The 57,671-nt window shown below is 58.0% G+C and carries 53 protein-coding genes, 1 tRNA gene and 1 pseudogene (2 of these 55 cut by a window edge); 32 read left to right on the top strand and 23 right to left on the bottom strand.

Annotated features, from left to right (window positions below):
• Positions 1 to 402: the 5' portion of a hypothetical protein gene (locus ACZ500_RS24935; protein WP_464230137.1), read on the bottom strand. Its footprint begins 132 nt before the window's first position; 402 of the gene's 534 nt are visible here — the first part of the coding sequence; its start codon is at positions 400 to 402; its stop codon lies off the left edge, out of view.
• Positions 403 to 435: 33 nt separating this feature from the next.
• Positions 436 to 1,131, bottom strand: coding sequence for a hypothetical protein (locus tag ACZ500_RS24930; RefSeq protein WP_464230136.1), 696 nt, complete (start codon positions 1,129 to 1,131; stop codon positions 436 to 438).
• Between ACZ500_RS24930 and ACZ500_RS24925 the strand changes: the two genes are divergently transcribed.
• Complete coding sequence (locus tag ACZ500_RS24925; RefSeq protein ID WP_464230135.1) at positions 1,124 to 1,636, top strand: hypothetical protein; 513 nt, start codon at positions 1,124 to 1,126, stop codon at positions 1,634 to 1,636. The genes ACZ500_RS24930 and ACZ500_RS24925 overlap by 8 nt on opposite strands.
• A 269-nt stretch (positions 1,637 to 1,905) precedes the next feature.
• Here ACZ500_RS24925 and ACZ500_RS24920 read toward each other — a convergent pair whose 3' ends face one another.
• On the bottom strand, positions 1,906 to 2,055 hold the full coding sequence (locus tag ACZ500_RS24920; RefSeq protein WP_464230134.1) for a hypothetical protein: 150 nt from the start codon (positions 2,053 to 2,055) through the stop codon (positions 1,906 to 1,908).
• Between the two features lie 80 nt (positions 2,056 to 2,135).
• Between ACZ500_RS24920 and ACZ500_RS24915 the strand changes: the two genes are divergently transcribed.
• From ACZ500_RS24915 to ACZ500_RS24905, 3 genes are all read left to right on the top strand, one after another.
• Positions 2,136 to 2,366, top strand: coding sequence for a hypothetical protein (locus ACZ500_RS24915; RefSeq protein WP_464230133.1), 231 nt, complete (start codon positions 2,136 to 2,138; stop codon positions 2,364 to 2,366).
• A gap of 435 nt (positions 2,367 to 2,801) precedes the next feature.
• Positions 2,802 to 5,228: an SNF2-related protein gene (locus tag ACZ500_RS24910; protein WP_464230132.1), complete on the top strand. Its 2,427-nt coding sequence runs from the start codon at positions 2,802 to 2,804 to the stop codon at positions 5,226 to 5,228.
• Complete coding sequence (locus tag ACZ500_RS24905) at positions 5,218 to 6,297, top strand: hypothetical protein (protein WP_464230131.1); 1,080 nt, start codon at positions 5,218 to 5,220, stop codon at positions 6,295 to 6,297. Before ACZ500_RS24910 ends, ACZ500_RS24905 begins: the two co-directional genes overlap by 11 nt.
• Before the next feature lie 134 nt (positions 6,298 to 6,431).
• Here ACZ500_RS24905 and ACZ500_RS24900 read toward each other — a convergent pair whose 3' ends face one another.
• The gene (locus tag ACZ500_RS24900; RefSeq protein ID WP_464230130.1) at positions 6,432 to 7,385 is read right to left on the bottom strand and encodes an ADP-ribosylglycohydrolase family protein; all 954 of its coding nucleotides are present in this window, start codon (positions 7,383 to 7,385) and stop codon (positions 6,432 to 6,434) included.
• A 215-nt stretch (positions 7,386 to 7,600) separates the two neighbouring features.
• On the opposite strand from ACZ500_RS24900, the pseudogene ACZ500_RS24895 reads away from it, so the two are divergent.
• From ACZ500_RS24895 to tnpC, 4 genes and pseudogenes are all read left to right on the top strand, one after another.
• A pseudogene (locus tag ACZ500_RS24895) lies at positions 7,601 to 7,783 on the top strand (IS1634 family transposase); the annotation flags it as partial.
• Between the two features lie 304 nt (positions 7,784 to 8,087).
• On the top strand, positions 8,088 to 8,963 hold the full coding sequence (locus tag ACZ500_RS24890) for a Druantia anti-phage system protein DruA (protein WP_464230129.1): 876 nt from the start codon (positions 8,088 to 8,090) through the stop codon (positions 8,961 to 8,963).
• Complete coding sequence (locus ACZ500_RS24885) at positions 8,956 to 9,615, top strand: DUF6444 domain-containing protein (RefSeq protein WP_464230128.1); 660 nt, start codon at positions 8,956 to 8,958, stop codon at positions 9,613 to 9,615. Before ACZ500_RS24890 ends, ACZ500_RS24885 begins: the two co-directional genes overlap by 8 nt.
• Positions 9,536 to 10,357, top strand: coding sequence for an IS66 family transposase (tnpC, locus tag ACZ500_RS24880; RefSeq protein ID WP_464230127.1), 822 nt, complete (start codon positions 9,536 to 9,538; stop codon positions 10,355 to 10,357). Before ACZ500_RS24885 ends, tnpC begins: the two co-directional genes overlap by 80 nt.
• A 296-nt stretch (positions 10,358 to 10,653) precedes the next feature.
• Here tnpC and ACZ500_RS24875 read toward each other — a convergent pair whose 3' ends face one another.
• The 10 genes from ACZ500_RS24875 to ACZ500_RS24830 all read right to left on the bottom strand — a co-directional run bounded on the left by ACZ500_RS24875 (position 10,654) and on the right by ACZ500_RS24830 (position 23,740).
• On the bottom strand, positions 10,654 to 10,887 hold the full coding sequence (locus ACZ500_RS24875; protein WP_464230126.1) for a hypothetical protein: 234 nt from the start codon (positions 10,885 to 10,887) through the stop codon (positions 10,654 to 10,656).
• A 399-nt stretch (positions 10,888 to 11,286) separates the two neighbouring features.
• On the bottom strand, positions 11,287 to 13,623 hold the full coding sequence (locus ACZ500_RS24870; protein WP_464230125.1) for a TonB-dependent receptor: 2,337 nt from the start codon (positions 13,621 to 13,623) through the stop codon (positions 11,287 to 11,289).
• 230 nt (positions 13,624 to 13,853) lie between these two features.
• The gene (locus tag ACZ500_RS24865; protein ID WP_464230124.1) at positions 13,854 to 14,711 is read right to left on the bottom strand and encodes a DUF4198 domain-containing protein; all 858 of its coding nucleotides are present in this window, start codon (positions 14,709 to 14,711) and stop codon (positions 13,854 to 13,856) included.
• Positions 14,712 to 16,478: 1,767 nt separating this feature from the next.
• Positions 16,479 to 16,555 (bottom strand) — tRNA-Arg (locus ACZ500_RS24860).
• A gap of 70 nt (positions 16,556 to 16,625) precedes the next feature.
• Complete coding sequence (gene rfaE2, locus ACZ500_RS24855) at positions 16,626 to 17,147, bottom strand: D-glycero-beta-D-manno-heptose 1-phosphate adenylyltransferase (protein ID WP_464230123.1); 522 nt, start codon at positions 17,145 to 17,147, stop codon at positions 16,626 to 16,628.
• 18 nt (positions 17,148 to 17,165) lie between these two features.
• Positions 17,166 to 17,903 carry a phosphoribosyltransferase family protein gene (locus ACZ500_RS24850; RefSeq protein ID WP_464230122.1) on the bottom strand — a complete coding sequence of 246 codons (738 nt, stop codon included), beginning with the start codon at positions 17,901 to 17,903 and terminating at the stop codon, positions 17,166 to 17,168.
• 9 nt (positions 17,904 to 17,912) lie between these two features.
• Positions 17,913 to 18,335, bottom strand: a complete 423-nt coding sequence (locus tag ACZ500_RS24845; protein ID WP_464230121.1) for a YkgJ family cysteine cluster protein — start codon at positions 18,333 to 18,335, stop codon at positions 17,913 to 17,915.
• 7 nt (positions 18,336 to 18,342) lie between these two features.
• A complete protein-coding gene (locus ACZ500_RS24840; RefSeq protein WP_464230120.1) occupies positions 18,343 to 21,267 on the bottom strand; it encodes a DEAD/DEAH box helicase in 2,925 nt (974 codons plus the stop codon).
• Positions 21,268 to 21,368: 101 nt separating this feature from the next.
• Positions 21,369 to 21,713, bottom strand: a complete 345-nt coding sequence (locus tag ACZ500_RS24835) for a hypothetical protein (protein ID WP_464230119.1) — start codon at positions 21,711 to 21,713, stop codon at positions 21,369 to 21,371.
• On the bottom strand, positions 21,710 to 23,740 hold the full coding sequence (locus ACZ500_RS24830) for an ABC-F family ATP-binding cassette domain-containing protein (RefSeq protein ID WP_464230118.1): 2,031 nt from the start codon (positions 23,738 to 23,740) through the stop codon (positions 21,710 to 21,712). Before ACZ500_RS24830 ends, ACZ500_RS24835 begins: the two co-directional genes overlap by 4 nt.
• A gap of 395 nt (positions 23,741 to 24,135) precedes the next feature.
• On the opposite strand from ACZ500_RS24830, the gene ACZ500_RS24825 reads away from it, so the two are divergent.
• The 12 genes from ACZ500_RS24825 (at position 24,136) to ACZ500_RS24770 (ending at position 34,372) form a co-directional block, all read left to right on the top strand.
• Positions 24,136 to 24,495 (top strand): hypothetical protein, encoded by a 360-nt coding sequence (locus ACZ500_RS24825; RefSeq protein WP_464230117.1) that lies wholly within the window; start codon positions 24,136 to 24,138, stop codon positions 24,493 to 24,495.
• Positions 24,496 to 24,951: 456 nt separating this feature from the next.
• Positions 24,952 to 25,119, top strand: coding sequence for a hypothetical protein (locus ACZ500_RS24820; RefSeq protein WP_464230116.1), 168 nt, complete (start codon positions 24,952 to 24,954; stop codon positions 25,117 to 25,119).
• A 263-nt stretch (positions 25,120 to 25,382) separates the two neighbouring features.
• Positions 25,383 to 26,033: a hypothetical protein gene (locus ACZ500_RS24815; protein WP_464230115.1), complete on the top strand. Its 651-nt coding sequence runs from the start codon at positions 25,383 to 25,385 to the stop codon at positions 26,031 to 26,033.
• On the top strand, positions 26,030 to 26,788 hold the full coding sequence (locus ACZ500_RS24810) for a DUF2764 family protein (RefSeq protein ID WP_464230114.1): 759 nt from the start codon (positions 26,030 to 26,032) through the stop codon (positions 26,786 to 26,788). Before ACZ500_RS24815 ends, ACZ500_RS24810 begins: the two co-directional genes overlap by 4 nt.
• Position 26,789: 1 nt before the next feature.
• Entirely contained in the window at positions 26,790 to 28,538 is a 1,749-nt protein-coding gene (locus ACZ500_RS24805) for a V-type ATP synthase subunit A (protein ID WP_464230113.1), read from the top strand.
• 3 nt (positions 28,539 to 28,541) lie between these two features.
• The gene (locus ACZ500_RS24800) at positions 28,542 to 29,861 is read left to right on the top strand and encodes a V-type ATP synthase subunit B (protein ID WP_464230112.1); all 1,320 of its coding nucleotides are present in this window, start codon (positions 28,542 to 28,544) and stop codon (positions 29,859 to 29,861) included.
• 19 nt (positions 29,862 to 29,880) lie between these two features.
• Complete coding sequence (locus ACZ500_RS24795) at positions 29,881 to 30,489, top strand: V-type ATP synthase subunit D (RefSeq protein WP_464230111.1); 609 nt, start codon at positions 29,881 to 29,883, stop codon at positions 30,487 to 30,489.
• Between the two features lie 14 nt (positions 30,490 to 30,503).
• Positions 30,504 to 32,270, top strand: coding sequence for a V-type ATP synthase subunit I (locus tag ACZ500_RS24790; RefSeq protein ID WP_464230110.1), 1,767 nt, complete (start codon positions 30,504 to 30,506; stop codon positions 32,268 to 32,270).
• A 19-nt stretch (positions 32,271 to 32,289) separates the two neighbouring features.
• A complete protein-coding gene (locus ACZ500_RS24785; protein ID WP_464230109.1) occupies positions 32,290 to 32,730 on the top strand; it encodes an ATP synthase subunit C in 441 nt (146 codons plus the stop codon).
• Positions 32,731 to 32,803: 73 nt separating this feature from the next.
• Positions 32,804 to 33,289 carry a universal stress protein gene (locus ACZ500_RS24780; protein ID WP_464230108.1) on the top strand — a complete coding sequence of 162 codons (486 nt, stop codon included), beginning with the start codon at positions 32,804 to 32,806 and terminating at the stop codon, positions 33,287 to 33,289.
• 113 nt (positions 33,290 to 33,402) lie between these two features.
• A complete protein-coding gene (locus ACZ500_RS24775; RefSeq protein ID WP_464230107.1) occupies positions 33,403 to 33,969 on the top strand; it encodes a GAF domain-containing protein in 567 nt (188 codons plus the stop codon).
• Positions 33,970 to 34,096: 127 nt separating this feature from the next.
• Positions 34,097 to 34,372, top strand: coding sequence for a hypothetical protein (locus tag ACZ500_RS24770; RefSeq protein ID WP_464230106.1), 276 nt, complete (start codon positions 34,097 to 34,099; stop codon positions 34,370 to 34,372).
• Here the strand turns inward: ACZ500_RS24770 and ACZ500_RS24765 are convergent.
• Both ACZ500_RS24765 and ACZ500_RS24760 read right to left on the bottom strand, forming a co-directional pair.
• Positions 34,339 to 35,142 carry a methyltransferase domain-containing protein gene (locus ACZ500_RS24765; protein WP_464230105.1) on the bottom strand — a complete coding sequence of 268 codons (804 nt, stop codon included), beginning with the start codon at positions 35,140 to 35,142 and terminating at the stop codon, positions 34,339 to 34,341. The two genes, ACZ500_RS24770 and ACZ500_RS24765, sit on opposite strands and share 34 nt — an antisense overlap.
• A gap of 357 nt (positions 35,143 to 35,499) precedes the next feature.
• On the bottom strand, positions 35,500 to 36,915 hold the full coding sequence (locus ACZ500_RS24760; protein ID WP_464230104.1) for a ferredoxin reductase family protein: 1,416 nt from the start codon (positions 36,913 to 36,915) through the stop codon (positions 35,500 to 35,502).
• A gap of 259 nt (positions 36,916 to 37,174) precedes the next feature.
• Between ACZ500_RS24760 and ACZ500_RS24755 the strand changes: the two genes are divergently transcribed.
• Positions 37,175 to 38,125 carry a DnaJ C-terminal domain-containing protein gene (locus tag ACZ500_RS24755; RefSeq protein WP_464230103.1) on the top strand — a complete coding sequence of 317 codons (951 nt, stop codon included), beginning with the start codon at positions 37,175 to 37,177 and terminating at the stop codon, positions 38,123 to 38,125.
• A gap of 29 nt (positions 38,126 to 38,154) precedes the next feature.
• Entirely contained in the window at positions 38,155 to 39,132 is a 978-nt protein-coding gene (locus ACZ500_RS24750; RefSeq protein ID WP_464230102.1) for a tRNA 4-thiouridine(8) synthase ThiI, read from the top strand.
• Positions 39,133 to 39,401: 269 nt separating this feature from the next.
• Here ACZ500_RS24750 and ACZ500_RS24745 read toward each other — a convergent pair whose 3' ends face one another.
• From ACZ500_RS24745 to ACZ500_RS24725, 5 genes are all read right to left on the bottom strand, one after another.
• A complete protein-coding gene (locus ACZ500_RS24745; protein ID WP_464230101.1) occupies positions 39,402 to 40,883 on the bottom strand; it encodes a gluzincin family metallopeptidase in 1,482 nt (493 codons plus the stop codon).
• A gap of 87 nt (positions 40,884 to 40,970) precedes the next feature.
• Positions 40,971 to 42,758, bottom strand: coding sequence for an NADH-quinone oxidoreductase subunit NuoF (nuoF, locus tag ACZ500_RS24740; protein WP_464230100.1), 1,788 nt, complete (start codon positions 42,756 to 42,758; stop codon positions 40,971 to 40,973).
• Between the two features lie 155 nt (positions 42,759 to 42,913).
• Positions 42,914 to 43,414, bottom strand: coding sequence for an NADH-quinone oxidoreductase subunit NuoE family protein (locus ACZ500_RS24735; protein WP_464230099.1), 501 nt, complete (start codon positions 43,412 to 43,414; stop codon positions 42,914 to 42,916).
• 91 nt (positions 43,415 to 43,505) lie between these two features.
• Positions 43,506 to 46,274 carry a formate dehydrogenase subunit alpha gene (fdhF, locus tag ACZ500_RS24730; RefSeq protein ID WP_464230098.1) on the bottom strand — a complete coding sequence of 923 codons (2,769 nt, stop codon included), beginning with the start codon at positions 46,272 to 46,274 and terminating at the stop codon, positions 43,506 to 43,508.
• Positions 46,275 to 46,448: 174 nt separating this feature from the next.
• Positions 46,449 to 46,685, bottom strand: coding sequence for a hypothetical protein (locus tag ACZ500_RS24725; RefSeq protein ID WP_464230097.1), 237 nt, complete (start codon positions 46,683 to 46,685; stop codon positions 46,449 to 46,451).
• Between the two features lie 166 nt (positions 46,686 to 46,851).
• Here ACZ500_RS24725 and ACZ500_RS24720 point away from each other — a divergent pair, with 166 nt between their 5' ends.
• From ACZ500_RS24720 to ACZ500_RS24685, 8 genes are all read left to right on the top strand, one after another.
• A complete protein-coding gene (locus tag ACZ500_RS24720; protein ID WP_464230096.1) occupies positions 46,852 to 47,091 on the top strand; it encodes a 4Fe-4S binding protein in 240 nt (79 codons plus the stop codon).
• Positions 47,084 to 48,163: a 3-methyl-2-oxobutanoate dehydrogenase subunit VorB gene (gene vorB / locus ACZ500_RS24715; protein WP_464230095.1), complete on the top strand. Its 1,080-nt coding sequence runs from the start codon at positions 47,084 to 47,086 to the stop codon at positions 48,161 to 48,163. Before ACZ500_RS24720 ends, vorB begins: the two co-directional genes overlap by 8 nt.
• A 3-nt stretch (positions 48,164 to 48,166) precedes the next feature.
• On the top strand, positions 48,167 to 48,919 hold the full coding sequence (locus ACZ500_RS24710; protein WP_464230094.1) for a thiamine pyrophosphate-dependent enzyme: 753 nt from the start codon (positions 48,167 to 48,169) through the stop codon (positions 48,917 to 48,919).
• Between the two features lie 63 nt (positions 48,920 to 48,982).
• Positions 48,983 to 49,534 (top strand): 2-oxoacid:acceptor oxidoreductase family protein, encoded by a 552-nt coding sequence (locus ACZ500_RS24705; RefSeq protein ID WP_464230093.1) that lies wholly within the window; start codon positions 48,983 to 48,985, stop codon positions 49,532 to 49,534.
• Positions 49,531 to 49,959 (top strand): hypothetical protein, encoded by a 429-nt coding sequence (locus ACZ500_RS24700; RefSeq protein ID WP_464230092.1) that lies wholly within the window; start codon positions 49,531 to 49,533, stop codon positions 49,957 to 49,959. The genes ACZ500_RS24705 and ACZ500_RS24700 overlap by 4 nt, the downstream gene beginning before the upstream one ends.
• Before the next feature lie 243 nt (positions 49,960 to 50,202).
• Entirely contained in the window at positions 50,203 to 50,937 is a 735-nt protein-coding gene (locus tag ACZ500_RS24695) for a TVP38/TMEM64 family protein (RefSeq protein ID WP_464230091.1), read from the top strand.
• Between the two features lie 30 nt (positions 50,938 to 50,967).
• Complete coding sequence (gene tkt, locus ACZ500_RS24690; RefSeq protein ID WP_464230090.1) at positions 50,968 to 52,974, top strand: transketolase; 2,007 nt, start codon at positions 50,968 to 50,970, stop codon at positions 52,972 to 52,974.
• A 241-nt stretch (positions 52,975 to 53,215) separates the two neighbouring features.
• Positions 53,216 to 53,521, top strand: coding sequence for a DciA family protein (locus tag ACZ500_RS24685; RefSeq protein WP_464230089.1), 306 nt, complete (start codon positions 53,216 to 53,218; stop codon positions 53,519 to 53,521).
• On the opposite strand, the gene ACZ500_RS24680 is transcribed toward ACZ500_RS24685, so the two are convergent.
• Positions 53,505 to 54,230, bottom strand: coding sequence for a tRNA1(Val) (adenine(37)-N6)-methyltransferase (locus ACZ500_RS24680; protein WP_464230088.1), 726 nt, complete (start codon positions 54,228 to 54,230; stop codon positions 53,505 to 53,507). The genes ACZ500_RS24685 and ACZ500_RS24680 overlap by 17 nt on opposite strands.
• Positions 54,211 to 55,566 (bottom strand): DUF1015 domain-containing protein, encoded by a 1,356-nt coding sequence (locus ACZ500_RS24675; protein WP_464230087.1) that lies wholly within the window; start codon positions 55,564 to 55,566, stop codon positions 54,211 to 54,213. The genes ACZ500_RS24680 and ACZ500_RS24675 overlap by 20 nt, the downstream gene beginning before the upstream one ends.
• A gap of 185 nt (positions 55,567 to 55,751) precedes the next feature.
• Here ACZ500_RS24675 and ACZ500_RS24670 point away from each other — a divergent pair, with 185 nt between their 5' ends.
• A complete protein-coding gene (locus ACZ500_RS24670) occupies positions 55,752 to 57,137 on the top strand; it encodes an amidohydrolase (protein ID WP_464230086.1) in 1,386 nt (461 codons plus the stop codon).
• A 138-nt stretch (positions 57,138 to 57,275) separates the two neighbouring features.
• Positions 57,276 to 57,671, top strand: partial view of a M23 family metallopeptidase gene (locus ACZ500_RS24665; RefSeq protein ID WP_464230085.1) — the 5' portion only. 969 nt of this gene lie beyond the right edge of the window; 396 of the gene's 1,365 nt are visible here — the first part of the coding sequence; it begins with the start codon at positions 57,276 to 57,278; its stop codon lies beyond the right edge, outside the window.

Here is a 57,671-nt window from a genome sequence, read left to right as displayed (position 1 = left end):
GGTGGCATGCCTCAAGTAGGGCCGGGACGGATCCGCATCCATGATCCTCGCCGTCCCGCTCCCTTCCTCTGCATTGGGGTCGACCTTTATGACCAGCATCCCGGAATCGGGCAGCACTTTGTCATAATGGATGGGCTGCCGGTTTTCCACCAGATAATAACGACCTCCCTCGAGTGGTATCTTGACGGCCAGGATGTCTCCTTTCTCGGCAAGAGGCCCCAATGTGACTTTCTGCGTCTCTCCCGGGGCTACGCGAACGACCTGTTCGGACGATATCCAACCCAGTCTAATTTTTGTGAAGGAAGAGAGCCCCGGCGGGGGACCCTTCCGGTCTACGAAGTGCGCCGACATCACGTCCCATGCCCCCATGTAGATGGTGCATTCCTCCCAGCGATGGTGCATCGAAGCGTCAGCCTGACGCTTGAAATCATACAGTCACGGCACCAACCGCCTGCCGTGATGCACACCTCCCAGCGCGTGAAAGAAATCATGGGCAAACATCCCCAAATGGGCGTTTTCCGTACCGACGAACACCCCGCCCGAAAAGGTCTGTCCGCCCTGGGCCCGAAGCGTCACGAATCCTGAATGACCCCTCACACCGGTCAACATCCCGGGGTTGGCGCAGTAGCACATCATGCCGTAGCCCTTGCCGGGCAGGGTGAAGGCCCCGGGAATGATGAGCACGTGATCGTATTGTGAGAAATCGATCCGTGTTTCAACCGCCGTCATCGCATCTTCGATCAGTTTTCTGACCCTGCGTCGATCCACCTGAAAGTTATCCGGACTCACCCGGTATTCGGAAAGGTTGTCGGGCAGGGGGACCCAACCTTCGAAACGGGGCTTGATCCAAGCCCGACCGTAGGATTGGGTCTTTACGTAGTCGTTCAGTCGGGTGATGGCTCTTTCTTCGATCTGATCCAGGTTGAATTCGGGCGCCACGTCCTTGAACCGGACCGCCAGCATGAGCACCCGCTGTTCCCCTTTTGCGCTGGAGGATTGAGGCCCGAGTTCGGCCCCTTCAACCGTTGCCGGAGGAGATCCAGCCGAGGGACCCGTGACCGGGGCCCCCCTGCAACCAGCGGCAAGCGTAAGGAAAAACAGTGCAACGAAGGTGCGCCGACCTATGCCCATCCACGTCACAACAACCACCCCCTCTCTCCAGGCAGCTGGATCAAAAAGACGATATCCGCTTGTTTCATTACACTTTTCCGGTGTTTTCCCTTTTCAAAGGATCGTCGCGGGTGAAATGCCGGTTCCCGCCTCGACCGACAAAAGGCTCCTCCTTCCCCGGGAAGAACTTCAGGAGTTCCTGCTGCAAGTGCAGTCGGAGGTGGCAGGCGCAGTGAAAAACCTCGACGGGGACTTAGTGCAAAGCGCACAGTCGCTTGCCGGCAAAAACCTGAATGAGGATTTTGCCCGAGACGTGCTCAAAAAGCTCTACGCAGGCAAACCGAAATTGGTTGCGCTCGGTGGAAAAATCGCTTCCACCCCTGAAGGTGAGGGTGTTTACAGCTTCTATCTGAAAGATGGAAAAATCCCAGTAAAAAAGACGGTTTTTTGGCGGACCGTCGACTTGCACGGCACCGCCTGGCGTCTTGCCATCGCCTGTGCACAAGATCATATGGAGAACCCGTAATGGCCAAGGCGCCCGAGGAAGATTCGTTCGGCGTCAATCTGCCCGTTTGCCTACGAGGCGACCATCAGGTCGCCTCGTAGGCAAACGGTTCATTTCCTTGAAATTGGAAAAAACTCCTCATTTCAGGATTGGGAACCGAGCTGTGCCGGGTAACCATTTCCGGATGGGCACGAATTAGAACTGACTCACCGTAAAAGTGCGGACGCAAAGATATCCGATCGGACACTCCTAGTAGGCTTAGCTTTAACGTTTTTTGAATTCGATGAAATCTAATTGCCGCGAGTTTGAGTTGTCTGTCCTCCTCCGTTAGAACCGGTCGATCCCTGTCCCTTGCTACCGTGATTTTTATCACCTCCAGCATAAACCAGGGATGAGAAGCCCATCATGAGGGCCAACACGAACGCAAAAATCTTTTTCATTATCTTCCTCCTTTTTCAAATGTTACCCATATCCCACCGCAGACTCGACAACACGTTTTCAAAGTAGTTTCCATCCGGAAATGGTCTTTTTGGCCAATCTCGGCGTCAATCTGCACGTTTGCTTGTGCGGCGACCCACAGGTCGCCTCCGCGCAAACGCTTGATTTCCTTGATATTGGCCAAAAATCCTCATTTCCGGATTGGAAACTGGGTTCTATAGGAAAATCATTTCCGGATGGACACAAAGTAAAACGCAACCGGAGTTTACCATCCAAGCAGGCCCGCCTCTCTCCGCACGGCTTGAGGCCCTGAGGACAAAGGCAGTCATGGCACCGGCCTCAGCGACTCCTGCCTTAGACGCTCCGATCCCCGAATGGAGGAAACCGGCAGGGAAATTTCAGGCTCCTGCCCTTCCGGGCAGATCCGGAACGGCATCTTCACCTACCCGACGGATTTTCTCCTTTTATTAAGATTTTAGCAAGCCTTAAAGTCACCCTTCGGGACCCTCCACAAGTCCATCCCATCCGTTCCACTCGACCGAGCAACGTTCCATCGATCCCCGCATCTTCAGCCCGCCGCTCGACCTGACCAAGAGCGCTGCGGCGCAGGAAAATACCCAACGAGTCGATGTCATCCTGGAAACATGGCGAAAATCCCCCTTCAGCATTTGACAAAGCCCGGTTCGTCGGCTATGCTAAATAAATTAATCGATTGCAAAATCAACATGTTATTAACAAGGTGGACAGGGTGACGACACCTTCTGACAAGAACCGCTCAAAACGCCGGCAGCAGCGGCAAAAAGAGCGGCGTCAGCAATCTTCGCGCAAGGCGCGCAGGGAAAAGGCCGAATCGTTTCTCGAAGCCGCCTGGTATTACATGGAGTTGAAGCAGTACGAAAAGGCCGAGACCTTTCTGAGAAAAGTCCTCAAGCAGGATCCGGAAAACCGGCAGGCTCTCACCGAACTTGCGCGGCTGGGCAAACTGACGAACAACGAGGCATTGATCAAAGATTCATTCCTCCAGCTCCACAGAATGGGGTTGCTCCAAAATGCGCCCCTCGAGAATGAAGCCATCCTCAACTTGTGCAAGCATCTCCTGCAAGACAACGAACCTGGGCAGGCGGCGGAAATCGCCGCGGACCTCAAGGCCCGTCAGGCCGATTTAAAGGTTCGGAAACGCAAATCCTTCGAAAAGGACCTGGACCAGATCATCGCGCTCGCCGAGATCATGCAGCGCTCCGAAGGATTCCTTCGCAACACCCAACCCGGGCGGCGCACCGGCAAAGTGAAGGCCGAACCCTACCTTTCGGCCCGTAAAACGAACGGCGCTACCTTCTCTGATGAGCAAAGGGCGGCCGACCGGCAATCATCCCCTTCAGACCGTCCGCCGAACCCGGATCAATCCACTTCGAAGCTCATCGATCCTTCGATCGGTTGTTCCGCTCCGGACATTCCCCTGATCCTGGAGATGGAGGGAAGCGGCATCGCGGCGGCCTTCAGCGATGCATTTCCGGCATCCAGAGAGCAGTACGACCTGGTCATGGACGCGGTGCGGCTGCGCTTCAAGGAGACCTTCGACCACCTCCTGTGCCTCAGTAACCTTCAGGGCATTACTTCCCTGGCCTATCAGGAGGAGACGGCCCGCAAGATCCTGAAGACATTCCGGGGCCGAGCCCTCCTGGCCGACGAAGTAGGCATGGGGAAGACCATCGAGGCCTGCATGGTCCTGAAGGAATACTGGATGCGCAGGATGATCCGCAATATCCTGATACTCACGCCTACGCCGCTTGTCAGCCAATGGCAGGAAGAGCTGCGGTCCAAGTTCGGCATGGACTTCGTTTCGACGGACGACCGTGACTTTCGAACCCTGGGCGATGCCTTCTGGCAGCAGCCTCATATCGTGGCCTCCGTGAACATCGCAAAGTCCAAGAAGAATTTCACCGTCGTGGCCGACCGGGACTGGGACCTGGTCATCGCCGACGAGGCCCATCATTTCAAGAACCATACGACCCAGAACTGGAAGCTCCTCAACATCCTCAAGAAGCGTTTTCTGCTGATGCTGACGGCCACCCCCGTGGAAAACAACCTCATGGAGCTTTACAACCTGATCACCCTCCTCAAGCCCGGCCAGCTCAAAACCTCCTCTGCCTTCAAGGAAGAATTCATGACGCGGGGCGACCCCACGGACCCCAAAAACCGCACCCGTTTGAAGGGCCTTCTCGACCAGGTGATGATCCGCAACACGCGAGCCGTCGCCAATATCCAGATCCCGCCACGATTTGCCGAAACCATCCGCACGGAGCCCGTTTCGTCGGAAATCGAGCTTTACGAACGGGTATCCGACCTCGTCCGCGGCCTCAACGCGTCTGAGGGCCCCCGTAACCGAATGGTCCTGAAGCACCTGCTCGCCGAGGCCGGATCCTCGCCTGCGGCGGTGGAGAAAACCCTCTCCGAATTCGCGCGGAAGCAGGAACTCCCGGCCCGGCTCGTGGAGGAGATTCGGGCGATTCGGAACCTGACCCGTTCCATGGGGGATACAGGCAAGAACAAGATGGCGATCAAACTGATCCAGTCCGCCCATGACAAGATCATCGTCTTCGTCACCTATCGCGCCACCCTCGATCACCTGTCCGATGTGTTGACTTGGAGCGGGATCGGCCACAGCGTGTTTCACGGACAAATGTCCAACCCGGAAAAGGAGCGGGCCATCGAACAGTTCAGGACCGAACACGATGTACTCCTCACGACCGAAATCGGCGGCGAGGGGAGGAACCTGCAGTTCTGCTGCCGGATGATCAACTATGATCTGCCGTGGAACCCCATGCGCATCGAACAGCGTATCGGCCGCATCCACCGCATCGGGCAGACCCGCGAGGTCATGATCTACAATCTGTGTGCCGCAGAAACGGTGGAAGACTACATCCTGGATATCCTCGACCGGAAAATCAATATGTTCGAAATGGTGATCGGTGAAATCGACATGATCATCGGTCGCATGCGGGATGAGCAGGATTTTTCGGACATGGTCTACGATATCTGGATCAACACGGCCTCGGACAACGACCGTAAAGCGGCCTTCGACAAACTCGCCGCCCGCCTGAAGCGCTGCAAAACGGGATACGAACGAACAAAATCCCTGGATGACAAACTATTTGGGGAAAACTATGAGATTTGAGGCAGAGACTGAAACCCTCGCATTTGCCGAGCGGTTTCTGGAGCTGCACGGCGCGGCCGTGGAGAAACGCGACGCGACCCTCGAAGCGATTCTCCCGGAAGCACTGAGCGCTCTCCTGGATGCCCCCGAGCACATCTTCATCTCCGCAGAGAACGAATCAGGGCCGGACAGCGACCGGCATCACGTCGTCGCATACGGCACCCCCCTTCTGGACCGTATGATCGGCGGAGCATTGAACAAGATCCCATTCGCAGGTTGTCGTCTGGAATTCGATTATGTGAAGAGCGGCGGCTTTCGCCGGCTGCTCGACGATCAGCTGGCCTTTTACGGTGCCGTGGCCTCCATCGAAACCGTTGCCGAGGTGTTCGCGAGCTACCTCCTGCTGATTGTCCGGTATACAGCCCAGAGCGACGAACAGAAAGAGGGCCTGTTGCCCATGGTATTCAATGCGGATACGGGCAGCTTCGTCCCCGAGATGGCCCAGGCGCTTGATACCGCCCAATGCCGAACGGTCTATGCGCCCCCGGAAAAAGATGCCCTCGTGAGCATCGCCCGGCTCGGTGAAACGGTTGAACAAACTGCCCGCCGGCTTGCCGGGGAGGAGCTCGAATCGTTTCGGCTGAGCATGGCCCGCCGGTTCAAACGCGATATGGCCAATCTTGTCGAATACTACACCGGCCTGGAGCAGGAAATGCTCAAGGCCTTGGAGAAACCCGGGCTTTCGGACAACGCACGCAGAGACCGGCAGGGCAAAATCGACGGACTACCCTCCGAATTGGCCGGCAAGCGAGACGATCTGCTCAAGAAATACAGTGTCAAGGTGCGCCTGCAACCGGCTGCAGCCATGCAGATACGAACCCCGGCAAGGCGGATCATCTGCCGCCTTTCCATAGGCAGACAAACCCGCCAATTTTTCTTGACCTACAACCCCGTGACCCGCAGAATCGATCCGCCGCTCTGCAGCCGCTGCCACAGTTCGATCTCCCACATCCACTTCGAGGGCGCCCTCGAACCCCTTTGCTTCGATTGCAGAGGGGGAACCTCCGCCCAAGGCCGGAAACGAACCTAGAAACGGCCCGGGTTGCCACCCAGCCTCGCTCGATACCCTGTTCAATCGATCGATCCACCTCCGAATCACCAAGGGTATGGAGGCCGATTTCACACCAGGTCCGGACTCGCCTCCGGTGATAGCGATCTTCTCCCTTACCGCTTCCCCGGCATCCGGTGCCGCCCGGCCGTCAGCAATCGCTCCGCCAGTTCCAGGGCATCCACCGGCCAGAAGCATTCCGGCCGCGGATGGTGAACACGGGGATCACCGGCCGCCGGCCGGCAGCCGACCAGGGCCTCGATCCAGCGGTCCGGGACCGCTCCCCTTCCGTAAACAGCCCCCAGAAGCGCACCGCAGATAGCCGCATTGGTATCCGTATCGCCGCCTCGCATCACCGTGTCCACCACGGCCTCCTCGAGGCTCTTCGCATGCACGAGCTGCCACAGGGCATTGCGGAACGCCGTCAGGACCCAGCCTGCTTGATGGACATAATCTGCAGGAGGTGCCTTGGCCGCCGCCCGAACAGCTTCGAGCAAGATTCCATCGACCGCCATGCCTTCAGCCCAGTGCACGATCTGGCGGTACAGCTCCACCGCGGAGCATCCCGTGGAAATGGCATGAGCGATCGCCCGGGCGAAAAGCACGTTGGCCTCCAGGCAAACCCGATGAGGATGGGTGAGCGCCGCGTCCTGCCGCGCCCATGCCCCCACATCCTCCCCTGCGCGCCCCGCGCCGAAGATCCCCAGGGGACTCACCCGCATCATCGCCCCATTGGCTTGGCTTTCTCCATTCGGCCGCCCGCGCAGACCAGCGGAGACCGTCATGCCGCAATCAAACGGGCCGGAATCAAGCCAGAACACATAGGCCTTCCTGGCCTCCCCCGGATCGTATCCGCCCTTGTCCACCAGCAGGCGGGCCAGCATCAGGGCCATCTCCGAGTCGTCCGTCGGCTGCCCCGCGATGGTGTTCCAGGTGCCTCCATCGATCATTTCCCGGACGCCCTGCGGGTATTCCCGGCGGATGTCGGCAGGGCCCCTGAACTCCACCAGGCTCCCCAGAGCATCCCCTGCGAGCTGCCCCAGCAGGCAGCCCTGGGCTCGCGACAACATGCTTGTACCTCCGATAAAACTATTCGCTTCCCTCCCCCGGATCCCGGGGGTGAATCGGATCACACGAAACAGGCCGATTTTGGTCGGGATATATGTAAGTGTGCAATAAAAATTCAAACAGAATCAGAAGGGGGGGTAACACTTTCCGCTTGGGGTTTTAGCTTAAAGAACGGTCCAATCACATGCCAAACCTGGTCTTTCTGCGCTAAAGTCAGATCGCTTCTTTCCGAGATGGCTCCGTGGTCGAGTGTCTTCAGCTCGCCTATAACATTCGCCACCCTGAGCCCCGCAAACCGACCGCCCAGATCATCCAAAATTTCGGGCGCGCAGATTTCATCGATCGTGATGCCATGATCCGACTCTGCCTCTCGATTGCGCGCGCCTGCGGCATCGAATTGGAAGTGGGCCGAATGCAACAAAAACTCCACGATATGTGAATCCGAGGAAAAGTATCTCGCAGCATGTTGGCCGGCGCAAACGAAACGCGCGATTGGCGGATCTACAGCGACTTTGCCCGAGTCATAATTGACGAGGCTCGGCGGTTATATGTCGATGATGACTTCGCCCTCGAACTGAAGGAAACCGTCTATGCGCTGGAATCATCGACATTCGATCTATGGTATTTGATCACAGGGGGTGCATTTTTCCCTGCCGTCCGAGGCTAAATTTTGCTAGGGTGCCTTCCCAGGAGGGAACAGCACCTTGGCAGAGACCCTGTATCAAATTCGCGGCCGTCAGATCAGAGAGGAAGACCTCTCGTTTATCCGCGATACCATCTCCCGGCATTGGGAACGCGGTCGAACCGCCATTTCCCGAGTGCTGTGTGAGCACTGGGACTGGCGGCAGCCGAACGGGCAACTCAAAGGGATGGCCTGCCGTGCGCTGCTGCTCAAGCTCGAAGAAAAAAAGCTCGTCAACCTCCCCCCGCCTTTGTCCACAACGAATCATCGGAAGCCCCGCAAGGCTGTTCGACGCAGCTATAGCTACGACACCTCGGAGATTCACGGAACGGTCTCCGAGTTTGGCTCTTTGAAAATCGACATGGTCCGGCGCACCCCGGATGAAGGCCTGTGGGATCACCTGGTCGATAATTACCATTACCTGGGGCGCCCCCGAATCGTCGGTGCATACTTGAAGTACCTGGCCTACCTGGATGGACACCTGGTGGCTTGCCTCGGTTGGGGCTCAGCGGCCTGGAAGGTGAAGTGCCGCGACCGGTTCATCGGTTGGGAGCCCCGTACCAGGGAAGCGAACCTCTACAAGGTCGTCAATAACGTCCGGTTCCTGATTCCGGGCTGGGTTTCGGTGGAACACTTGGCCTCGAAGCTTCTGAGCGCCAACATCCGGATGCTTCCCGGGGACTGGCAGGCGTTTTACCGCCATCCCGTTGCCTTGCTCGAAACCTTCGTGGACACCACCCGGTTCCAGGGCACCTGCTACCGGGCGGCCAACTGGGTCTATGCAGGACTGACCAAGGGGCGTGGACGCTACGACCGCTATAACCGCTGCATGGAACCGGTCAAGGCGGTCTACCTCTACCCGCTTGGCAAGCGTTTCCGCGAGGCGCTCCATGGCTGAAACGACGCTCTTTCCCGAAGGCATCGCCTTGACCGAAGAGGGGCTGCAGGATGTCCCGCGCTCCGTGCTCATCCAGATCATCCTCGCCCTTGCGGAGGAAAAGAGCGAGTTCCGAAAACGGATCGAACACCTCGAAGCGCGTCTGAACAAGGATTCCTCCAACTCGGATCGGCCGCCGTCCTCGGATCCGCCTTTCAAAAAGAAAAAATCCGGGAAGAAAAAGAAAGACACCGATCGACGGAAACTGAGCCATCCGGGGCACCGGCAGGAGATGCTCCCGCCGAAGGAAACCCGAGTCATCCTTCCGGAAATCTGCACCTGCGGCAACCGCGAGTTCCCCGAAACCGAACCGTATTATACGCACCAAGTCATCGAACTGCCGCCGATCGAACTCGAGGTCATCCACTTCGAGCTACACCGAGGCAGATGCCCGGTCTGCGGCAAGATGCAAAAGGCCACCGTCCCCAAAGAACACCGGACAGGCTACGGTCCCAGGCTTTCAGCCATGATCGCCGAGATGGCAGGCACCGGAGGCAGACAGTCGCTCAACGATTCAAACCTTCTGCGCTTCGGTGCTTGGGTTCCATATCAGCCTGAGCGCCATCCAGAAGATCATCGATCGGGCCTCGGCCGCGATCCAACTCCACTATGAAACGATCGGCCAGGCAGCCAGGCAGGCGCCGGTCAACCACATCGACGAGACCAGCCACCGCCTCAACGGCTTCCTGCAATGGCTGTGGGTCATGGCGGGGCCAGCAGTGGCTTTCTTCATGATCCATTCCAACCGTTCGAAGGAAGCCTTCGAAGCCCTGATCAAGGACTGGACCGGCATCCTGGTCTCGGACGGATACGGCGTGTACCGCAAATGGGTCGGACTGCGGCAGACCTGCCTTGCTCATCTGATCCGCAAGGCCAAGGAACTCTCCGAAAGGAAAGACCCGGACATAAAACGGTTCGGTCTGTGGGCAACCCATGAACTCCAACGACTATGCCATATGGCCAACGCTCCCCCCTCCGTCGGAGAGTGGCAGGCCTTTTATGCTCGTTTGATCCGCTTGATCACCCTTCATGAGAAGCGCAAGGATGATGCCGGCAGATTTGCACGCCGTCTTCGCAGGGAGATCGAAAACCTTTGGACGTTCCTCTCGGAGCAGGGGGTGGATCCCACGAACAATCATGCCGAGCGGATGCTTCGATTCGCCGTGCTGTGGCGCAAGTCCAGCCAGGGTACGTCCAGTGAAAAAGGCAACCGCTGGGTGGAGTGTATCCTCTCGCTCAGGCAGACCTGCCGGCTTCGGAAAAAGACAACCTTCCCCGTCCTTGTCGATGCCCTGCGCGCATACTTCCGGGGTCAGGAACCCGACCTCGCCTGGATAGCTCAGCCCACCGCCTGATCCAGATCCTGTGATCGCTTACAACATCCCAGCCTTCGTATCGATCACCGACCGGAAGGTTCATAGCGTCAACGTTTTTGATCATCCCATTCCAGAGCTTAGGGCAATCTACGTTATGGATCGATCCTATTTGGATTTCCGGCGACTCTATCAACTACAACAAAGCTCCGCTGTATTTGTAACGCGTTAAAAACAAACGCAGGATTGGTCCAGATATATTCACACAAAGTCGATAAAGTCATTGCTGTCATAGTCGACCAAACAGTTGTCTTGACAGGATATTACAATAAGAGAGATTACCGGTGAATTCTACGACCCATAAAACATTTTGACGTCCAGAAGGGTAAATCGTTCACCTTTCTTACCTGGTGTCTATCCGGAAATGATTTCCCGGTACAACCCAGTTTCCAATCCGGAAATGAGTATTTTTTGCCAATATCAAGGAAATCCAGCGTTTGCGCGGAGGCTACCTGGTGGTCGCCGCACAAGCAAATGTGCAGATTGACGCCGACATTGGCAAAAAAGACCATTTCCGGATGGAAACTACCTGGCAATTTACCCTGCCGGCCATCACGATTACTGAGTTATATCAATGCAGGCGACGGGTGCAAATCTTGTTTAAATGGATCAAAAAGCACCAGCCCATCAAGACTTTCTATGGCACATCGTAGAATCCTGCCAAAACACAAATCAGAATTTCTGTATCAAGTTACGTTTTGGTCGCCATAATGAAGAAATGCCTGAAAATCGACCTGACTCTCTACACTATTTTACAGATTTTGAGCATCACGCTATTTGAGAAAATGACTATTTTACAGGCCCTAACGGAGAACGGTTATAGGAAACAAATTGCTACCGCGCATATCCAGTTGAAATTATATGAATGTTAACCGGACGTTACTGTTTCTATCTAAAACAAAAAACGCATATCAATAGGTATACTTTAAGCCCATATAGAAGGTTCTTCTCGGATATGGATGGTAAATATGATATAGTTCATCGGTGATGTTATCGACTCCGACATGTGCGACAAGATTTTCCATGAACCTGTACGATATCTTTGTGTCGAAGACCAAATAGTCATCAATTCCCCCGTAACCCCCCTCGGTATCGGAGTTATCAAGTGTATTGAACGACTTACTTTCATACCTCCCTGCAAGGGTCATAAAAAATCTGTCAAATGGAGAATAGTCCGCAACCGCCTTTATTCTCCAGCGCGGGACCCGGGGAAATGTCTTTCCCACTGAATCGGGAACATTATCGTTCCTAAGGATGTCGGATTGCGTCCATGCCAGATTGAAAAACATCCCCAGCCCGTTAATCAAGAACCTTCGCTTGTTAAGCGCAAATTCAATACCTCTTGTGCGGACTTCCTGAACGTTTTGATAATTCTGAACGTTGGTGTAGTAATTCAATTGTTGAAATATGGCGTTCTTGATTTCATCCTCAAAAAAAGTCAGGCGGGCTTCACCGTCAGGATTGATCATTTTAGTGACCGTAAAGTCCTTAGCAAAGACCTCCTCGGGCTCCAAATCGGGATTCGATTTGGTGATTATCCCCGTGGAACTGATACCACAATAGTAGAGTTCATTAATGGTCGGGTATCGGTCGGCCCATCCCACGGAAAGGCGCAGCCGCCAATCCTCCAAGGGCCTGTATGTTGTGGACAGTTTCGGGGAAAAATTGCTGCGGTCTTTATCCTGCAAATGAGTTGAGATAAAACCACTATCATTTTCAGTGGATTTCACTCCGTCAAAACCTTTCCACCATTCATACCTGCCGCCAGCATAAACGGACAATTTTTCGAAAATATGATAGGAATCTTCAATATACAGTCCCTGCAATTGGGTTTTGCCTTTGCTGCCTTCACTGAGCGTGGTCCTCACATCCCGTTTCCAGTCGGATGCATTCCATACATCTGACTCCGTGGAATATCGATTGAATGAAAATCCTCCCGCAAGTTCATGTAAACCTGCGAACTGAACGTCATACCCCCCCTTCAGATTTAAACTGTACCAGGGGCTGTCTGTATCCGTCACTTTACCGGCTCCCCCGTTGGCCGATTCGGGCGCGGCGGTGCTCGACTGCATTGTCAGATCTTTCGCGATATCATAATAACTCCCCGATGCCCATACCTTAAAGCCATCTTCGGGCTCCAGGGAATAGTTGAAGGCGTACATATAATTCTGCTGCTGTGAATTGCTGTAACTAAATGTGGACGGACTGAGATTATATTTCTTGCCATCAATAATCACATCGCCGGAATATACTTTGTTGCCTTCGCTGTCCCGCAAGTAGGTCTCAGGGGCATTACGATCAGCTTCGGAGTCCCAAAAGGTCCACCAGAACCTGACCTGAGAATCCGGTGTAATGTCATAGGAGGACTTTATTTTGAAGGTGTTGTTTTCAATGTCCTGGGTCCCCTGCGAACCGAGGATATACCGTTTATTGCCTGTAGGATCCTCGTCCGTGACCCATCCCGATGTTTCTACGCCTGTCCCTTCCTTGCCGTCAGAGGAAAGTTTGGCCTGATAGCTTGTGGGCTGAGCCTCCACATCCAGCCTGTCGTACCAGGCCAACACAGAAAAATCACCCCATTTATTGCCAAAGGATGCGTGGGCCTTATAGCTGTTCAGGTCGTCATCGGTCTTATATTCCTTAAAATTCTGGTAAAAATATTCAGCATCGACCTGGGCCTGCATCTCCTCCGGATATTTGGTTTTGATCAATGCCGTTCCGGAAAAAGAGTTTCCGCTGAAGGCGGCAGAATAAGGTCCGTAGATTAAATCAGCGCGTTCTATCTCCTCCGGCGCCACCATGAACCACCTGGGCGCGTATCCATGGCCCGATCCCAAGAAATTGCTGATGGGCACACCATCCGCCAATACAAGCGTCCTCGCGGTCTGCATGCTGTTGTTTCCCCGAATAACGAGAGGGCTGTTGCTAGCCCCTGGGTATAGCTTCCGAAGGTAGGACCCAGGCATATATTTAAATATGTCGGAACTTTCAACTGTATTTATCCTTTCGATGCCCTCAGGCGTCAAAGTTTCTACGACTGCAGGAATCTTTTCGGCGGTCTCGTCGATTACCTTCCCTGTAACGGTGATCTCATCTAGCTCTATAACTTTTTCCTTCTTATGTGTCAAAGTGTTCTTCGCGTCTTGTTTTGCCTCTTCCTCCCCATCTGAATAGGAAGGATAGGCAACGATCGCAGATAAAATAAGAAACACGACACAACAAACAAGAAGTCTATTAGGTATCGCCATTGTTCATTCTCCACTTACTGCGTGTTTATGCCCGGATCTGAATCAAGCATTCTCAGACAATTACAGGCCTCGAATACACCTTTCGCCTCGATCTTGGGTTTGAAAATTTAAAGAACATTGGTGCAAACCCCGAGATATCCGCCCCCTTCAAAAAGAATTCGGTCGGCGTGAAAGCATGCTGGCTGAAGACTTCTTGAAGGGTAAGCAACCTGTTCTACGCCGTTTTCCCTCTAGGGAACTTCAAAAGTCAGAGTCGCTGACATGCTGCGCTTATCACAGACCTCAGGCTCGGGGTAAGGTTCCGTAATCTTAGTTACCAAAAGCCAGACTCCGGGTTTTAAGATCCTGATCCTGGCAATACCTTGTCGGTCGGTATTAGTGGTGTAAGCAAAAGCATTCTTTTCCGTGGAAAATCCCATATAGGTGCCGTACACCATCTGTGACGGCATGGGTTTCCCTTCGAGCAAGACTTTCACGCTCAAATAGTCTCCCTCCCTCAAAACTCCTGGATTTTCCAGCGGGATTATCTCGATTTGCTGGCCGACAATTTTTGAAAAAATATTGCCGCCGCCCTTTCCTACATTCACCACGGCTTTAGAGAATTTTTCCGAATAGGAGCATGACAAGACGTTTTTAAGGTCTTTTTTGGTTTTTCCCCTTTTGGAACCTTCAGTGGTTTTGCTAAAAAATCCTCCCTTTCTTTGGGCGACGATCAAACAGGTTGTGTCTTTGCTGAAAGGTTTCTGTGCCTTAAACTCTACTTCCAAATAATGATCAAATCCTGTTTTTGTCCCCTCTTCATCCAATAGGAATATCTCTTCCAAAGAATCCTTTGCCATAAATTCGCGGGGGGGCAGATAATGCCCATAGCCCAAAGTTAAAGTAATATCCTCACTAACCTGGGGCGTGTAATCGTTTACTTGAATCCAAAAATCATGCGCCATGGCAGGGGAAATATTACCGCCCAGGACCAAGGACAGACACAATAAGCCAAACAGTTTTAACGAAGTTTTCATTTTTTCTCCTTTCAAGAAGATATTCGTAGACACATAAATTTTGCCGCAAATACTTTTTTGATTTTCGGACATTCACCAAACCTGATAAGGCAACATTTTCATACTCAACGACCCAGAAAAATCAAACCACCGTTTCTCGAATAGCCTCCGGATTTACTGATGTCGTGTTTAAGGCTATTGGCAAGACCTCACCAGCCCAAGTTGATTAGACTTAAGAAATCAGCCCAACTCGATCGCTCGTTGTGAATGACGCGCATGAGAACTTGATGATCAGGATCGAATTAAACTACATCCGGCTCTTTTAAATATCCCTTTACAGTAAATTATTTCGAGAATAGCATCGTCCTTCTTGGATGTTGAGAAATGAGTTCGGACGGATGAATGAATTGCGCGGAAAATCAATTGGTTTTCCGGAAGAGCCATTCAGGCGGATGCTGAAAAATATCCGCACCTAGAAATTAGGCGAAAAATGCAATTCAAGCGCCGAAAAGACAAGACCTTGACTTTATACTGTCTCGATCATGTGTTAAACAATTCCTTTTCATCCCATATTCTTTTCACCTCCTTTCAAAAAAAAAGCCATGAAGTGCACTTCATCCCCAATAGGATGGAAGGCAACCTTCATGGCATGCCGATTCGGTAAAAAGCAATACGCCTTAATCTAAGACAACCACAGCTCCAAGCTGCATTTACCATCTAGCTCAAAGAGATGAGCAAGCAACTATTGAAAACAGCACTTTTTGTCAAGAGGAATTTGTGCCCTATCCAGAATTTTTTGTCGCCATGAATAGTATGAATGAGTGAAGTCTATTGACATTACCCGCAATCCAGGCGCCCACGGTCACGGTAATCAAAGGATACGATATGCCGGATCTCGGTGCGGCCATCCTTGTAAGCGAAAGCAGATTATTCTTTTCACCTCCTTTCAAAAAAAAAGCCATGAAGTGCACTTCACCCCCAACAGGGTGGAAGGCAACCTTCATGGCATGCCGATTCGGTAAAAAGCAATACGCCTTAATCTAAGACAACCACAGCTCCAAGCTGCATTTACCATCTAGCTCAAAGAGATGAGCAAGTAACTATTGAAAACAGCACTTTTTGTCAAGAGGAATTTGTGCCCTATCCAGAATTTTTTGTCGCCATGAATAGTATGAATGAGTGAAGTCTATTGATATTACCCACAATCCAGGCGCCCTGGCCGGGGAGAGAAGAAGATCAGGGCAGAACAGGAAGCGGGGATCTTGAAGACATGGGGAGCCAATCGAGGCTTTGGTCCGGGGCAGGTCCGGAACCTGTTGCGGCGACAAGGGGTGACGATCTCCATCCGAACGGTACGCAAAGTGATGCGGGCAAACGGTTTTGCAGCGCGAGGCAGAAGTGTAAGAGGTAAGTCCTGGAATCGGTTTGAGGCGGAAGGGTTTCCCCCCTTCGAGCTCTTGCTCTATCTTTTCCTGGCCCTGGCAGAAGACCGCAACAAAGAAAGAACCCCTTGTTTGTTCTGCTTATGGACATTTTTTCTTCCCGTATACCCATCTCTTCAAATAGGCAACCCTGAAATGTCCGCTAATTCCGCTGAGGATTGAGGTGGACCCGGCGCACACCCGCAAGGACATATGGGGCCGGTGGGGGGGCGCCCAGGCGTTTACGCCCAATAGTAAAATCATCGATCCTGGGCCATTCTGATCCCCTACAGAGCAGAACTGAGGGCAAAATAAGATGACATCCCGGCCGCCCTTCGAGGGGACAGGGGTTTTTATGTGATTTGAAAGAAAGCTGGGGATATACTTGGGGACAACGAAAAAGGGTTTCCGGTTTGTGGCTGGAAACCCTTATCTTTCCTGGCGCGCCCAGCAGGATTCGAACCTGCGACCTACGGATTCGTAGTCCGTCACTCTATCCATCTGAGCTATGGGCGCTCGAAATATTTTTTATATCATCTTGAATTGGGGATGGCAAGAGGTCGTTTCGAGGAAAATCGAGGGACGGCTATTTTTCTTGTGGGGCGTGGCGGCGGATGACCTCTTCGATCAGGGAGGTGGTGGAAAAACCGGTCTGAAAGGGGATGCGCACCACGCGGCCGCCGGCGGCCTTGACGATGTCGGCGCCGACGATGGCATCCTCGGCCCAGTCGCCGCCCTTGACAAGGATGTCGGGGAGCAGGGCCTGGATCAGCTGGAAGGGGGTCGGATCGTCGAAGATCACCACCTGGTCGACGGATGCGAGGGCAGCCAGGAGTTCGGCGCGGACTTCCTGGGGGAGGATAGGCCGGGTCGGGCCCTTGAGGGCGCGGACGGAGTCATCGCTGTTGACGGCCACGAGGAGGTGGTCGCCTAGTTGGCGGGCCTCGGAGAGGTAGCGGGTGTGGCCGGGATGGAGGATATCGAAGCAGCCGTTGGTGAAAACGACGCGCTTTCCATCGGCCTTGAGGGCTTGGACAGCTGTCTGCAGGGCCGGGAGGGTGACGATTTTTTTGAGGTAGGGGATTTCCGGGGTGTGCGGTCTTGCCATAGGGTTTCCTCTCGATCTTTACACGGCCCTGGCGAGGGTCAGGGCCTTGACGCTCCGGGCGCCGGCCTTTTTGAGGATCCGGGTGCACTCGTTCAGGGTGTTGCCGGTGGTGGCGACGTCATCCACCAGGAGGATGTCCCGGCCCTTCACGGAAGCGGGGCGTTTCAGGGAAAAGGCCTCGCGGACGTTCTTGCGCCGGTCGGTTTGGCCGAGACCCGTCTGCGTCTGGGTGTATCTTACCCTGGTGAGGGCCAGGAAGTCCAGATCCGCCTGGAGGCGCTTCGCCACAGGGCGGGCGAGCAGGAGGCTCTGGTTGAAACCCCTCTCGCGGAGGCGCCGAGGGTGAAGCGGGACAGGCATCACGAGGAGGCGGGGCGCCGCGTCGAGCCACCGGGCGGCATAGTCGGCGAGGAGCCGTCCGAAGGGCTTCGCCAGGTGCTCCTGCGCTCGGTACTTGAAGGCGTGGACGGCCTTCGTGAGGCTCTCTCCGTAGATCAACGGCGCACGGAGGGCATCGAAATGGGGAGGCTTCCGGATGCAGGCCTCGCAGAGGTGATCATCCTGGTGAGACCCCGCAAACGGCTGCCCGCAGCAGGTGCAAAGGGGGGATGACAGAGATTCCCATTGGGCAAGGCAGGCCTGGCAGAAAAGCGGATAGGCGCTGTCTGCAAACGGTTCGTTATCGTCGATGAACGCGCCGCAGACCGCGCATTTCGGCGGGTAGATCATACGGACGAGGGCTTCGAAGGGATTCACCCGGCCCCGCTATTTCTTGGGCTCGAGCGGTTCGACGAGGGGTTCGGTGAAGGCCTGGGGGGCATCGATGCGGGCCTGGGCGACGAACGCTTCATGGGTGCACTCGCGGCTGATCCCCGGGCAGGCGTCCTTGGCCAATTCCCAGGCCTGGGGGTCCTTCACGTTGGCCGGGAAAAACGGCCAGAGCGCGCAGCGCGCGGGTTTGACCGGGTGAATGAGGCACATCTTTTCACGGTCGAAAAAGATGCAATAGCCGTCGTCTCCGCACTTGAGGTAGGTCCGGCCATGGAGGGATTCACAGTACCGGTCACGAAACGCCGTCTCGGAGAGCCCCAGGAACTCCGCGATGCGGCGGGCCTCTTCATCTTTTACCACGATGCCGCCTTTGCCGTAGCAGCAGGTGCCGCACAGGCGGCACTCGAATGCCTTCATGCGTCTTTCACTCCTTTCGTGGGTCGCCGGGGGTTCGCTTCAGAAGATCCTCGAGGCGCCAGTCCACGGGGAGCCTCACCCGGCGCTGCTCCCGCCTTTCGCGGTAGACCAGGTGGCCGTGATCGAGGCCGAACTGAAAGAGGTCACGGGTCACAGCCACGTCGTTTTGACAATATTCGGTCAGTTTTTCCCACTCGCCCCGGCGAAACCACTCCACGGCCTGAAGGCCGTCGGCGGTCTTGCCGGATTCGAGCGTTTCGGCCGCCAGATGGCCCAGGCCCAGGCGGAACCCGATGCGCCGGTGGATATCCTCCAGGATGTCGAAGGTCGGCAGCGTCTTGAGGTCGAGGCTCGTGTAGGCACCGAGCACGGCGTAGTCGAAGCGGAGGATGTTGAACCCGACGATGAGTTCGGCCTCCTGGAGGTGCGCGATGAGGGCGTCCACCTCCTCTTCCCGGTAGGCGACGAACCGCTCGAGGGCGGCGTCGAAAAGCACCGCCACCGCGACGCGCATGAGGTGGGTGTTCCGCCAGCCGCCGACCTCCTGGGCCGTCTTCCGGGTCTCGAGGTCAAAGTAGAGGATGCGGGGCCCGCGCCTCGGCTCCGGAGAAAGCGCAGGCTCGGCGGCCGCGGCGGGGCCGGGCGCCTCTTCCTCTTCCGGGGCGGCCATGTCGCTCAGGGGGATGCGCCCGATGAGGCCTTCGAGGATCAGGAGCGCGGCCGCCTTGTCGAGCGGCTTGTTGCCACTCCCGCACTTGGGCGAGTGGATGCAGGATGGGCACCCCTCCTCGCAGCCGCAGTCCCGGACGTGCTCGTAGGTCTTTTCGAGGAGGGGGAGGACCATATCGAAGCCGCGTTGGGCCAGTCCCACACCGCCCGGGTGGCCATCGTAGATGAAGATGGCGCTCTTCCCCACCTGCGGGTGATGAGGATAGCAGATGCCGCCGACATCGTTCCGGTCGCAGAGGGCGAAGAGCGGAAACATCCCGATCGAGGCGTGCTCGATGGCGTGGATCCCGCCCATGAAGTGGAGTCCCTTCCGTTCCACGAAATCCTTGATCACCGCATCGATCTCGATCCAGAAACCGATGGTCTCGAAGGTCGTCGGGGGCAACTCCAGGGGGTAGACGCCCATCAGGGTCTGGCCGGGCATGGCGCGCTTCTCGAAGCCGCTCACGACCTCGGTCACCTTCAATTCCCCCTGCCGGACGATGAACTGCCCGGCTGGCTTGCTCCGCTGGATGCGGAGGATCTCCGTCTCCTTCTCGCTTCGGGCGCGGGTGTAATACTTGAGGTGCTCCCGGTGGGCCACGATGTCGCGCTTTGCGAGGATCAGGTCGTCCACCAGGTACTGTGCGGCCCGATGGAGGTAGACCGCCCCGGGGTGACACTCCTTGAAGGCGCGGATCCCGTCGATGGTCCCCACGGCCTCGCCGGTCTCGCGGTCGAAGATGGTGAAGGGCTCCCCGGCCGAGCGAATGTCCACCTGGAGGTGCGGGGTGCGCCGGCCAGGGTACCAGGTGGGCGGGTCATCGGCGCTCCGCACCAGTTCCCCGGCCTGCTCCAGCTTGTCGAGGCGCAGGGGGAGGCCTTCGCCCCAATATGTGCCGTCTTCGAGGGTGAGCGGGATCTCGGCTGCGGCGCAGGGGAGATGTTTGTCCACTACATAGGCGTTGTCGGGGTCGAGGACCGCGGCCTCGAAGGAACGTTCGAAGAAGGCCTCCGGGTGCTTCATGAAGTACTGGTCGAGGGCGTCGGGCTTGGCGAAGAGGACGATCAGGGACTCGCGGCCGGCGCGCCCCACCCTGCCGCCGCGCTGCCAGGTGTTGATCATGGTGCCGGGGTAGCCCACCAGGATGCAGACATCGAGATTGCCGATGTCGATCCCCATCTCGAGGGCGCTCGTGGAGATCACGCCGAGCAGTGTCCCGCGCGCGAGCTGCCGTTCGATCACCCGGCGCTCCTCCGGCATGAAGCCGGCCCGGTAGGAACTCACCCGGTCCTTCAGCTCCGGGCTAAGCTGTGTCACCCAGACATGTATGAGTTCCGTCAGGACCCGGGACTGGGTGAAGGCGATGGTGCGCCGTCCCCGGCGGATGCATTCCGCAAAGAGTTTCGCCGAGAGGAAGCTCGGGCTTTCAGCGAGCGGGTTCAGGAGCACCACGTGCTGCCCGGCCCGCGGGGCGCCCGGAATCTCCACCACCGCGACGTCCTCCCCGACGAGTTGTGCCGCGAACTCCGCGGGGTTGTGCACCGTGGCCGACAGCAGGATGAAGCGCGGGTCTGCGCCGTAGCTCCGGGCGATGCGCTTCAGACGCCGGATGATCTGGTTGACGTGGGAGCCGAAGATGCCGCGGTAGGCATGGACCTCGTCCAGGATCACATAGCGGAGGCGGCTGAAAAGCTCTTTCCAGGACTCGTGGTAGGCCATGATCCCCCGATGGAGCATGTCGGGGTTCGTAAGAAGCACCTCCGGGGGCGCGGACCGGATCTTCTTGCGCGCATAGGCGCTCGTATCCCCGTCGTAGACCTCAGCGCGGGCGGGCGGGCCCAAGGCCTCCTTGAGCCAGGGCGCAAGCTGTTTGATCTGGTCGCGTGCGAGGGCCTTCAACGGGGAGAGGTAGAGATGGCGGGAACCCGGGTCTTCGAGGAGGCTTTGCAGCATCGCGAGGGTGTAGACGAGGGTCTTGCCGCTCGCCGTGGGGGTGGCGACGACGATGTTCCTGCCCTCGAAGAGGAGGCGCAGGGCCTCGGACTGGTGGCTATAGAGCTGCGGGATCCCCAGGCGCGCCGGCACCGCGGCCAGCTCCGGCCGGAGTGGAGGCTCATCGCCATAGGCCGCCTCCTGGGGGGAGAGGTAACGGTCATGAACGAAGGCATCCCTGAAGTCGCGGTGATTCTTCAGGTACTCGATGATGAGGGAAAGACTCAAAGGACAATCCAGCGGCGGCCCTGGAGCGGCGCCCCTCGGGGGCGGATGGCGGGAACAGGTCTCCCCGGGCGTTCGGCAAGAAATGATGGGTGGGCGCAGCCCTATTGCGCGTCTTCTTCCGGCTTCGCCCCGAACTTGGAGCGCAAGGCGTCGGCGATTTCCTTGTCACCGGGCCTCGGACTCGCGGCAATGCGCCGTTCGGCCTCTTCCCAGGCGGGCTTCAGGATGTCGGTCATGAAGGTGTCGTTCTCGCTGCTCCAGGCGCTCCACCCGTCGATGCCGATATACTCGTTGTAGTGGGTGCGGTAATAAGGGTCGTAGATCCTGGCGCCCTTCTCCGGATCGATCTCGTATTTCACCCACTTGCCGTCGAACAGCGCGAAATCTCCGTCTTCGAGCCCCATGCCGCGCAGCAGGGCCTTGTGTTCTTCCTTGATATCCATCATGCCTCTTCCAGCACTCCTAACTCGGCCTTCGCGGACTCGAGCTCCCCCTGCCGCGCCTCCCAGCGTTCGAGCAGATCGGTCAAATCCCTCCTGGCCTGGTTGTATTGGGTCAGCAGCCTGACCCCTTCAATCTTATCCTTGAAAACCTCCGGATCCGCAAGCCTTTTTTCCGCGTCCGACTGCAGGGCCTCGAGCTCTGAGATCCGCATCTCGATCCCGGCCAGATCCGCTTCGATCGGGCGGAGCTTTTCGGAGATCATCCGGCGCCGCTCGGCGCGCTCACGCTTGAGGTCCTTCCGGTTAGGGCGGGCCTGCCCGCCGTTGGATTCGGGAGGTTTGAGCGCGGCAGACACTCCGATTTCAGGGGCTGCCGCAGCCGCAAACCCCGATGCGGACAGCGGCGTCCGCCCCGTTCTTTCGAGCCGTTCCAGGTGCTCGTAATACTCCGTCAGGTTCCCCGGGTACTCCGTCACACCATGCGGCCCTACGTCCCAGATCTTCGTGGCCAGCCGGTTCACGAAAGACTGGTTGTGCGAGACGAAAAGGAGCGTCCCCTGGTACCCTGCGAGGGCGTCGATCAGCTTTTCGGACGAGGTGATGTCCAGGTGGTTGCTGGGCTCGTCCATGACCATCAGGTTCCCGGGCTTGACCAGGAGCTTCGCCAGGGCCACCCGCGCACGCTCGCCCCCGGAGAGGACCTCGATCGGCTTGTCCACGTCCGAACCCGAAAAGAGGAAGGCGCCGCAGACGTTCCGAACAAACGACACGGTTTCTTGCGGCACCACCGTGTAGACCTCCTCCAGCACGGTCTTGTGCGGGTCCAGCGTATCGGAATGGTGCTGGGCGAAGTAGCCCATCTCGACGTTGTGGCCCGGGGCGATGGTGCCATCGTCCGGCCGGAGTTCGCCGGCGATCATCTTGAGAAGCGTGGTCTTCCCGCAGCCATTTGGACCCACGACCGCGATGCGCTCGCCCCGCATCACCCCGAGGGTGACATCGCGGTAGAGGGTCTTCGCACCGAAACGCTTCGAAAGCCCTTCGATCCGCAAGACCTCGCGCCCGCTCTGCGGCGGGGCGGGAAACGTGAAGTGAATGGTCTTCACCCGCTTGTGGGTCTTGACGATCTCCATCTTCTGGACAAGTTTCAGCTTGCTCTGCGCCTGGCGCGCCTTGGAGGCCTTCGCCTGGAAGCGCTCGATGAATCTCTGCGCCTCTTTGACCTTTTGTTCCTGGTTACGGGCCTTCGCCTCGAGGGCGCGCTCCTCATCCTCGCGCGCCTTGAGATAGAAGTCGTAGTTCCCGGAGTAGACGCGCATGCCCTCGATCTCGAAGCTGATGATGCGCTTGACCTGCCGGTTGAGGAACTCGCGGTCGTGGCTCACCAGGACCATGGCGCCGGAGTAGGACTGCAGGAACTGCTCCAGCCAGTGGACCGAGGGGATATCGAGGTGGTTGGTGGGCTCGTCCAGGAGGAGAAGGTCCGGCCGCTGATACAGGAGACCCGCCAGCGCCGCCCGCATCTTCCACCCGCCGCTGAGGGACGTAACGGGCTGCGAAAACTCCTCCTGTTTGAAACCGAGGCCGATGAGGATCTTCTCGGCTTCGTGCAGGGGATAAGTCTGTTCGAGGTGGTCGATCCGCCCCTGAAGTTCGGCCAAACGCTCGGCCAGCCGCGCCTGTCCGGCGGGCTCATCGGCCTCGCGCAGGGCCGCCTCCGCCTCCTCGAGTTCCGCCCGCAGCTGTCGGCGCTGCGGAACCGCATCAACGACCGCCTGCAGGAGTGGGCCCGACAGGCTCTCCTGCACATCCTGCGGCAGGTAGCCGACAAGGGTCCCCCTGGCGATGCGGATCTCGCCGTCATCGGGGGCCATTCCACCGGTGATGAGCCTCAGGAGCGTGGACTTGCCGGCTCCGTTCGGCCCCACGAGGCCGATCCGGTCTCCGGATTCCACCGAAAAACCGACCCCTTCGAAGAGGGGCCGGTTGAGAAACATCAAGGAAAGATTGATGACGGTAACCAGACTCATGCGCTGCTCGTTTCACCTCAATGGTAATGATCGCCGATCGATAGCAACCTTTCCTTATGACACATAAGGCGCAAAAGGTCAAGCTGCGCGCTGAGCGGAAAAAGTCTCGCACCGGCCGAGGACCTCCAGGCACCGTGGATCCGCACTCCCGCCCCGAAAAACGGGCCGCGATTTCCGGCCTGGGCCCTCCAAATCCCCAAGGGAAATCCATGCAGCAGGAACCTGATCTCATGCGGAACCTCCCTGGATAAAGACTTCCTTCCCGCCCTCATCGCGGACATACTCCGATTCTCTATCCCATTGTTAAAAATCCACATTTTTCTTTATAACCCGGTAGATAAAACAAGTAAAAATAGTTCTTGACAAGTATTTTGAAAGGTCTTAGAAGTATGCTCATGTTAAAAGTAGCGTTAAAATGTCGTGTCTGGATCGTAACGCTTTCATTGGCTGCGCTTTGTTTGTCGTCGGCGACGATTCAGTTGCATCGGCCCGGCGATTTGGGCACCGGCGGATCGAGTTCTGAAAATGTTCGCCTGACCTTCCTGCCTTCCAGCAGTTTTTCCATTGCCCTCTCTTCCGAAGAGCGCACCCGTCTTTCCGGGCCCGATTTTCTCCTGCCCATACTTCACGGACAGGGACAAACCGGCTTCGCCAGTGAATCCTATCCCTTTTATCTGGATGAAACCGCCGAGCGTGCCAAACATACAGACATCTTGTTGATTTTTGTTCGAGCCCCTCCCTTCATTTTCTCCTAGAACCTCCGTTTTAAAAGCATTTTATTCGTAGATTTTTTAAGTGCATTGGCTTGCCTTCAGTGCAACATGGAGTGATGCCGGCTTTTCACTGCAGACTTGCTGTAAGGTAAACTGTTTTCAGTGCATTGTACCTTCAGGTGATTTGATGAATAAAAAGGATTTGAAACCCATGCACACTATTGAGAACAAGCCGAATAACGAAATCAAACCAGATCATTCTCCCAAGACATACACGATAAAGGAACAGAGCATTTTCGCAGTTAAACTCTTCGTAGTTGTCGCAGCGATCATCGCATTATTGTGGTTGATCGAGAAATACACCTAAAGCATAACAAAGATCGTTACTTTTAAATTTTATATAATTTATTAAAATTACACATAAATATCTATCAACAATCAAACATCAAAATTGTTTTTCAAGAGCTTGATCGCGTGAGGCTACCCTCTGAAACGGCTTTGTATCCTTCTCCGTTAGGGAGTTTCCATCCGGAAAGGGTCTTTTTTGCCAATCTCCGCGTCAATCTGCACATTTGCTTGTGCGGCAACCACCAGGTCGCCTCCGTGCAAACGCTTGATTTCCTTGATATTGGCAAACCGGGACCCGCCGCTAAGCGGTGGGACTGAGCACGCGAAGCGTGTGAAGAAAAAATACTCATTTCCGGATTGGAAACCGGGTTGTACCGGGAAATCATTTCCGGATAGACACTAGGGAGGTCCATCCAAGGCCCCAAGCAGCGAAAAACAGGGGGTGAAGGAGCGGTTCCTTTACCCGTCGACAACAGATCTCAGGCGTCTTTAGGGTTTGCATCAATAACATATAGCGTAGCTGGCTCCGAAACCGAAGACAACCTTAGTGGCGTCAGCCGAAGAGAAGAGGACATGTGGCCATGACGGACAACACGTTGCAGGAACTTATAGAAGCCCTGCGAAAACAGGGGGTGGAAAGCGGGCAGGAGGCCTCCAGGAAGATCGTGGAGGATGCGGGAAAGGAAGCCGCTCAACTGCTCGCACGAGCCAGATCCGAAGCGGAGGGGATCCTGACCAAGGCCGCAGAGGACGCGGAGAGGCAAAAGAGACAATTGCACGCTTCCATGGAGATCGCGGCTACCCAGCTCATCAGCGATCTCAAGCGCACCATCGAAGAGAACCTCCTCGCATTCCCGGTGCAGAAGGCGCTGGCCGCCACCCTGGACGATACCGGATTTCTGAAAGAGCTCATCGCAACCTGCGTCCGGGAGTACATTAAGCAGCCGGGCCGAGCCGAGATCGATGTCCTGGTGTCGAAAGAGCAGCAAGAGAAGTTCGAAGCGTTTGCCCTCGGGTTGATCAAAACCCTGGCGGACAAGGATCCAGATCGCCTGGCCTTGAATCTCCAAAGCGGCGCGGTTTCCTTCGGCTTCATCATCGGAAAGCGCGGCGAGGCGGTCAGACTGGATTTTACGGACCAGGCGTTTCTGGAGCTTTTCCTCCGGTATCTTTCGCCCAGGTTCCGTGAATTTTTCAGGACCATTGAGACGAAGGACCTGGGCAATCGATGAAGTATTACTTTCTCGTTTCTTATCTTCCCGAGGTCCACCCGGATGACAGGAAGATTCGGGTCCGAGTCGCCGATCTCCTGGACGAAATGGACCAATTCAGCGAAGAGGATCGGCGTCAGATCGAGCTGGTCCTGCTGGCCGGCGACGTGCTGCAGATCGAACACCTGCTCTCCGGCAAGGACGTGGAAATATCCCCGCAGCTTTTTGGCCGCGGGTTCTGGAAAGAACAGATCCAATCCCCCAAAGAGGTTCTCGAGGAATTCGCCCCGGTCCTGGAACAGCTGCTTTTGGAGGGGCCCTCCCCAAAGAATCTCGGCCTCCTGTATGAAGCCTATTATGCGTACGCCATCGATAAGGCCTCCGGCGGTTTCCTGCCCGCCTATCTGCGCTTCGAAAGGGATCTGCGAAATATCATGGCGGCTGTTCGAGCCCGCAGAAAGGGGTTGCCGCCATCAGACCACCTTGTCGGAGAGGGAGAGGTGGTCGATGCGCTTGAACGGAGCACGGCGGAGGATTTCGGCCTGAGCGTCGATTATCCCTGGATCGAGCGGTTGATCGCTGCCAAAGAGCCTCAGGAAATGCAGGAAATCATGGAGCGGATCATCTGGGAAAACCTCGAGGAAATGACGGAGTCCCTGGATTTCGATTTCGACATCATCCTCGCCTACCTATTGAAACTCCAGATCCTGGAAAAGGGCCTCGCCCTGAGCGAGAAACAGGGAATGGAGATCCTGAAGCAACTGGAGGAATTCTAACATGTCGCTTGCTACCGGAAGGGTTGTGGCGGGATACGGAAACATGATTGCCGCCTCTTTCGACACGAGTGTTCGCCAGAACGAGGTCGCTTACGTCATCACTCAGGACGCCAAGCTCAAGAGCGAGGTCATCCGAGTGCGTGAGGGTGTTTGCTACATGCAGGTTTTCGAAGATACCCGAGGCGTGCGAGTAGGAGATCCGGTCGAGTACACCCGGGACCTTCTCGTCGCGGAACTCGGGCCGGGGCTGCTCGGGCAGATTTACGACGGGCTCCAGAACCCTCTCCCCGAATTGGCCCGCGAATGCGGCCTATTTCTGAAACGAGGAGTCTACCTGCCCAGCCTCGACAGAAACCGAACGTGGACCTTCACACCCGTCGCCAAAATCGGAGATACCCTGGCCGCCGGCGATGTCCTCGGAACCGTCCCCGAGGGCATCTTTACGCACAAGATCTTCGTCCCCTTCAATTTCATAGGCAGCGGGGAAGTCACCTATATCGGCGGCCAGGCCGACTGCACGGTGGACCATGTGGTTGCCCGCTTGAAGGATCCCGCCGGGACGGTGCACGAACTGACCCTGAAGCAGGAATGGCCGATCAAGATCGCCCTGCGGCATTACGAGGAGAGGTTGCCCCCCGTAGAGCCGCTCGTAACGGGCTGCCGGATCATCGATACCTTCTACCCAGTGGCCAAGGGCGGTACGGCCTGCATCCCCGGTCCGTTCGGCTCCGGCAAGACGGTCCTCCAACAGATTATTTCGCGGTATGCGGATGTCGACATCATCATTGTCGCCGCCTGTGGGGAGCGCGCCGGTGAGGTCGTCGAAACGCTCCGGGAATTTCCTCACTTGCCCGACCCTTATACGGGCAAGACGCTGATGGAAAGGACCATCATCATCTGCAACACGTCTTCCATGCCGGTAGCCGCCCGCGAAGCCTCCATCTACACGGCGATGACGCTCGGCGAATACTACCGTCAGATGGGCCTGGACGTTCTGATCCTTGCGGATTCGACTTCCCGCTGGGCGCAAGCCTTGCGTGAGATGAGCGGCCGTCTGGAGGAGATCCCGGGCGAGGAAGCCTTCCCCGCCTACCTCCAATCCCGTATCGCCGATTTCTATGAACGCGCCGCCCTAGTCCGCCTCGCCGACGGTTCTCAGGGCTCGGTCAGCGTCATTGGGACCGTGTCTCCCGCAGGTGGAAACTTCGAGGAGCCTGTCACGCAGGGGACTCTCGCCGTCGTAGGCGCCTTTCTGGGCCTTACATGGGCGAGGTCCAACGCCCGCCGTTTTCCGGCGATCGATCCTCTGATCTCCTGGTCGAAGTACCTGGAACAGATGCGGCTCACCCTGGACAAGATGGATCCTGCCTGGATCCCCAAGGTCAGGGAAGCCCAGCAACTGATCCACAACGGAAACGAGATCAAGAAGCGTATGGACGTTGTAGGTGAAGAAGGGACATCGCTGGGGGATTTCATCCTGTTCCTCAAGATGGAGCTTCTCGACGGTGTCTATCTGCAGCAGAATGCTTTCGACGCGGTCGATGCGTTCAACACCATGGAGCGGCAGGTTTATGTCTTCACCAAGGTCATCGAGATCCTGAATAAAAGGATCGACGCAAAGGACAAAGAGGATGCGAGAAACCTCTTTTTCAGGCTGACCGCCCTTTTCAGAAACTGGAACTCCTCCGAATGGCGGAGCGAGAATTTCAAACAGTTCGAGCAGGAGATCAATGTCTTTTTGGAGCGTTGAGACGTGAGAGAAATCATTACCAGGATTCGGGAAATTACCGGGAACATCGCCACCCTGAACGCCAGCGGCGTGAGCCTCGGAGAACTGGCTGTCATCGAATCCCCGGGCAAGAAGACCCTGGGTCAAGTCATCCGGGTATCCGGAGATGCTGCGACCTTGCAGGTCTTCGGGGGGACCAAGGGGCTTTCGACGGATGACAAGGTCCTTTTCTTGGGACATCCCATGCAGGTCAGGTACGGCGACTCCATGCTGGGCAGGATTTTCAGCGGCGGCGGGGTCCCCATCGACGGCGGGCCCGAACCGGTGGAGGAGGAGATCCCCATAGGCGGACCCTCCTTCAATCCGGCCAACCGGATCATCCCGACCCAGATGATCCGGACGAACATCCCCATGATCGATGTCTTCAACTCCCTGGTGGTAAGCCAGAAGCTGCCGATCTTCAGCATCCCCGGGGAGCCTTACAATCAGCTTCTGGCTCGGGTCGGGATGCAGGCGGAAGCCGATGTCATCATCCTGGGGGGCATGGGGCTCAAGTTCGACGATTTTACCTTCTTCAGACGCACCTTCGAGGAGAGCGGCGTCATGAACCGCGTGATCATGTTCATCCATCTCGCCTCGGACCCCGTCGTGGAATGCCTGCTCGTGCCGGACATGGCCCTGGCGGCAGCCGAGCGGTTTGCCGAGGCAGGCAGGCGCGTCCTGGTCCTCTTGACGGACATGACGAACTTTGCGGACTCGCTCAAGGAGATCTCCATCTCGATGGAGCAGATCCCGAGCAATCGAGGCTACCCGGGGGATCTCTACTCCCAGCTGGCCTCCCGCTACGAAAAGGCGGTGGACATGGAGGGGCTCGGCGACATCACGATCCTGGCCGTCACCACGATGCCCGGCGACGACGTGACCCATCCCGTTCCGGACAACACGGGCTATATCACGGAGGGGCAATTTTATCTCCACAACGGCGCCATCGATCCCTTCGGTTCGCTGAGCCGCCTGAAGCAGAACGTCGTTTCGAAGGTGACTCGGGAAGACCACAACGACATCATGAACACCATGATCCGGCTCTACTCCGACTCCCGCGAATCACGCAACAAAATCGCGATGGGGTTCAAGCTCTCCAGATGGGACGAGACGCTTCTGGCCTACGGCAAAGACTTCGAGACCGAACTGATGGACCTGAACGTCAATATACCGATCGAGCGGGCCCTGGACCTCTGCTGGGAGATCCTCGGGAGGCATTTCGAGCCGGTGCAGACCGGCTTGAAGGACCAACTCATCCAGAAACACTGGCCGGCAGCGGAAAAAGTGGAGAAGGCCGCCTGACGGCGGCCATCGAGGGACCATGGCGGAGAAACTCAAATACAATAAGACCGCGCTCAAGGCCCAGCGCGATGCAATGGCGAAGTATCAAAAATTCCTGCCCATTCTCCAACTGAAAAAGATGCAGTTGCAGCTCGTCATCCGGCAGATGGAGCCGGTGATCGAGGAGAAGCGGAGGATGGTCAGGGAGACAGCCGACCGTGTCTCGGCCTGGAGCCGCTACTTCACCGACCCTGCGGTGGATATCAAGGATTTTCTCGACATCGAGAAAATCGTAACCCACAGGGATAACATTGCCGGCGTGGATGTTCCCGAATTCAAGGCAGTGGTTTTCAAAGAACGGCCGTACTCGTTGTTCGCAACCCCGTTCTGGCTGGATACCGCCATTCAGGTCATGCGGCACCTGACCGCCCTCCGGGAAGAGCTTCGGCTCCTTCTCCAGAAGGAACGGCTCATCCAGGATGAACTGCGGATCACGACGCAGCGATGCAACCTCTTCGAAAAGAAGCTGATCCCTGAACTCAAAGAGAACATCCGCCGAATCAAAATCTTCCTTGGCGACGAAGAGACCGCCGCCGTGGGGCGGGCCAAGCTCGCCAAAGAGAAGATCCAGCAGAACGAGGCGCGTTAGACATGATCGTCCCCATGCGAAAGATTACATTCGTCGGCGTCGAGGCGGATAAAGAGCGGTTTTTAGAGCGTCTGCAGGAGGTTGGCGTCGTACATCTTCGTCACCCGAAGGAGGCGGCCGAACCCCAGGACCTCGTCAAAACCCTCGCCCGAGTGACTGAGGCCAGGAAGATCCTGACTTCAAAGAACGTAGGTACCACCCCCGCCGAGCCGCCCGAGCCCCTCTCAGGTCTGGCCCTTTGCTCGCAGCGCGAGACCCTGGCCCAAAGAGAAACCCTTCTCCTGGCAGAGATCGCCGCGCTGAAAAAGGAGCTGTTCCTTCAGGAGGTGTGGGGTGATTTTGACGTCCAGGAACTCGATGCCCTGCGTCAAAGCGGCCTGAACATCCAGTTTTTTCGTGTTTCCCAGAAGGTTTTCGAAACGCTGCCCCTGGAGCACATTTATCACCGGGTAGTAGGAATCAGCCGGGGTGAGGTGTGCTTCGTGACGGCCTCTTTAGGACCGGTCGTATTGCCCGTGCCCGAAGAGAAAATCCCTTCCAAGAATGTCTCCATCATTCAGAGGGAATTGGATGCCAAAACCGCCGAACTCGAGCGCATCGAATCGGAATACCGCCGGCTGGCTGCGCATCTGGAGACCCTGAAAAGGACCGAGACGGAGCTGACCGATCTGCTGGAATATCGCCGCGCCGTATTGAACGCCGGAGCAGCGCTCGATGGCAATCTCTTCACCGTATCCTGCTGGTCCCCGCTTCCAGAGGCCGAACTCATCGCAAAAATCGGGCCGTCTTTCGCCCTCCATTATTTCAGCGAAAAACCTTCCGACAACGAGCAGGTGCCTGTCCTCCTCACCAACAAACCCGCCTTCGACTCCGGCGAAGATCTGGTAAAAGTCTACTCCCACCCGAGTTATCAGGATTTCGACCCGAGCGGATTCGTTTTGTACTGCTTCGCTGTCTTTTTCGGAATGATCATCGGCGATGCGGGCTATGGCCTCACACTCCTGGCGGTCACCTTTCTTCTGCAGCGCAAATTCAAAAGTTCATCACCCTTTGCAGTCCGTTTTTTCCGTTTGATGTACTTGCTGAGCGCATCGGTGACCATTTACGGCGTCATTACCATAGGTTATTTCGGGCTACAGATCGATCGGGAAAATCCCCTATGGAAGCTTTGCCTGTTGGATGTAAGCACGAAGGAAGGCCAAAACAATGCCATGATCCTGTCGATCATCATCGGCATGATCCACATCTCGCTCTCCCACATCATTCAGTTTAAAAATACCCGCGCCTACGCCTCCCTAGGCTGGATCATCACCATCTGGGCCGGTTATTTTCTGGTGAGCGGTAAGATGCTAGGCGCCCCTGACAACCCTTTCGCCACCTACGGTACGATCATCGGCCTGGCCATCGTCTTTTTCTTCTCCTCCAAGAGCAGGAATCCCATCTTTCGGGTCCTGGAAGGGTTGAACGGACTTCTGGGTATCGTACAGGTTTTTTCGGATGTCCTCTCCTATCTGCGGCTCTTCGCCCTGGGCATTGCAACGGTTTATATGGCCCAGACGTTCAATACCCTCGCCGAGGGCATCGTCAACGGCGTGCCGTATGTCGGATGGGTGCTCGCCACTCTGGTCCTCATCGCGGGGCATTCCGTGAACCTGCTCCTCGGTGTGATGGGTGGAGTCATCCACGGGCTTCGGCTCAATTTCCTCGAATGGTACCGGTGGTGCTTTACGGGAGATGGTTTGATTTATAAACCTTTTTGTCTGAGAAAAACACAACACTAGAGAATGGGAGACAGTCAAGATGGACATTAACACGATGTTGGGGTATGTGGGATGTGCCTGCGCAATAGGGATACCGGCCTTGGGAAGCTCGATCGGCTGCGGCATTGCCGGTGCCGCCTCCCACGGAGTCATGGCTAAGGTGGAAGAAGGGCACGGCAAGTTCATCGGCATGTCGGCCGCCCCTTCCTCACAGACGATTTACGGCGTGGTTCTCATGTTCGTACTTCTCGGTAAGATCGATGCCGCTGCCGGACTCGCCCTGCTAGGTATCGGCCTGTTCTGCGGCATAGGAATCTGCATCTCGGCGATCTATCAAGGAAAGGTGGCTGCCACCGGCATCCTGGCCTCCTCCAAGAAGCCGGAGGTCTTTGGGAAATGCTTTGCCGCCGTCGGAATTGTTGAAAGCTTTGCCCTGTTCGCCATGGTTTTCGGCCTGATCATCGCCACATCCATCGGATGAAGGCCTTCGGGGCGCGGAGGGGCTCAAGGGTCCATCCCGATTCATGAACCTTTTTGCGGGCAGAGGGAAGCACATGGCTGATAAGCAGAAAATTCTCCTTACCTTTACCTTTACCGAAAAAGACGAGAAGGCCCTGGAATTTGTGCTGCGGACCTTTACCGACCGGGAGGGGGTCTCGATAACGATTTTCAGTTCGTATCCTCCCCTGCCCAGTGAAGCCCCCGATTACTCCAAGTCCCTGGGGTCCTGGCCTGCGGCCATCGGGGAGGCGATCGTACGAAACGGCATTGAAAAGCAACTCCTGGAGTACGAGCACCGCCTGGCGGAAACCAAGGACCGCCTCGTCGAGGCTGGTTTCAAGAGGGATTCAGTCGACCATATCTTCAGGGAAAGCAGTCGAGACGAGGCAGAGGAGATCGTTGAAACCGTCAAAGAAGGAAAATATGACGTCGTCGTACTGACCTTCCGGCCAAGTCACGTGTGGCGGATCTTCGCCAAGAATGTTTATCAGGCCGTCATGGAATCCTTGAAAGGTGTCGCGATCTGCATCATTACGTGAACAATGTACGTCAAGCGCTTTCCGACGAGCCTGGGCCCTCGAGGCTTCAACTCCTCTTTCGAAAGACGTTTGAGGATTTCAATGACCGATGATTCATTTTGGGGTGAAGGATAATGCCTGAAGACAAGATCACCATAGAAGCCTTTAAGATCATTACGCGGGCCATTGCAGGGGAATGGGGCAACCTCAAAGTGATGCTCCATCACATGACCCAGCTGCTCGTCGGAGCTCTCGATATCAAGGGCTGCTCGTTGCTTCTTCTCAATAGGGAGTCGAACGAGTTGGAGAGGGCTGCAAGCTTCGGCTTGAGCTTGACCTTCCTCGGGAAGGGGCCTGTCTCCGCTGAGAAAAGCGTTGCGGCCACCATGCGAGGGGAAACCATCATCATCCGAGACGTCAGCCGTGATACCCAGCTGCAGTATCCCGAGGAGACGCTGAAAGAGGGGATCGGAGCCGTTGTGTCCGTCCCCATTCCCTATCTGAACGAGATCATCGGGATCCTTCGTCTGTATCAGCGCCAGGCATGGGATATTTCGGAGCGTGATGTGGACTCGCTGCGCGTTCTGGCAGGCCTCATGGGGATCGCCATCATGCACACCCGCTATCTCAACGGGCTGCAAACCATCGGCGCCGTTCTTTGCGAATATCCTCGGGAGTGGATATCTCCGCGAGAACGCTGACACCTCGAGGAGGCTCGAACAAGGCCCCTGGCATACTTCCCGCCTCCAAAAGGGCAGTTAATTGCCGCCTGGATAAGGGGGCAATCATCGTTCCCGCTCCCTCGCTTGTGAAACCTGGATAGTCAGCATGGCTTTGGTCATGATTTTCATCGGGTTGGCTGCGTTGACACTCGGCGCGGAACTGCTGGTGCGCGGTGCGAGCGGGATGGCTCGCGCCATAGGATTGCCGCCACTCGTTATCGGTCTGACCGTCGTCGCTTATGGCACCAGCGCACCTGAGTTCGCAGTCAGCCTGAAGGCAGGGCTGGCCGGCCAGGCGGATCCGACGACGGATCGACTGCCGAATCCATCTCATCACCAACGCAAAATTCATTTCAAGGCCACCGACTTGAAGAACGTGTAGCAGAAGACCCCATCAGGCTCGGCCGTACGGTAGAGATCCCGGATTCCCTGTTCGAAGACATCCGGCTCGACGATCCCGGCCTCGATCGCTGCCTTTCGCACCCCCTCGATCATGGCCGTGAATGTCTTCCTCGTGAAGCCATCCACCAGTTGCGGTCTGCTCGAATCGACGTAGACCATCCGCGGAGAGACATGAATGGAACAGTATCCGGCTTCCTTCAAAAGGGGGTAGAGTGTTCTGCCGATCATGGCGTTGCCGCCGGCCCGGCGCTGCAATTCGACCTGGCATTGGATCGCCCGGCGCGCCGCAGCGCTGTCGGGATGGAAATAAGTCGAACCGTGGTCTCCTTCGATCACGGTGATCGTGCCGCCCCGTTTCAGATAAGTCTTCAGTATCCGCAGCGCCTCGACCGGCCGGTCGAGATGCTCCAGGACGAAGCAGACGAAAATGTGGTCAAAGGAATCCTGCTCGTGCGGCAGATGAAAAATATCGGCCTGCAGGAACCGGACATTGTCATGCCCGGCCGACATTGCTCTCTGCCTGGCCTCACAGAGGGACGAATAAGAGATATCGACAGAAGTAATCACAGCACCCGGGCTGTTTGCCGCAAGGGTGCAAGTCTGCGCCCCCACGCCGCACCCCGCTTCGAGAACGGAGTGCCCCGGGGGGTAAAACGTGTCGGAATGCAACAGCTCGATCAAGGTCGCAGCCTGATCCTGCAGACGGATATTTTCTCGAAGGTCGTAGCCGTGTACATATGCCCTGCCCATATCTTCCCTCACATGCCCGATCCTTGCCCGGCTGGAACTCGGTTGACAGGCCGTTGAAAAACCACCGTCTGCAGCGTTGTGCCCATTCCCTGTCACTGAGGCGCACTGCACTGGTACGTGCGCCTCAGTCCACGGGATTCCGGAACCCTTGCATTCAGCTGTTTTTGAACATCCTGGACACAAGGGATTTTTCAACACGTTGAGAAACATCTCCCATGTGTTCTTTTTAGCCATGATATTCCTTTTTCGTACCAAAATGGGCGGTTTAAGCCCTGAAAGTGCCTTTCCTAGAGGTCTTATTCGAATATATTCAACACATTAATCTGGTCCGACCCGATTGCTTTAGACCCGATTGCTTTACCAGAAGAAGAGTTCCCGCTTGACCTGCCTCTGCTGCACGCCGAGGCCCGCCTTCAATTCTCGGAGGACGAAGTCCTGCATCGCGAGTGGACCGCAGAGATAGTAGGAGGCGCGTTCAGGTTCGATATATTTCTTGAGGATGCCACGGTCTATGTGGCCGGTCTCAGTATATACGGGGCCCTGCCCGGGGGCCTCCTTGCCTGAGGCCTCGCGGCTGAAGACGTGGACCAGTTTGAAAAGACCCTGGGTGGCCATCCCCGCCAACTCCTCGCCGGCAATGCAATCTTTCCGGGTCTTGTTGGCCCAGATCAGGGTTGTTCGGATGTCGAGCTTCTGCAGCTGGATATGCCGAATGATGCTCAGGAAAGGGGTTATCCCGACGCCGCCTGCAATCAGGACAAGGTTCCGCTCCCGCTCCAGATCCGGCACAAACACCCCGTAAGGCCCTTCACAAAGGATGCCCGACCCCTCGCGCAGCTTGTGAAGCTTCCGCGTAAAACGGCCCGTCTGCTTGATCGTAAACGTAAGGTCGTCCGACGCCGGCGGGGCAGAGATGGTAAACGGACGCGGCTGGCTGTAGCCGTGGATCCGCTTGTAGCGGATGACGGCGAACTGACCGGGCAAACGCTGCTTGACGAGTGCGGAGCCGGCCTTAGGGGCCACCCGAAGGGTCTTCGTATCATGGGTTTCAGGCGTTGCCTTCACGAGGACACCGCTAAAAAGCTGCCTCCGGCTTCCGATATAGCGAAAACGCTGAGTTGCAGTCCACAGGAAAAACAGCAGCAGGCCTGCCCATACAAGGACATAGGGGAAGTGAAGCATATCGTCGCCCACGATGATGCTGTGGGTAAACCCCAGCGCCACGGCGGCATAGAGAAGCAGGTGCGGGATCTTCCAGAGGTGAAAGGGCAGGAAATACCGCCCCAGTTTGGCGAGTGCAGAGGTCGCGATAACCAGTGCCAGTGCGATCCTCGCGCCGGAGAGGGCCGTTTCGGTCCAGTTTTCATAGCTCAGTGTGGTCAGGAAATCCCAGCGCCAAACCCCTTCGGACACGAGCGATACCTTCAGAGTCCGCAGAAAGGCATGGAGCATCAGGAACCCCACCACCACAGGACCCATCACCTGATGCAGTCTGAGCATCCGGTCGAGGCCGAAGCGCCGTTCGATCCACCGGGGACGCGCGCCGAGACACACCATCACCACCGCCAACGACAAGCCCAGCAGCGCAAAAAGATTCCCCAGGGCACCGCAGAAGTAGCCCCAGCCATCGAAAAGCTTGTCCCACCGGTGCCACAACCATGCACCGGCAAAAACCCCCAGGGGCAACCCGCCCAAAGCCAGGATGCCGATGCGTTGCAACCCCCGTCCTGCCGGCGACTTGACACCTCTGTAATCTTCTTTTAGATCTTTCACACTGTTCCCCCTTTCCCGAACCGCCTTATCCACGGCATCACGCATCCCGGGTCCGGGCCCCGAACCGTTGCGGAGCGGGCGTATTGCCTGCATCACCTCTGAACCCGCTCTGCAGCCTGATCATCCTGCCAGCATTCCCGCCAAGATGCAACACCCGCTTTTTACCTGACCGGGCTTCCGCGCCGCCTTGACTTTAACAGGATGGTGACTAATATTGGTTAGCTTTTTATCGGTCAAATTTCACGGGACAGGTATGCCTATGTCCGGCAAAGATTATTACAAGATCCTGGGTATATCCAAAACAGCCTCCCAGGAAGAAATCAAGAAGTCCTACCGCAAATTGGCCATGAAGTACCATCCGGATCACAACGGCGGCGACCAGGCGGCGGAGGCCAGATTCAAAGACATCAGTGAGGCGTACGCCGTTCTGAGCGATCCCGAAAAGCGTCGTCAGTACGATGCATTCGGGGCGGAGGGATTCGGCAACCGCTACAGCCAGGAAGACATATTCCGGAACTTCGACTTCGGTGACATCTTCAAGGAATTCGGCTTTGCCGGAGGGGGCGGCCGAGGCGATTCCGTTTTCAGTCACCTCTTCGGAGGCGCGGGAGGTGGGGGTCGCGGTTCCCATTTTCAGAACGGGGGTGACTTCGGCGGCCGATGCGGACGGACGGCAGCCGCACCCAGGAAAGGCCAGGATGTGATCTACGAGTTGCCTCTGACCCTCGAAGAGCTCGCCCAAGGGACCACAAAAGTCATTTCTTATACGCTCCAGGGAAATCCGGAAAGCGTATCCGTCAAGATCCCGGCCGGGATCTCCGAAGGGAAAAAGCTCCGCCTCGCAGGCAAGGGGCATCCATCGCACAACGGCGGACCCCCGGGGGATCTTTACATCCAGATCAAGGCCTTGCAGCATCCCGTCTTCAGGAAAGAAGGCAACGATCTCTATGTCCGGCAGAACATCTCCTTTTCCGATGCGGTTCTCGGCACCGAGGTGGAGGTGCCGACGATCGACGGCAAAGACCTGAAGCTGAAGGTCTCCCCCGGCACCCAGGGGAATACCAAATTTCGACTGAAGGGATACGGCCTGCCTCAGATGAACGGCGGGGAACGCGGGGACGCCTATGTCGAGATCCAGATCGGCATCCCCAAGGAACTGAACGAAGAACAAGCGGCGCTGGTGCATTCCCTGGCCGCTGCAGGGCTGTAAAAAACTGATCGAGGAGGAATGTCGTCTGGATGAAAGCCCTGTGCGTCTTTTCCGGGGGCCTTGACAGCATGCTTGCCGCAGCGTTGATCAAGGACCAGGGCGTCGATGTCCTGACCTTTTTTTTTGAAACCCCTTTTTTCGGCCCGGCCAAGGCCATCGAATCGGCCCGCTCCATGGGCCTGCCTTTCAAAATCGTCGACATCACGGAACGCCATTTCGAGGTCGTCAAGCACCCCCGCCACGGCTACGGCGGCAACATGAATCCGTGCATCGACTGCCACGCCCTGATGTTCCGCATCGCGGGGGAAATGCTTGCAACAGAAGAGGCCTCTTTCGTAATCAGCGGCGAGGTCCTCGGACAGCGGCCCATGAGCCAGAACCGGCAGGCCCTGCGCGTGGTCGAAGCGGAAAGCGACCTGGACGGGCTTCTCCTGCGACCTTTGTCGGCGAAGCGCCTGCCGATGAGCATCCCGGAAGAAAAGGGCTGGGTCGACCGCGAGCGGCTGGAGGATTTTCAGGGGCGGAGTCGCAAGCCGCAGATGGCGATGGCCCGCCGCTTCAATATCATGCGTTACCCGGCGCCCGGCGGCGGCTGCCTCCTGACCGAACCCGTCTTTTCGAAGCGACTGCGCGATCTCCTGGCCCACACACCGGACCCGGGATTCCACCAGATCGAACTTCTCAAGCTCGGACGGCATTTTCGGCTGGGACCCGATGCAAAGATTGCCGTCGGCCGCAACAAGGCCGAAAACGAGGCCATCGAAGCCCTTCAGAGACCGGGCGACCTCATCCTAACGGCGGTGAACGTACCGGGCCCTTCCGTCCTTCTTTCAGGCAAACCATCCGAAGACGAGTGCAAGACCGCAGCGGCTATTGCGCTGGCTTACAGCGACACCGATGGAATGGCGACCTGCTCCGTATACGTGAAAGGGGCACTGGAAACGGTTATGGTTATGGAACAGGCGCCGGTCCACCCGAAAGATATCTACCGTCACATGATGCTTTGAACCATGTTAAGACACCGGGCGGTTTTGAAGCGGCGAGGCGTCAATCCGAGCCATCGGGCGATCGAATTCTTTCCATTGTCGCATTGGGGAACCAAAAAACTCCAACGGATCGAGGAACCGGTTTGCCGGATAGGGCAACAAGACCGCTCCGCGCTTCCAAGTAGTTTGTTCCCGGTGGCATCGAGACAGAAAGGCAATCCACAGCGCCGGCAACTCAAGAGGGCATGAGGAATGAAAAGATGCTGCCCGGGAAAAGACTCCGCAGCCGATCAGGATGCCTGGAGACGTTTTCGCCATCGGCTGAGAAGGGCATCCGGTCCGAGCTGCCCAAGATGGTTTCTTGAAAGAAACGTCTGGATATCCTCACGGTTGCCCTGCGCCCACCACTTTTTCAGGACCTCTCCCGCCCCAGCCTCAAACATCCACGTCTCCCCGAACCGGCTCTGCAGTTCGGCCTCCAGGATCGCCTCCGTCATCCAGCCCAGGATGTAATCCAGGCTGTAGAACTCCGGCACGAGATCGAACAGGTGACTCTCGGGCTGATAATAAAAGCCGGTGTGCCGAAACATCAGATCGGCATAGACCCGACCGTCGGAAATATCCCCCGACTCGAACATGGCATATTCGGCCAGGAACTTGGCGGCGTAGCGGCGGAAGAAGGCCAAGTCTTTCAATGTTTTGTGGTAGGCCAGGCGCTCCGCGTCCTCCTCCGCGAGGCCGAGATACCCCCGTAGAAACTGCTGGGAAAGGCTCAGGTTCTGCAGCAGGAAGGCGAACGATTCGGACAGGCTGTAGGTGGTGGCGAGATCCCGCTCCACGATGCTGAGATCGGGTGAGGTGAAGACCGCGGAAAGGCCGTGACCCAGTTCGTGCCAGAGGGTCTCCAGATCCACCCACCCCCCCTCGGGCTTCATGAGGACATAAACCTCCTCGGGGACCTGCAGAATGAAACACATCGCCTGGGCGCTCTTGCCCCTCTCCCGTCCGAGGTCGAGCTGAAGCCCGGGGATGCCGGGCAGGGATATCTCCCAATACCCGAAAAAATCCAGGGTGGAATCGAGGGTCCGGTCAGGAAAAAGGGGATCGAACTCGGCCATCCCCAGGAGGTGGATGGCATCGAAGCGGGTGAGGCCGGCAAGCGCGCGCCCATAGCAGGCGCGGCACCAGCGGTCCATGGCGGGGAAATAGAGGTCGGCGGTTTCCTCGAGAAGCGCCTCCATCCTGCCGACATAGGGGGCGTAATCGAGGCCCTTCTTACTGCTGCAGTAATCCCGGTAGTCCGCAAAACCCAAGTCCTCCCGGAGGGTCTCCAGCATGATGCTCCAGTAGTTCAGGGCGAAGGGCCTCAGGAACTTGCAGAGCGGCCCGGTCTCCTTCTGCAGGATCAGACGCTGCTCCAGGGTGCTCGCCTTCTGGCACCACGGGATGATGTCGCCAAAGTAGATCTTCCGGCCGTCCACATGCGCCGATGCACCCCGCATCCAGGTGCGCATCTCCGTTTCGTGCGGTAACAGGATGTTTTGAAGGTAGTGGTCGATCAGGGCGTGCCGAAGGCGCGTCCTGTCGCCGTCGGCAGCCATGGCATCGATGGCGCGGAGGGTTTCGAGGCTCAAGAACCGTTCGTAGCCGGCATAGATCTCGTGCGCCTTGAAGGGCGGCTCGATCCCTTTCCAAAGGGCGAGCGCCTCGAGGTTCCATCGGTAATTGAGATGATGCAGGGTGTTTTCGAGATTTGCACGGCTCGTTTTCATGCTTACGCCCATGCGGGCGACCCTCTCCGGCCGGAACTCAGCACATTCAACGGCCTCGATGCCTCGGAAGGCGAGTCCTGCAAACCGCTAATCGATTGCATCGGCCGGGCAGTGCGTAATGCACGTCATGCATTTGATGCACTTGTCCTTGTGAATGAAGGCCGTCTCCTTCTTTTTCCAGGTAATCGCCTGCACCGGGCAGTTCCGGAAACAGAGACCGCATTTGATGCAGGCATCCGGATTGACCTCGAACTTCATAAGGGCCGGACAGCGCTTCGCCGGGCAGCGCTTCTCGTAGATATGCGCCTCGTATTCGTCCCGGAAATACCGCAGGGTCGAGAGCACCGGGTTCGGCCCGGTCTGGCCGAGCCCGCAGAGGGCGGAATCCTTGATGGTCCGGCTCAGGCTCTCGAGGCTCTCGATGTCCCCCGGCTCCCCCTTACCCTGCGTGATCCTTTCCAGGATCTCGAGCATGCGTTTGGTCCCCTCGCGGCAGGGCGTGCACTTCCCGCAGGATTCATCCTGGATGAAATCCATGAAGAACCGGGCCATGTCCACCATGCAGGTCTGATCGTCCATCACGATCATCCCGCCGGAGCCCATGATGGCCCCGACCTTGGCAATCGATTCGAAATCCACCGACACATCGAGCAATTCCTCCGGAATGCAGCCGCCCGAAGGGCCGCCCAGTTGGACCGCCTTGAATTTCCGCTTCCGGGGGATCCCCCCGCCGATATCGAAGATGATGGTCCGGAGGGTCGTCCCCATCGGAACCTCCACCAGACCGATATTGTTGACGTCGCCTGTCAGGGCGAAGACCTTGGTGCCTTTGCTCGATTCGGTCCCGATGCCGGCATACCAGGCCGCGCCGTTGTTGATGATCTGGGCGATGTTCGCGTAGGTCTCGACGTTGTTGAGCACCGTGGGCTTCTTCCAGAGCCCCTGCTGAGCCGGAAACGGCGGCCTTGGCCGCGGCATGCCGCGCCGGCCCTCGATCGAATTCATCAAGGCGGTTTCCTCTCCGCAGACGAATGCGCCGGCACCCTGATAGATTTCGAGATCGAATCCAAAGCCGCTGCCCAGGATATTCTCGCCGAGGAAGCCGTGCCGCCGCGCCTGTTCGATCGCAATCTCCATCCTGTGCAGGGCCAGCGGGTATTCGGCACGGCAGTAAATGTATCCGCTCCGGGCCCCGACCGCCTTTGCGGCGATGATCATACCCTCCAGCACGGCATGGGGATCGGCCTCGAGGATGCTCCGGTCCATGAATGCACCGGGATCCCCCTCGTCGGCGTTGCACAAGACATATTTGGTCTCACCCGTGGCCTTGCACGCAAACTCCCACTTGAGGCCGGTTGGGAACCCGGCGCCTCCTCGGCCCCTGAGCCCTGATTGTTTGACCTCCGCGATGATGGCCTCCGAGGTCATCTCGAGGAGGGCCTTCCTGAGCGCAACGTACCCCCCGTGTGCGACGTAATCTTCGATGTTCTCCGGGTCGAGCGCCCCGCGGTTGCGCAGAACGATCAGCGTCTGCCGGGCATAGAAAGGAATATCGTTCATCCTCGGGATACGCTCGCGCGAGGTCGGCTCTTCGTAGAACAGCTTCTCGACCGGACGCTTATTCAGAAAATGCTCCTCGACAAGGAGGGGAATATCGTCCACCTTCAGTTTCTGATAAAAAATCCCCTCGGGCTGCACCACCATGACCGGGCCCTGCGCACAAAACCCGTTGCACCCTGTTTCGGTCACGCGGATCTCTTTTTCGAGCCCGTGCCGGGCGATCTCCTGCAGCAGGACCTTTTTGACTTCCCGGCTTCCCGACGCATGGCAACCCGTGCCCCCGCAGAGAAACACTTCGGTTCGAAATGGTTGCATCCTGGGACCTCCTCATGTCTAGGGAAAAAACGCAGACCGGCTCCATACCTGCCTGCCGTGCAAACATTGGTCAGAAGGCTTGGAAGAAATCGAAAGGACAGGAATACAGCGCGGCACGGCGGATCGAGACAGGCTCTTGACTAAGAAAAAGGCGGCTATGGATAACGTTCCAGGATCTTCATCACCCGATCCGACGTCACCCCGCCGTGGATATCGTCCCCGACGACAACCACCGGCGCAAGCCCGCAGGCCCCGAGGCACCTGACAGCCTCCAGAGAGAACCGGCGGTCCTCCGTCGTCTGCCCGATTTCCAGATGATACTCGGCGGAAATACGGCGTGCGACCTCCGCGATGCCGCGGACATAGCACGCCGTTCCCATACACACCTTGATCGGATGCCGCCCCTTCGGCGTCATCGAAAAGAAGGAATAAAACGTGACCACCCCGTAAAGGGTGCTGCCGGGGATATTCAAACGCTCGGCGATATAGTCCTGAAGCTCCAGCGGCAGATAGCCCACGATGCGCTGGCAGGCCTCCAATGCCGGGATGAGGCTCCCCGGCTTGTCCTTCAGACCGTCGAGCACCTCGTCGACCTTCGCCATGACATCCCCGCTCAGATCCGGATTCAGGGCTGGAAGGTGTTTTCGGTCCAGCATAATCGCTCTCCTCGACGCTTTTCCTTCAAGATAACCCATCCGCCGGAGGACACGACCGGAGCCGGCCTCTATTCTCGCCGGCGCGGGTCGCTCAGGCCTTGGCGATTTTGGCTGCGCACACCTTGAACTCCGGGATCTTGCAGACGGGGTCCAGGGCTGCGTTGGTCAACCGGTTCGCCGCCGCATCCGCATAGTGGAACGGCAAAAAGATGGTGCCCTTGACCGCTTTATTGGAGACAAGCGCCTTGGCCTCGATCTCCCCCCGGCGCGACGTGACCTTCAGCCGGTCGCCGGTCTTGACATCCCATTGGTCGGCGTCCTCCGCCGACAGTTCCACAAAGCATTCCGGGGCCCGATCGTTCAGCCCTTCCACTTTCATGGTCATCGTCCCCGTGTGGTACTGATAAAGGACGCGCCCCGTCGTCAGGAAGAGCGGGTATTCCTCGTCCGGCACCTCTGCCGGCGGGATGTAATCGATGGCATGGAACACCCCCAGGCCGCAGGTGAACTGATCCATGTGCAGGCAGGGCGTCCCCGGATGATCCGTGCCCGTGCAGGGCCAGTGGATCCCCCCCTGTTCGAGGCGGGCGTAATTGATGCCGCAGTAGGAAGGCGTCAGGCTGGCGATCTCCTCCATGATGGCCTTGGGGTTGTCGTATTTCATCGGATAACCCATCCGCGTCGAGAGATCGGCGATGATCTCCCAGTCCTGCCGCGCCTCACCCGGCGTGTCGACGGCCTTGCGGACGCGCTGGACCTTTCGCTCGGTGTTCGAAAAGGTCCCGTCCTTTTCGGCGAAGCAGGCGGCCGGCAAAACCACGTCCGCTTTCGCGGCGGTCTCGGTCAGGAAGATGTCCTGGACCACCAGGAAATCGAGCCGCTTGATGCCGGCCTCCACATGCGACAGATCCGGGTCCGAAACCATCGGGTTTTCACCGATAATATACAGGGCCTTCAATTCCCCGTGGTGGGCCTTGTTCATCATATCCGTCGCTGTCAGGCCCGGTTTTTCGGGAAGCCCTTTGACGCCCCAGGCCTTCTCCATGCGCTCTCGGACCTCGATATTCCCCACCTGCTGGTAGCCCGTGTAGACATTGGGCAGTCCGCCCATGTCGCAGGCCCCCTGGACGTTGTTCTGCCCGCGCAGGGGATTGACCCCGCCGCCGCGGATGCCGACGTTCCCGCAAAGCATCGACAGATTGGCAAGGGATTTCACATTGTCAGTTCCACAGGTGTGCTGGGTGATCCCCATCGTGTAGAGGATGGAGGCCGCAGGCGCCGAGGCGAAGAGCCTCGCCGCCTCGACGATCTGCTCCGCCGGGATCCCCGTCAATTCGGAAACATAGGCCGGCGTGTACTTTTCGACCTTCTTCTTGAGCTCATCGAGGCCCACCGTCCGGGAGGTGACATATTTCTCGGCATAAAGCTTTTCCGCGATGATGACGTGCATGAAGCCGTTGATCCAGGCCACATCGGTCCCCGGCTTCGGCCGGAGCCACTGATGGGCGAAGCGCGCGATCTGAACGCGCCGCGGATCTACGACAATCAACTTTGCGCCCTTGAAGGTGACGGCCCGCTTGACATAGCTGGACAGCACCGGGTGGTTTTCCGTGGTGTTGGAGCCGGTGACGAGGATCACATCGGCCCGTTCGATGTCTTCGATGGGGTTTGTCATCGCGCCACTGCCAAACGCCGCGGCCAGACCGGCCACAGTGGAGGCGTGTCAGAGACGCGCGCAATGGTCTACATTGTTGGTCTTGAGGACGGCTCGGGCGAACTTCTGAGCTAAATAATTCTCCTCGTTCGTGACCCGCGCGCTGGTCAGGAGCGCGATGCTGTCCGGCCCGGACGTATCCCGGATCGTTTCGAGCCGGCTCTTGACCAGGTCGAGGGCTTCGTCCCATTCCGCTTCGCGGAACGCCCCATTTTCGCGGATGAGAGGCTTTTGCAGGCGGTCCGGATGCCCCACGAAATCATAACCGAAGCGCCCCTTGACGCAGAGGCTCCCGTAGTTGGGGCCGACATCTTCCACGCCGGTCACCTTCACGATCCGGTTGTCCTTGACGTGCAGATAGAGCTGGCAGCCCACACCACAGTAGGAACAGGTGGTGTGGACCTTCCGGGTCTCGAGCGGAAAACCGCGCTGCTCGAAGTCCCGTTTGGGGATCAAGGCCCCCACGGGGCAGGCCTGGACACATTCTCCGCAAAAGACGCAGTCCGAGTCCTTCAAGGCTCGGTCGCCCTTCGTGACCACCTTGGCATCAGTGCCCCGATAGCCGAAGCTGATGGCGTTGTTCACCTGGATCTCGTTGCAGGCCTGTACGCATCGGCCGCAAAGGATGCAGCGCGAGTGATCCCTCACGATAAAGGGATTCACGTTTTCGATCGGATAGAGGAGCGGCGCCGGCGAGAACCGGTTTCCCTTCACGCGGTAGCGGATCGCCAGGTCCTGCAGGCGGCAGGTCCCGTAGGCCGGGCAGATGCCCTTGTGCTCGTCGGCCCCCATGGCCTCGAGCTGAAAATCGGTCCACGAGTCCAGTTCCATATCCTGTGCGAGACAATTGTGCTGACCTGAGGCCAACAGGAGTTCCAGATTCAACCTCCGCGCCTCTACGACCCGGGGGCTCTCGGTCCGGATCACCATGTTCGCTGCGGCCGGCGTGGAGCAGGAGGTCACGAGGTTCTTCATGCCCTCCACCTCGACCACACAGATCCTGCAGGCGCCGGTGGGGCTGGCCCCTTTGAGATAACAAAGCGTGGGGATGTCGAACCCGTTGCGCTGAGCGACCTGCAGGATGGTTTCGCCCTCGCTGAAGGTGCATTCCCGGCCATCGATGACAATCATATTTTTGGATCCCATTTCGACTCCCAATTATCCTGAAGAAAATAAAATACGTCTGCAATCCGAACATTGCGTTAAATGTGGACTTTCCGCAACCCGCCGGGAGTCTATCAGAAAACCTGATGACTTTCCAAAGATTTTTTGCGAAGGGGGCTGGGGATCATCCTGAGCATCCGTCCGGCTTTGCGCCGATTAGAAACGGCCGCCCGCAGCAAATGGTTTCCTCTTTCTCCTTCCGCAAGCCACCTGTGTGACCTCCTCTTCATTAGATCCATCCGGGAATGATTTCCCGGTTCCATTCAGTTTCCAATCCGGAAATGAGGATTTTTTGCCAATATCAAGGAAATCCAGCGTTTGTGCGGAGGCGACCTGCAGGTCGCCGCACAAGCAAACGTGCAGATTGACGCCGAGATTGGCAAAAAAGATCATTACCGGATTGGAAACGACCTCGAACAGGCGGCCGCAATGTCTTACACAAAAAGGCTTGACAAATTTTCTAGTTCCGCCTAATGAGATTTGTTTATCTAAAAATATGATCGTTTCCAGGGCCCCAGGGCTCCGGACCCCGTGAACCCAAGCGAACGCGTATGAAGCCATGGCAAAAAAAGAAAAGACAGGCAGGATCACCATCGATCGGGAGTTGTGCAAGGGGTGCCAGCTTTGTATCTCCGTCTGCCCGAATCATCTGATCGTCGTTTCGGACAGACTGAACCAAAAGGGATACTATCCGGCCGAGTTCACCGAAAACGAGACGACCGAGGATCGGCGATGCACCGCATGCGCCATGTGCGCCACCATCTGTCCCGATTTGGCTATCGAGGTTTACCGTGAATGATAAAATGTTGATGAGGGGTAGCCATGTCATCGGCGAAGCGGCCGTACGCGCGGGCTGCCGGTTTTATGCGGGATATCCCATCACCCCCCAGAATGAATTGACCGAATACATGGCAGGAGCCATGGCCAGGCTGGGAGACGGCACGTTCATCCAGGCCGAAAGCGAGCTGGCCGCCATCAATATGGTCATCGGCGCGGCCATGGCCGGCGCACGCGCCATGACAAGCTCCTCCAGCCCCGGCGTGAGCCTGAAGCAGGAAGGGATCTCCTATCTGGCCGCACAGGAACTACCCGCGCTCATCGTCAACACCATGCGCGGAGGACCCGGTCTCGGAAATATCGCCCCCAGCCAGGGCGATTACTTCCAAGCGACCCGAGGGGGCGGCCACGGCGATTACCGGACCATCGTTCTCGCCCCGGCAAGCGGCCAGGAACTGGCCGACATCACCCGGAAGGCCTTCGACTACGCCGACACATACCGCACACCGGTCATGATCCTCGGCGACGGCATGATGGGACAAATGATGGAGCCCGTCGTTTTCCCGGAGCCCCTGGATCTCAAGAAGCTTCCGCCCAAACCCTGGATCCTGGACGGAGCCAAGGGACGTCCGAGCCGCATCATCCGCTCCCTCCTCCTGGACGTATCCGTCGAAGAGGACCAGAATTGGAAGCTGGTGCGCAAATACGAACAGATCGACCGGGAGATCCCCGCGGCCGAGAGGTACCTGACCGATGACGCCCGGCTGGTGGTGGTCGCTTACGGCACCGCCGCCCGGATCGCCAAGGGGGCCATCAAGCGGATGCGCGATATCGGCCTCAAGGTGGGGCTTCTCAGGCCGATCACCCTCTGGCCGTTCCCAAACCGCACCCTGGTGGAAATGAGCCGCTGGGTCCGGCATTTTCTGGTCTATGAGATGAGCACCGGCCAAATGGTCGAAGATGTCCGGCTCGGGCTCGAGGGCCGCAGCCAGGTGCATTTCTACGGGCGGCCGGGGGGCGTCGTCTCGACCCCCGAGGAGATCTCCAAGGTGATCAACACCCTCTATCATCGGCAGAACCTGCAAGAGGAATAAGTTATGGCAACCAAGGTTTCCCAATGGCCGCGCTACCTGAAGAAAGCGGTATTCCACTACTGCCCGGGCTGCGGCCACAGCATCATCCACCGGCTGGTCGCCGAGGTGATCGACGAACTCGGCATCGGAGAGCGTTGCATCGGGGTCCCTCCCGCCGGTTGTGCCGTTCTGGCCTACAATTACTTCGACGTCGATATGGGTGAAGCCCCTCACGGCCGCGGGGCCGCCGTGGCCACCGGCCTCAAGCGGGTCCTCCCGGACCGCATCGTCTTCACCTACCAGGGCGACGGAGACATCGCCGCCATTGGAACGGCCGAGACCATCCACGCCGCCAACCGCGGTGAGAACGTCACGGTGATCTTCGTCAATAACGGCGTCTATGGCATGACCGGGGGCCAGATGGCCCCTACGACCCTCCCCGGGCAGAACTCCACGACGACGCCGGGGGGCCGTGACATCCTGCGTGACGGGGCGCCGTTGAACCTGAGCGAGATGCTCGGCATCGCCAACGGCAGCGCCTACATCGAGCGGACCGCCGTCAGCAGCCCGAAAACGATCCGCCACACCAAGAAGGCCATCACCAAGGCCTTCAAGGTCCAGATGGCCGGCCTCGGGTTTTCGCTGGTGGAGATCCTCTCCCCCTGTCCAACCAATTGGAAGCTCAGCCCCGTGGACGCAATGAAATGGGTAGATGAAAGCATGACCCGGTATTTTCCGCTGAAAGTCATCAAAGACTTGGCTCCGGACCTGAAGTAGCGTCCACAGCCCGGGTCGGCGGGTTGCGATATCGGCCAAGCTAAACACAAGGATCGGTGGGTTATGACCAAGAAGACTATTTTTGCGGGTTTCGGCGGACAGGGCGTTCTGATGATGGGGTACGTGCTGGCCGTATCCGCCATGCGGGACGGTAAAAACGTGACCTATCTGCCTTCCTACGGCGCTGAAGTCCGCGGCGGCACAGCCAACTGCACGGTCGTGGTATCCGATGAAGAGATCTTTTCACCGGTCGCCTCTTCGCCCGAGTATGCAGTCATCATGAACAAACCTTCGTTGGCGCGCTACGAAAGCATGGTGAAGGATGGCGGCGTCATCGTCCTGAATTCCAGCCTGATCGACACCAGTCCTTCCCGGAAGGACCTGACCGTCCTGCGCGTGCCCGCCAACGAGATGGCAAAAGAGCTGGGCAGCGACCGTACGATCAATATGATCATGCTGGGCGCCTTTGTGCAGCAGACCGGAATCACCACCCTGGATTCCATCATGAACGGCCTCGGTGAGATCGTCAAAGGGAAGAAACCGGCTGTCATGGAACTGAACCGGAAAGGTCTGGACAAAGGCGCCGAATTCGTCCTGAGAGGAGCCTCACAATGAAAACCGTCAAACAGATCGACCTCGCACTGAAAAACGAACCGGGGGCCCTGTCCGCTGTCAGCGAGACCCTGGGCGCCGGGGGAATCAATATCATCGCTTTTTACGTCTCGACCGAGGCCCATGAAGGCAAGCTCCGCTTCGTGGCGGACGATCCGGACAAGGCGGTCAACATCCTGAAAACCGGCGGCTATCAACTGGATACAACCGATGTGATCGCCTGTGAAACGCCGCATCATCCCGGCGGACTGAATGCCGTGCTGAAGCCGTTGAAGGCTGCAGGCATCAATGTCGATTACATCTACCCCTGCATCGGCACCGGGGAGGCTACCGTACTGATCCTGGGGCTCGGTCCCTTGGAGGAGGCTGTCCAGCGCCTTGAAGACAGCTGGATCAGGGTCATCGGTAAAGACCTCTATCACACCTGATCATCCCTACCCTTTCCGGGCATGCCGAGGCGTGCCGCCCCTTGGGCCGCTGACCGCATGCCGTCGGAAGCCCTATCACTTTTCCGGAAATGCCTGGAAAATGCCTTTCGTAAGGCCGGGGCCGCCCACCGCGACCGGTGAGGTCGGCCCTTTGCTTTGAGGATTGATTCCAGGAGAAAATGCTGCTACAAAACGATTCACGGACAACGCCATCCGGCCGATTCCGTCGATGCGGATACACGCTTGAATTCTAAAAACCTTTCCGAAACGCTTTTGCCCGGTATGCCGACAGACCTGACCCCTGCAAAGCCCCTCTCGAAGCATCCATGGATCAAGGCAACGGGTCTGCTGCTCTTTTTCCTGACGGCTTTGCTGTTCATCCGCTCGCCGGCATTCAGAAGGTGGCTCGACCCGACCACCATCGAACCGGTCGTCAGGAGTTTCGGGCTCTGGGGACCGGCGATTTTTATCCTGTTTTACGCCACGGCCCTCTGCCTGCTGGTTCCATCGAGCATCCTCAGCATGCTCGGCGCAGCCCTTTTCGGGGTCAACCTGGGTTTTTTCTGTGTCTGGATCGGGGCAATCATCGGAGCGAGCGCCGCTTTTCTGATCGCCCGGACCCTTGGCCGGGACTTCGCCGCGGCCATGATCGGCAGCCGCCTCAAGCGCTTCGACCATGCCTTCGAAACCAACGGCTTCGTAACCGTGCTCTACATCCGGTTGCTGAATATGCCTTTTACGTATGTAAACTTCGGGATAGGCCTGACCGGTGTGCGCTTCGGCCCTTACCTCACCGCCACGGCCCTGGGGATGATCATCAGTCTCTTTACCTTCGTTTTCCTCGGGGGCGCTCTGAAAGAAGCCTGGATTACGGGCCAATGGCATCCCCTCGTTTCCACCAAGGCCTTTGCGGTGGCGGGGCTCTATGCCTTCTCCTTCTTCATCCCGAAGGTGCTCAAAAAGCTTCATCTCATCTAAACCCATCTCGAAAGGAGAATCTGAAAAATCATGTCTCTGGAACTGGATACCCTGTGCATCGATACGATCCGGATGCTTTCCGCGGATGGGGTTGAAAAAGCCCGCTCAGGCCACCCCGGTTTACCCATGGGCGCCGCCGCCATGGCCTATGTCCTGTGGACGCGCTTCATGCGCTACAACCCGGAAGACCCCGCCTGGGCCGACAGGGATCGGTTCGTCCTCTCGGCCGGCCACGGCTCCATGCTGATTTACAGCCTTCTCCACCTGACCGGATACCATCTCACCCTGGACGATCTGAAGCAGTTCCGCCAATGGGAAAGCCGGACCCCCGGCCACCCCGAATACGGCCAGACACCCGGCGTGGAAACCACCACCGGTCCGCTCGGGCAGGGATTTGCCAACGCCGTCGGCATGGCCATGGCGGAGCGGTATATGGCGGCGCACTTCAACCGCCCCGGCTTCGACATCGTCGATCATCACACCTACGCCATCGTCAGCGACGGCGATCTGATGGAGGGGATCTCGCACGAAGCGGCATCCCTTGCCGGACACCTCGGCCTCGGAAAACTCATCTTTCTCTACGACGACAATCACATTTCGATCGAGGGCAGCACGGACATCACCTTCACCGAAGACCGCGCGGCCCGCTTCCGGGCCTACGCCTGGCACGTCCAGGAAGTCTTTGACGGAAACGATATCGGCGCCATCGAAGAAGCCCTCCGGGCAGCCCGGGCCGAAACAGCGCGGCCGTCCCTGATCGCGGTCCGCACCCATATCGGTTTCGGCAGCCCGGGCAAGCAGGACTCGCCAAGCGCGCACGGAGAACCGCTCGGAGCCGAAGAACTCGCCCGGACCAAGGCCAACCTTGGCTGGCCGGCGGAGCCGGCCTTCCTTATCCCGGCAGAGGCCTTGAAACGTTTCCGCGAAGCCGGCCGCCAAGCGGCCTCCGCGCAGGATGTCTGGAAAGCCCGGTTCGCGGATTACACCGCCGCCCATCCCGATCTGGCGGACGAGTGGCGCCTCTGGATGAACGGGGAACTCCCAGCCGGATGGGACGAGGCCCTGCCGGAGTTCGAAGCGGACGAGAAGGGGCCTGCCACACGGGCGGTCTCCGGCACGGTCCTCAACGCCCTGGCGGGGAAGTGCGGAAATCTCTTCGGAGGCTCGGCGGATCTCGCCCCTTCCAACAAAACGCTCATCAAGGGAGAGGAAGACTTCGAGGGGCCGGCATTCACGGGCCGCAATATCCGTTTTGGCGTGAGGGAGCACGCCATGGGCGGCGTCCTGAACGGCATGGCACTTCACGGCGGCATCCGGCCCTATGGCGGGACCTTTCTGATCTTCTCGGACTACATGCGGCCGGCCATCCGCCTGGCGGCGCTCATGCAGCTGCGCGTCATCTACGTCTTCACCCACGACAGCATCGGCCTTGGGGAGGACGGCCCCACCCACCAGCCGATCGAACAACTGGCCGCCCTGCGCGCCATCCCCGGTCTGACGCTCATCCGCCCGGCGGACGCCAATGAAACGCGCGAGGCGTGGCGGACGGCCGTCGCCATCCCGGAAGGGCCGGTGGCCCTGGCGCTGACGCGGCAGGGACTGCCGACGCTCGACCGCACCGTGCTGCCCCCGGCCGAGATGCTGGCCCGCGGGGCCTACACCCTGTGGCAGAGCCCCGGAGAAAAGCCCGAGATCCTTCTCATCGGCACCGGTTCGGAGGTCCAAATCGCTCTCGAGGCCGCAGGCAAGCTGGCGGACGAGGGGCACTGCGTCCGCGTCGTATCCATGCCCTCCTGGGAGCTTTTCGAGCGGCAGCCGGCTGACTACCGGAGCCAAGTCATCCCTGAGGACGTGACTCGGCGGATCGCTGTGGAGGCCGGCAGCCCTATGGGTTGGCATCGATATGTTGGAGTGAGCGGCGCCGTGATCGGGATCGAGCGTTTCGGGGCCTCCGCGCCCTATCGGATCCTTTATGAGAAATTCGGACTGACGGCGGCGGCCGTCCTCGAAAAGGCGCACGATCTGCTCCGAAAATAAGCGGACAGCGGAGAAGGTCCTCGGTCCTGCGACCGATGAGACGGACCGCTTTTCATGCCAGGGGCAACGCCGCAAAATCGATGGGTTGCACATACCGGAGTGAAGGACCGTCATCCGTGAAACGGCAAAGGCTGTCTCGGCAAGAACGGGGGTCAGATGAGGCCCAACCCTGTCCACCCCCCCCGCTCCGGCCGGTCGAACCCGTGAAATCGATGGCCGATGTCAGGGGGGAATTCTTCACATGGAATATCCGAAGAGGACACTGACTCCCATCAGGGATATCCTGGCGGAGATCCTGGAGAACCGGAACTCCCCGTTGGGTCAGGGGCTTTACCCCATCCTGCGGATCTGGGGGCAGGTCACGGGAAAGGTCATTGCCGAGCACGCGCGACCCGTGGATTTCAAAGACGGCGAGCTGAAAGTGAGCGTAACCGATCCTGTCTGGCTGCAGGAAATGATCTACCGGGAACCCGAGATCAGGGAGAAGCTCGATCTCGCCCTCGGACGGAATATCGTGCGGAAGATCGCCTTCAGGATGGGGCGTTGATCGAAAAAATCCCTTGATCCAGGATCGGCGGCAAAACCCGGATCCCCGGGCGGCCGCCCGAACAGCCTTCGATGAAGGCCAGTTTTGCGCCGGAGCCGAGACTGGGGTAGTGGAACTGGACCTGTTTTGGTTCCAAGCCGAAGCGGCGCATCCGTGCGAAGGCGTCCACCAGCCGCACCGACGGGTAGACGAAGGCGAAACGGCCGCGTTTGCGCAGGAGAAAGCACGCTGCCGTCAGAATGTCGTCGAGGGACGCCATGATCTCATGCCGGGCGATAGCCCGACGCGCATCGGGGTTGATCCGCCCGCTGTCGAGCTTGCGATAGGGCGGGTTGCAGATGACCACATCCGCAGCCCCCCCCTTCAGCGGCATAGCCCGCAGGTCCCCCTGCACGACTGCCATCCGACGTTCGAAACCGTTCAGTCGGGCATTTCTGATCGCTTGAGAAGCCAGTTCGGACTGGATCTCCAGACCCACCACACCATCGACCGGCCGGGTGTGCAGCAGCATGATCGGTATCACACCGCAACCGGTGCCGAGATCCACCACCACATCATGGGGCCGAATGGTCACAAAACCGGCGAGCAGCAAGGCATCCACCGAAAAACGGTAGCCGTCCCTCGATTGGATGAACCGCAGTCGGCCGCCCAGGATGGCGTCCAAGGATTCGTTGAGTCCGATCGTGATCTCAGGGCACGGCGATGGCATCGTCGGGGTCGAGCTTGTTGAAGACCAGGCCGGTCATCACCTTCGGGTAAAAATAGGTGGACTTGCGCGGCATCACAAGGGCGTTGCCCGCAACCTCCTTCACGTGCTCCATACGCGTCGGGTTGAGCAGAAACCCCAGTTCGTACCGCCCTTGCCGGATATCGTTCGCCGCCTTGCGGAAACCGCTCTGGTAGTGAAACAGCTCCGGATTGTCCAGGTCTTCGCGGCTGAAACCCATACCCTTCTGGAAGGCAAGCCGCGACAGGACGAGCACATCGAGTTTTTTCAGGGAATCGTGGAGATCATCCCCCATTTCCGTACGGGCACCTGGTTTGAGGGCGAGCAGAAACACCCGGTCGTCGCCGTGCAGCACGAGGGCGAAGGCAGTCGTCAAACGGCCGGCCTCGGCCAACGATTCCCTCAGCCGCATGTACTCCGCATCGGAAGGCGTTTTGGGCATGGGCACCGGTTCGATCTCGAACCACGCGGATACCCGCCCCAGGAACCGCTCGAGGTCGAATCCCGGCACCCGTTTGATCAAGCGGTGTGAAGGCAGGATGGTCAAGCCCTCGTCGCTCATGTTGGAAAGATACATCATGACGTATTCATACGATCGCCGGGGACTTTGCTGTCCAAACCGCGTACGCATCAGATTGCGGTAGTTCCGGGCGGTTTCGTAGCGATGATGCCCGTCGGCGATGAAGATGCGCTTGTCCGCAAGCGTCTGTGCAACAGACTTGAAGACGGCCGGATCGTCGACCACCCACATGCGGTGGTTTGTCCCGTCATGAAACGGAAAATCGAGTCCGGGGGGCGCCGCGAGGATGCCGCTCAGGGTGTCCATGACCCTGCTTTCGGCATCCTCGTATAGGCCGAAGATCTGGCTGAACTGGGCGCCGCAGGCGCGCATAAGCCGCAGACGGTCGTCTTTGTGGGCCGAAAAGGTCTTTTCGTGCGGCAGGATCACCCCGGAATCCGCCTCTTCGATCTTCACCACTGCAATGACGCCCCAGCGGGTCCGGCGCGGTTCTCCATTGCCGGGATCGTAGTCGAGCGCGGTGACGTACATGCAGGGTGATACCGCCTGCCGGAGGGCCCCTTGGGACTGCCACCGCCTGAACAGATCCGCGGCGCGCGTGTAGGGATTGTCCCAGTCGGAGTCCCCCTTCTTCTTTTTTCCCAGGATCAGGCGGATCACGTTATAAGGATGTTTCTCGTAATAGCCTTCCTGTTCCTCCGGAGAGATCACGTCGTAAGGGGGCGCCGTAAGGTTGGACATCTCATCGGAGAGTTCAGGGCTATAGGTTAAACCCCTGAAGGGGGCGATGATGGTCATAGCTGGCTCCTTAAGGTGGCGGCAAAAATAATAAATTTTTAGTTTCTCTCAATCTGGGCATTTTTGTCAACCAGATTTAAGACTTGACCACCGAGATCGAAGCCGCTACCCTGTTTGGAGCGTCGCCGCCGCGGTCAAGCCCAAAGCGGCAATGAACCATCGAGAAAATCCAGCGATTCGCGATATTGGAAAAATATACCCATAAGCCGGATCTGGTCATCTCCGGCGGCACCCTGCTGACAATGGTCGACGGGGCCGCACCTATCGAAGATGCAACGATCCGCATCCATTCGGGCCGCATCATCGGCATCGAGACCGCACCAGCGGGCTTCACCGCCGCTCAGGGTGCACTTGACCGTATCGACGCCAAGGGATGCATCGTCATGCCCGGACTCGTCAACGCCCACACGCATGCCGCTATGACCCTATTCCGGGGTTATGCCGACGATCTGCCTTTGCATCAATGGCTTTTCGACCGGATCTTCCCCGCCGAGGCGGCCTTCCTCTCCGACGACACGGTTTACTGGGGGGCCCTCCTCGGGTGTCTGGAGATGATCGCATCGGGAACGACCTGTTTTGCAGACGGCTATTTTTTTCAGGATGCCACTGCACGGGCCGTCCAAGAGGCCGGGCTGCGCGCCGTCGTCGCCCAGGGCGTGATCGACTTCCCGGCCCCGGGCGTGCCCGACCCTGCGGACAATATCCGCGAAGCCTGCGCGTTCATGGAGCGCTGGCAGGGCGTATCGGACCGCATCACCGCCGGGCTCTTCTGCCACAGCCCCGTGACCTGTTCGGCCGCCACCCTGAAAGCCGGTGCCGCGGCCTCCGAACGGTTTGGAGCCCCCTTTCAGATCCACCTTTCCGAAACCCTCGGCGAAGTGGACCAGATCCTGCGGCAAACCGGCCGAAGGCCCGCCTCGTATCTGGATCAGCTCGGAATCCTCGACGGCCGGATGACAGCCGCCCACGCCGTTCACCTCGATCCGGACGAGATGCGCCTTCTGAAAGAGCGGAGCGTCAGGCTGGTCAACGTCCCCGAAAGCAATATGAAACTCGCCTCCGGTGTCGCCCCCGTCACGAGCCTCATGCGGCTTGGCATCCCCATGGGCCTTGGAACCGACGGGTGCTGTTCGAACAACAACCTCGACATGTTCCAGGAGATGGACACCGCCGCCAAACTGAGCAAGGTCTTCAGCGCGGACCCCATTGCGCTGACAGCCCGGGACGCGCTCAGGATGGCCACCTCTCTCGGGGCCGAGGTGCTCGGGCTGGACAGCCGGATCGGAACCATCGAAATCGGCAAAGCGGCCGATCTGATCGTTATCGATCTGCAAAAACCGCATCTCCACCCGGTCTATGATCCCTATTCCGCTTTGGTCTACGCCGCATCCGGCGGAGACGTCCGGGACACCATCGTCGAAGGGCGGATCCTGATGCGAAATCGGTCCTTCCTGACCCTGGACGCGGCGGAGATCATGCGCAAGGTTTCGGCCGTCGCCCAGCGGATAACGACCGCTACGGCCGGACTGAACCAGACGAGCGTCGCACCGGCATCGAACCAGGGTGCGTGACAAAAGATGTCGAGCACCCTGATGCTTCCGCCGGATCGCACGCCAGTGCATATATACCATGTAAACCACAGGGAGCGTTTCGGGCCTCCCTCAACCGGTATCCCTTCCGAGGGATGAGAGGACGATTCAGGTCGAACCATGGGTAAAGGCAAGAAGATCAGTTTTATGCTGGCATTCACCGTGCTGGTCCTGGTACTCGGTGGGTTGGGCTGGTTCCTTTGGGGCATCTTCGAAGGGGTCAAGCCCACCCTCGATCTCAAACCCCTGCCGGAGTTCCTCTCGGCTGATCAGAAATTTACGATCACGGCGACGGACGCGGACAGAGGGTTGCGGCGGGTCCAGGCCACCATCACCCAGGAGGGGCGGGAAGTCACGGTGCTGGATGAAAAGTTCCCATTTGCAGGGCTCTTCAACAAGGAGGGACAGCACCGGTTCGAGATGGAATACACGATCGATCCGGAAGCCCTCTCACTTGCCCAGGGCCTGGTCGAACTCCAGGTGTCGGTCTGGGACTACTCGCGGCGGAACGGAGGG

Source organism: Desulfatiglans parachlorophenolica (assembly GCF_055394735.1).
This window is presented reverse-complemented; position numbering and strand designations above follow the sequence as displayed.

What these genes read in the sequence shown, in the direction of transcription:
- ACZ500_RS24925 (WP_464230135.1), top strand. Translation starts at nt 1,124, where the DNA reads ATGCCCATCCACGTCACAACAACCACCCCCTCTCTCCAGGCAGCTGGA.
- ACZ500_RS24930 (WP_464230136.1), bottom strand. Translation starts at nt 1,131, where the DNA reads ATGGGCATAGGTCGGCGCACCTTCGTTGCACTGTTTTTCCTTACGCTT.
- ACZ500_RS24920 (WP_464230134.1), bottom strand. Translation starts at nt 2,055, where the DNA reads ATGAAAAAGATTTTTGCGTTCGTGTTGGCCCTCATGATGGGCTTCTCA.
- ACZ500_RS24915 (WP_464230133.1), top strand. Translation starts at nt 2,136, where the DNA reads ATGGTCTTTTTGGCCAATCTCGGCGTCAATCTGCACGTTTGCTTGTGC.
- ACZ500_RS24905 (WP_464230131.1), top strand. Translation starts at nt 5,218, where the DNA reads ATGAGATTTGAGGCAGAGACTGAAACCCTCGCATTTGCCGAGCGGTTT.
- ACZ500_RS24900 (WP_464230130.1), bottom strand. Translation starts at nt 7,385, where the DNA reads ATGTTGTCGCGAGCCCAGGGCTGCCTGCTGGGGCAGCTCGCAGGGGAT.
- ACZ500_RS24885 (WP_464230128.1), top strand. Translation starts at nt 8,956, where the DNA reads ATGGCTGAAACGACGCTCTTTCCCGAAGGCATCGCCTTGACCGAAGAG.
- ACZ500_RS24875 (WP_464230126.1), bottom strand. Translation starts at nt 10,887, where the DNA reads ATGGTCTTTTTTGCCAATGTCGGCGTCAATCTGCACATTTGCTTGTGC.
- ACZ500_RS24870 (WP_464230125.1), bottom strand. Translation starts at nt 13,623, where the DNA reads ATGGCGATACCTAATAGACTTCTTGTTTGTTGTGTCGTGTTTCTTATT.
- ACZ500_RS24865 (WP_464230124.1), bottom strand. Translation starts at nt 14,711, where the DNA reads ATGTCCGAAAATCAAAAAAGTATTTGCGGCAAAATTTATGTGTCTACG.
- rfaE2 (WP_464230123.1), bottom strand. Translation starts at nt 17,147, where the DNA reads ATGGCAAGACCGCACACCCCGGAAATCCCCTACCTCAAAAAAATCGTC.
- ACZ500_RS24845 (WP_464230121.1), bottom strand. Translation starts at nt 18,335, where the DNA reads ATGAAGGCATTCGAGTGCCGCCTGTGCGGCACCTGCTGCTACGGCAAA.
- ACZ500_RS24835 (WP_464230119.1), bottom strand. Translation starts at nt 21,713, where the DNA reads ATGATGGATATCAAGGAAGAACACAAGGCCCTGCTGCGCGGCATGGGG.
- ACZ500_RS24830 (WP_464230118.1), bottom strand. Translation starts at nt 23,740, where the DNA reads ATGAGTCTGGTTACCGTCATCAATCTTTCCTTGATGTTTCTCAACCGG.
- ACZ500_RS24825 (WP_464230117.1), top strand. Translation starts at nt 24,136, where the DNA reads ATGTTAAAAGTAGCGTTAAAATGTCGTGTCTGGATCGTAACGCTTTCA.
- ACZ500_RS24815 (WP_464230115.1), top strand. Translation starts at nt 25,383, where the DNA reads ATGACGGACAACACGTTGCAGGAACTTATAGAAGCCCTGCGAAAACAG.
- ACZ500_RS24810 (WP_464230114.1), top strand. Translation starts at nt 26,030, where the DNA reads ATGAAGTATTACTTTCTCGTTTCTTATCTTCCCGAGGTCCACCCGGAT.
- ACZ500_RS24805 (WP_464230113.1), top strand. Translation starts at nt 26,790, where the DNA reads ATGTCGCTTGCTACCGGAAGGGTTGTGGCGGGATACGGAAACATGATT.
- ACZ500_RS24795 (WP_464230111.1), top strand. Translation starts at nt 29,881, where the DNA reads ATGGCGGAGAAACTCAAATACAATAAGACCGCGCTCAAGGCCCAGCGC.
- ACZ500_RS24790 (WP_464230110.1), top strand. Translation starts at nt 30,504, where the DNA reads ATGCGAAAGATTACATTCGTCGGCGTCGAGGCGGATAAAGAGCGGTTT.
- ACZ500_RS24785 (WP_464230109.1), top strand. Translation starts at nt 32,290, where the DNA reads ATGGACATTAACACGATGTTGGGGTATGTGGGATGTGCCTGCGCAATA.
- ACZ500_RS24780 (WP_464230108.1), top strand. Translation starts at nt 32,804, where the DNA reads ATGGCTGATAAGCAGAAAATTCTCCTTACCTTTACCTTTACCGAAAAA.
- ACZ500_RS24775 (WP_464230107.1), top strand. Translation starts at nt 33,403, where the DNA reads ATGCCTGAAGACAAGATCACCATAGAAGCCTTTAAGATCATTACGCGG.
- ACZ500_RS24770 (WP_464230106.1), top strand. Translation starts at nt 34,097, where the DNA reads ATGGCTTTGGTCATGATTTTCATCGGGTTGGCTGCGTTGACACTCGGC.
- ACZ500_RS24765 (WP_464230105.1), bottom strand. Translation starts at nt 35,142, where the DNA reads ATGGGCAGGGCATATGTACACGGCTACGACCTTCGAGAAAATATCCGT.
- ACZ500_RS24755 (WP_464230103.1), top strand. Translation starts at nt 37,175, where the DNA reads ATGTCCGGCAAAGATTATTACAAGATCCTGGGTATATCCAAAACAGCC.
- ACZ500_RS24750 (WP_464230102.1), top strand. Translation starts at nt 38,155, where the DNA reads ATGAAAGCCCTGTGCGTCTTTTCCGGGGGCCTTGACAGCATGCTTGCC.
- ACZ500_RS24745 (WP_464230101.1), bottom strand. Translation starts at nt 40,883, where the DNA reads ATGAAAACGAGCCGTGCAAATCTCGAAAACACCCTGCATCATCTCAAT.
- nuoF (WP_464230100.1), bottom strand. Translation starts at nt 42,758, where the DNA reads ATGCAACCATTTCGAACCGAAGTGTTTCTCTGCGGGGGCACGGGTTGC.
- ACZ500_RS24735 (WP_464230099.1), bottom strand. Translation starts at nt 43,414, where the DNA reads ATGCTGGACCGAAAACACCTTCCAGCCCTGAATCCGGATCTGAGCGGG.
- ACZ500_RS24725 (WP_464230097.1), bottom strand. Translation starts at nt 46,685, where the DNA reads ATGATCTTTTTTGCCAATCTCGGCGTCAATCTGCACGTTTGCTTGTGC.
- ACZ500_RS24720 (WP_464230096.1), top strand. Translation starts at nt 46,852, where the DNA reads ATGGCAAAAAAAGAAAAGACAGGCAGGATCACCATCGATCGGGAGTTG.
- ACZ500_RS24710 (WP_464230094.1), top strand. Translation starts at nt 48,167, where the DNA reads ATGGCAACCAAGGTTTCCCAATGGCCGCGCTACCTGAAGAAAGCGGTA.
- ACZ500_RS24705 (WP_464230093.1), top strand. Translation starts at nt 48,983, where the DNA reads ATGACCAAGAAGACTATTTTTGCGGGTTTCGGCGGACAGGGCGTTCTG.
- ACZ500_RS24700 (WP_464230092.1), top strand. Translation starts at nt 49,531, where the DNA reads ATGAAAACCGTCAAACAGATCGACCTCGCACTGAAAAACGAACCGGGG.
- tkt (WP_464230090.1), top strand. Translation starts at nt 50,968, where the DNA reads ATGTCTCTGGAACTGGATACCCTGTGCATCGATACGATCCGGATGCTT.
- ACZ500_RS24685 (WP_464230089.1), top strand. Translation starts at nt 53,216, where the DNA reads ATGGAATATCCGAAGAGGACACTGACTCCCATCAGGGATATCCTGGCG.
- ACZ500_RS24680 (WP_464230088.1), bottom strand. Translation starts at nt 54,230, where the DNA reads ATGCCATCGCCGTGCCCTGAGATCACGATCGGACTCAACGAATCCTTG.
- ACZ500_RS24675 (WP_464230087.1), bottom strand. Translation starts at nt 55,566, where the DNA reads ATGACCATCATCGCCCCCTTCAGGGGTTTAACCTATAGCCCTGAACTC.